Origin of the sequence: Providencia xihuensis (genome assembly GCF_041953405.1) — a bacterium.
In the GTDB taxonomy this organism is placed as follows: domain Bacteria; phylum Pseudomonadota; class Gammaproteobacteria; order Enterobacterales; family Enterobacteriaceae; genus Providencia; species Providencia vermicola.
In genome coordinates this window covers 1,960,830-2,018,500 of sequence record NZ_CP169565.1, presented here as the reverse complement: position 1 = coordinate 2,018,500, position 57,671 = coordinate 1,960,830, and the positions used below count along the sequence as shown (strand labels likewise).

The 57,671-nt window shown below is 39.6% G+C and carries 51 protein-coding genes and 1 tRNA gene (2 of these 52 cut by a window edge); 26 read left to right on the top strand and 26 right to left on the bottom strand.

Going from position 1 to position 57,671, the window contains the following annotated elements; all coding sequences use genetic code 11:
- Positions 1-719: the 5' portion of a 23S rRNA pseudouridine(955/2504/2580) synthase RluC gene (gene rluC / locus ACE2AL_RS08910; protein ID WP_225818847.1), read on the bottom strand. It extends 241 nt beyond the left edge of the window; 719 of the gene's 960 nt are visible here — the first part of the coding sequence; its start codon is at positions 717-719; the stop codon falls past the left edge of the window.
- Positions 720-1,260: 541 nt separating this feature from the next.
- Between rluC and rne the strand changes: the two genes are divergently transcribed.
- Positions 1,261-4,494: a ribonuclease E gene (gene rne / locus ACE2AL_RS08905; protein ID WP_375084255.1), complete on the top strand. Its 3,234-nt coding sequence runs from the start codon at positions 1,261-1,263 to the stop codon at positions 4,492-4,494.
- 198 nt (positions 4,495-4,692) lie between these two features.
- Positions 4,693-4,992 carry a putative quinol monooxygenase gene (locus ACE2AL_RS08900; protein WP_206086371.1) on the top strand — a complete coding sequence of 100 codons (300 nt, stop codon included), beginning with the start codon at positions 4,693-4,695 and terminating at the stop codon, positions 4,990-4,992.
- A 912-nt stretch (positions 4,993-5,904) separates the two neighbouring features.
- Here the strand turns inward: ACE2AL_RS08900 and ACE2AL_RS08895 are convergent.
- The 3 genes from ACE2AL_RS08895 to ACE2AL_RS08885 are packed head-to-tail and all read right to left on the bottom strand — an operon-like array spanning position 5,905 to position 9,607.
- Positions 5,905-6,723: a DmsC/YnfH family molybdoenzyme membrane anchor subunit gene (locus ACE2AL_RS08895; RefSeq protein WP_206082264.1), complete on the bottom strand. Its 819-nt coding sequence runs from the start codon at positions 6,721-6,723 to the stop codon at positions 5,905-5,907.
- 2 nt (positions 6,724-6,725) lie between these two features.
- On the bottom strand, positions 6,726-7,274 hold the full coding sequence (locus ACE2AL_RS08890; RefSeq protein WP_206082265.1) for a 4Fe-4S dicluster domain-containing protein: 549 nt from the start codon (positions 7,272-7,274) through the stop codon (positions 6,726-6,728).
- Positions 7,275-7,276: 2 nt separating this feature from the next.
- On the bottom strand, positions 7,277-9,607 hold the full coding sequence (locus ACE2AL_RS08885; RefSeq protein ID WP_272574067.1) for a molybdopterin-dependent oxidoreductase: 2,331 nt from the start codon (positions 9,605-9,607) through the stop codon (positions 7,277-7,279).
- Positions 9,608-9,814: 207 nt separating this feature from the next.
- Here ACE2AL_RS08885 and ACE2AL_RS08880 point away from each other — a divergent pair, with 207 nt between their 5' ends.
- Complete coding sequence (locus ACE2AL_RS08880) at positions 9,815-10,504, top strand: helix-turn-helix domain-containing protein (RefSeq protein ID WP_206082267.1); 690 nt, start codon at positions 9,815-9,817, stop codon at positions 10,502-10,504.
- A gap of 57 nt (positions 10,505-10,561) precedes the next feature.
- Here the strand turns inward: ACE2AL_RS08880 and tmaR are convergent, their stop codons facing one another.
- Together tmaR and ACE2AL_RS08870 are read right to left on the bottom strand one after the other, a co-directional pair.
- Complete coding sequence (gene tmaR, locus ACE2AL_RS08875; RefSeq protein WP_004253179.1) at positions 10,562-10,894, bottom strand: PTS system regulator TmaR; 333 nt, start codon at positions 10,892-10,894, stop codon at positions 10,562-10,564.
- Between the two features lie 124 nt (positions 10,895-11,018).
- Positions 11,019-12,302 carry an MFS transporter gene (locus ACE2AL_RS08870; protein ID WP_272574068.1) on the bottom strand — a complete coding sequence of 428 codons (1,284 nt, stop codon included), beginning with the start codon at positions 12,300-12,302 and terminating at the stop codon, positions 11,019-11,021.
- 336 nt (positions 12,303-12,638) lie between these two features.
- On the opposite strand from ACE2AL_RS08870, the gene sbcB reads away from it, so the two are divergent.
- Positions 12,639-14,066 (top strand): exodeoxyribonuclease I, encoded by a 1,428-nt coding sequence (gene sbcB, locus ACE2AL_RS08865; protein ID WP_206082269.1) that lies wholly within the window; start codon positions 12,639-12,641, stop codon positions 14,064-14,066.
- 58 nt (positions 14,067-14,124) lie between these two features.
- Here the strand turns inward: sbcB and dld are convergent, their stop codons facing one another.
- From dld to yieE, 8 genes are all read right to left on the bottom strand, one after another.
- On the bottom strand, positions 14,125-15,864 hold the full coding sequence (dld, locus tag ACE2AL_RS08860; protein WP_272574069.1) for a D-lactate dehydrogenase: 1,740 nt from the start codon (positions 15,862-15,864) through the stop codon (positions 14,125-14,127).
- Positions 15,865-16,514: 650 nt separating this feature from the next.
- Positions 16,515-17,897 (bottom strand): APC family permease, encoded by a 1,383-nt coding sequence (locus ACE2AL_RS08855; RefSeq protein ID WP_206082271.1) that lies wholly within the window; start codon positions 17,895-17,897, stop codon positions 16,515-16,517.
- A gap of 599 nt (positions 17,898-18,496) precedes the next feature.
- Positions 18,497-20,494: a ligand-gated channel protein gene (locus tag ACE2AL_RS08850; protein WP_272539615.1), complete on the bottom strand. Its 1,998-nt coding sequence runs from the start codon at positions 20,492-20,494 to the stop codon at positions 18,497-18,499.
- 284 nt (positions 20,495-20,778) lie between these two features.
- Positions 20,779-21,567: an ABC transporter ATP-binding protein gene (locus ACE2AL_RS08845; RefSeq protein WP_206083004.1), complete on the bottom strand. Its 789-nt coding sequence runs from the start codon at positions 21,565-21,567 to the stop codon at positions 20,779-20,781.
- The gene (locus tag ACE2AL_RS08840; RefSeq protein WP_206082273.1) at positions 21,561-22,655 is read right to left on the bottom strand and encodes an iron ABC transporter permease; all 1,095 of its coding nucleotides are present in this window, start codon (positions 22,653-22,655) and stop codon (positions 21,561-21,563) included. Before ACE2AL_RS08840 ends, ACE2AL_RS08845 begins: the two co-directional genes overlap by 7 nt.
- 19 nt (positions 22,656-22,674) lie before the next feature.
- A complete protein-coding gene (locus ACE2AL_RS08835; protein WP_206082274.1) occupies positions 22,675-23,811 on the bottom strand; it encodes an ABC transporter substrate-binding protein in 1,137 nt (378 codons plus the stop codon).
- 246 nt (positions 23,812-24,057) lie between these two features.
- Positions 24,058-25,548, bottom strand: a complete 1,491-nt coding sequence (locus ACE2AL_RS08830; protein WP_375084254.1) for an amino acid permease — start codon at positions 25,546-25,548, stop codon at positions 24,058-24,060.
- A 305-nt stretch (positions 25,549-25,853) separates the two neighbouring features.
- Positions 25,854-26,717, bottom strand: a complete 864-nt coding sequence (yieE, locus tag ACE2AL_RS08825) for a DNA-binding transcriptional regulator YeiE (protein ID WP_272539616.1) — start codon at positions 26,715-26,717, stop codon at positions 25,854-25,856.
- A gap of 191 nt (positions 26,718-26,908) precedes the next feature.
- Between yieE and ACE2AL_RS08820 the strand changes: the two genes are divergently transcribed.
- The 4 genes from ACE2AL_RS08820 (at position 26,909) to ACE2AL_RS08805 (ending at position 29,639) form a co-directional block, all read left to right on the top strand.
- On the top strand, positions 26,909-27,988 hold the full coding sequence (locus tag ACE2AL_RS08820; RefSeq protein ID WP_206082277.1) for a YeiH family protein: 1,080 nt from the start codon (positions 26,909-26,911) through the stop codon (positions 27,986-27,988).
- A gap of 97 nt (positions 27,989-28,085) precedes the next feature.
- Positions 28,086-28,931 carry a deoxyribonuclease IV gene (gene nfo / locus ACE2AL_RS08815; RefSeq protein ID WP_375084253.1) on the top strand — a complete coding sequence of 282 codons (846 nt, stop codon included), beginning with the start codon at positions 28,086-28,088 and terminating at the stop codon, positions 28,929-28,931.
- Between the two features lie 115 nt (positions 28,932-29,046).
- Entirely contained in the window at positions 29,047-29,325 is a 279-nt protein-coding gene (locus ACE2AL_RS08810) for a type II toxin-antitoxin system RelE/ParE family toxin (protein WP_375084252.1), read from the top strand.
- On the top strand, positions 29,325-29,639 hold the full coding sequence (locus tag ACE2AL_RS08805; RefSeq protein ID WP_375084251.1) for a HigA family addiction module antitoxin: 315 nt from the start codon (positions 29,325-29,327) through the stop codon (positions 29,637-29,639). Before ACE2AL_RS08810 ends, ACE2AL_RS08805 begins: the two co-directional genes overlap by 1 nt.
- 50 nt (positions 29,640-29,689) lie before the next feature.
- Here ACE2AL_RS08805 and fruK read toward each other — a convergent pair whose 3' ends face one another.
- Positions 29,690-30,625, bottom strand: a complete 936-nt coding sequence (fruK, locus tag ACE2AL_RS08800; protein ID WP_206083006.1) for a 1-phosphofructokinase — start codon at positions 30,623-30,625, stop codon at positions 29,690-29,692.
- A gap of 165 nt (positions 30,626-30,790) precedes the next feature.
- Here fruK and ACE2AL_RS08795 point away from each other — a divergent pair, with 165 nt between their 5' ends.
- From ACE2AL_RS08795 to yeiP, 3 genes are all read left to right on the top strand, one after another.
- Entirely contained in the window at positions 30,791-31,228 is a 438-nt protein-coding gene (locus ACE2AL_RS08795; RefSeq protein WP_206082280.1) for an NUDIX hydrolase, read from the top strand.
- 151 nt (positions 31,229-31,379) lie between these two features.
- Entirely contained in the window at positions 31,380-32,624 is a 1,245-nt protein-coding gene (mtr, locus tag ACE2AL_RS08790) for a tryptophan permease (RefSeq protein WP_206082281.1), read from the top strand.
- A gap of 157 nt (positions 32,625-32,781) precedes the next feature.
- On the top strand, positions 32,782-33,354 hold the full coding sequence (gene yeiP / locus ACE2AL_RS08785; RefSeq protein WP_206082282.1) for an elongation factor P-like protein YeiP: 573 nt from the start codon (positions 32,782-32,784) through the stop codon (positions 33,352-33,354).
- Between the two features lie 121 nt (positions 33,355-33,475).
- On the opposite strand, the gene ACE2AL_RS08780 is transcribed toward yeiP, so the two are convergent.
- Positions 33,476-33,820 (bottom strand): hypothetical protein, encoded by a 345-nt coding sequence (locus ACE2AL_RS08780; protein WP_272539620.1) that lies wholly within the window; start codon positions 33,818-33,820, stop codon positions 33,476-33,478.
- 329 nt (positions 33,821-34,149) lie between these two features.
- Between ACE2AL_RS08780 and ACE2AL_RS08775 the strand changes: the two genes are divergently transcribed.
- Both ACE2AL_RS08775 and mepS read left to right on the top strand, forming a co-directional pair.
- Complete coding sequence (locus tag ACE2AL_RS08775; RefSeq protein WP_206082284.1) at positions 34,150-34,749, top strand: YrbL family protein; 600 nt, start codon at positions 34,150-34,152, stop codon at positions 34,747-34,749.
- A 738-nt stretch (positions 34,750-35,487) separates the two neighbouring features.
- Positions 35,488-36,072: a bifunctional murein DD-endopeptidase/murein LD-carboxypeptidase gene (gene mepS, locus ACE2AL_RS08770; RefSeq protein ID WP_206082285.1), complete on the top strand. Its 585-nt coding sequence runs from the start codon at positions 35,488-35,490 to the stop codon at positions 36,070-36,072.
- A 208-nt stretch (positions 36,073-36,280) separates the two neighbouring features.
- On the opposite strand, the gene ACE2AL_RS08765 is transcribed toward mepS, so the two are convergent.
- The 3 genes from ACE2AL_RS08765 to rsuA form a co-directional block, all read right to left on the bottom strand.
- Positions 36,281-36,622, bottom strand: a complete 342-nt coding sequence (locus ACE2AL_RS08765; protein ID WP_206082286.1) for a hypothetical protein — start codon at positions 36,620-36,622, stop codon at positions 36,281-36,283.
- A 660-nt stretch (positions 36,623-37,282) separates the two neighbouring features.
- Positions 37,283-38,467, bottom strand: a complete 1,185-nt coding sequence (locus tag ACE2AL_RS08760) for a Bcr/CflA family multidrug efflux MFS transporter (protein ID WP_206082287.1) — start codon at positions 38,465-38,467, stop codon at positions 37,283-37,285.
- A 17-nt stretch (positions 38,468-38,484) separates the two neighbouring features.
- A complete protein-coding gene (gene rsuA, locus ACE2AL_RS08755) occupies positions 38,485-39,192 on the bottom strand; it encodes a 16S rRNA pseudouridine(516) synthase RsuA (protein ID WP_375084250.1) in 708 nt (235 codons plus the stop codon).
- A gap of 222 nt (positions 39,193-39,414) precedes the next feature.
- On the opposite strand from rsuA, the gene ACE2AL_RS08750 reads away from it, so the two are divergent.
- Both ACE2AL_RS08750 and rplY read left to right on the top strand, forming a co-directional pair.
- Positions 39,415-41,172: a DEAD/DEAH box helicase gene (locus ACE2AL_RS08750; protein WP_206082289.1), complete on the top strand. Its 1,758-nt coding sequence runs from the start codon at positions 39,415-39,417 to the stop codon at positions 41,170-41,172.
- Positions 41,173-41,339: 167 nt separating this feature from the next.
- Positions 41,340-41,621, top strand: coding sequence for a 50S ribosomal protein L25 (gene rplY / locus ACE2AL_RS08745; protein ID WP_206082290.1), 282 nt, complete (start codon positions 41,340-41,342; stop codon positions 41,619-41,621).
- Positions 41,622-41,750: 129 nt separating this feature from the next.
- Here the strand turns inward: rplY and yejK are convergent, their stop codons facing one another.
- The gene (gene yejK, locus ACE2AL_RS08740; protein WP_206082291.1) at positions 41,751-42,752 is read right to left on the bottom strand and encodes a nucleoid-associated protein YejK; all 1,002 of its coding nucleotides are present in this window, start codon (positions 42,750-42,752) and stop codon (positions 41,751-41,753) included.
- A gap of 241 nt (positions 42,753-42,993) precedes the next feature.
- On the opposite strand from yejK, the gene ACE2AL_RS08735 reads away from it, so the two are divergent.
- The 4 genes from ACE2AL_RS08735 to ACE2AL_RS08720 all read left to right on the top strand — a co-directional run bounded on the left by ACE2AL_RS08735 (position 42,994) and on the right by ACE2AL_RS08720 (position 45,696).
- Complete coding sequence (locus tag ACE2AL_RS08735) at positions 42,994-43,221, top strand: YejL family protein (RefSeq protein WP_047755730.1); 228 nt, start codon at positions 42,994-42,996, stop codon at positions 43,219-43,221.
- 21 nt (positions 43,222-43,242) lie between these two features.
- Positions 43,243-44,958, top strand: a complete 1,716-nt coding sequence (gene yejM, locus ACE2AL_RS08730) for an LPS biosynthesis-modulating metalloenzyme YejM (protein ID WP_375084249.1) — start codon at positions 43,243-43,245, stop codon at positions 44,956-44,958.
- A gap of 73 nt (positions 44,959-45,031) precedes the next feature.
- Positions 45,032-45,108 (top strand) — tRNA-Pro (locus tag ACE2AL_RS08725).
- Positions 45,109-45,567: 459 nt separating this feature from the next.
- Positions 45,568-45,696 (top strand): hypothetical protein, encoded by a 129-nt coding sequence (locus ACE2AL_RS08720; RefSeq protein ID WP_263974613.1) that lies wholly within the window; start codon positions 45,568-45,570, stop codon positions 45,694-45,696.
- Between the two features lie 60 nt (positions 45,697-45,756).
- Here ACE2AL_RS08720 and ACE2AL_RS08715 read toward each other — a convergent pair whose 3' ends face one another.
- Positions 45,757-46,353, bottom strand: coding sequence for a pentapeptide repeat-containing protein (locus ACE2AL_RS08715; protein WP_241016767.1), 597 nt, complete (start codon positions 46,351-46,353; stop codon positions 45,757-45,759).
- A gap of 206 nt (positions 46,354-46,559) precedes the next feature.
- On the opposite strand from ACE2AL_RS08715, the gene ACE2AL_RS08710 reads away from it, so the two are divergent.
- Positions 46,560-46,973, top strand: coding sequence for a GNAT family N-acetyltransferase (locus tag ACE2AL_RS08710; protein WP_272539622.1), 414 nt, complete (start codon positions 46,560-46,562; stop codon positions 46,971-46,973).
- A 19-nt stretch (positions 46,974-46,992) separates the two neighbouring features.
- On the opposite strand, the gene ACE2AL_RS08705 is transcribed toward ACE2AL_RS08710, so the two are convergent.
- On the bottom strand, positions 46,993-47,526 hold the full coding sequence (locus tag ACE2AL_RS08705) for a GNAT family N-acetyltransferase (RefSeq protein ID WP_206082298.1): 534 nt from the start codon (positions 47,524-47,526) through the stop codon (positions 46,993-46,995).
- 261 nt (positions 47,527-47,787) lie between these two features.
- Here ACE2AL_RS08705 and ACE2AL_RS08700 point away from each other — a divergent pair, with 261 nt between their 5' ends.
- Positions 47,788-48,048 (top strand): DinI-like family protein, encoded by a 261-nt coding sequence (locus ACE2AL_RS08700; RefSeq protein ID WP_206082299.1) that lies wholly within the window; start codon positions 47,788-47,790, stop codon positions 48,046-48,048.
- A 54-nt stretch (positions 48,049-48,102) separates the two neighbouring features.
- Here the strand turns inward: ACE2AL_RS08700 and ACE2AL_RS08695 are convergent, their stop codons facing one another.
- A complete protein-coding gene (locus ACE2AL_RS08695) occupies positions 48,103-48,894 on the bottom strand; it encodes a MipA/OmpV family protein (RefSeq protein WP_349422384.1) in 792 nt (263 codons plus the stop codon).
- Positions 48,895-48,916: 22 nt separating this feature from the next.
- Complete coding sequence (locus tag ACE2AL_RS08690) at positions 48,917-49,162, bottom strand: hypothetical protein (protein WP_206082301.1); 246 nt, start codon at positions 49,160-49,162, stop codon at positions 48,917-48,919.
- A 171-nt stretch (positions 49,163-49,333) separates the two neighbouring features.
- On the opposite strand from ACE2AL_RS08690, the gene ACE2AL_RS08685 reads away from it, so the two are divergent.
- From ACE2AL_RS08685 to ACE2AL_RS08675, 3 genes are all read left to right on the top strand, one after another.
- Entirely contained in the window at positions 49,334-50,008 is a 675-nt protein-coding gene (locus tag ACE2AL_RS08685) for a response regulator (protein ID WP_206082302.1), read from the top strand.
- Complete coding sequence (locus tag ACE2AL_RS08680) at positions 49,998-51,359, top strand: HAMP domain-containing sensor histidine kinase (RefSeq protein ID WP_272574078.1); 1,362 nt, start codon at positions 49,998-50,000, stop codon at positions 51,357-51,359. The genes ACE2AL_RS08685 and ACE2AL_RS08680 overlap by 11 nt, the downstream gene beginning before the upstream one ends.
- Before the next feature lie 95 nt (positions 51,360-51,454).
- Positions 51,455-52,030 carry a cysteine hydrolase family protein gene (locus tag ACE2AL_RS08675; protein ID WP_206082304.1) on the top strand — a complete coding sequence of 192 codons (576 nt, stop codon included), beginning with the start codon at positions 51,455-51,457 and terminating at the stop codon, positions 52,028-52,030.
- Positions 52,031-52,044: 14 nt separating this feature from the next.
- Here the strand turns inward: ACE2AL_RS08675 and ACE2AL_RS08670 are convergent, their stop codons facing one another.
- Both ACE2AL_RS08670 and ACE2AL_RS08665 read right to left on the bottom strand, forming a co-directional pair.
- A complete protein-coding gene (locus tag ACE2AL_RS08670) occupies positions 52,045-52,893 on the bottom strand; it encodes a D-amino-acid transaminase (RefSeq protein WP_272574093.1) in 849 nt (282 codons plus the stop codon).
- Positions 52,894-53,316: 423 nt separating this feature from the next.
- Positions 53,317-53,823, bottom strand: a complete 507-nt coding sequence (locus ACE2AL_RS08665) for an anti-virulence regulator CigR family protein (protein ID WP_375084248.1) — start codon at positions 53,821-53,823, stop codon at positions 53,317-53,319.
- Between the two features lie 333 nt (positions 53,824-54,156).
- On the opposite strand from ACE2AL_RS08665, the gene ACE2AL_RS08660 reads away from it, so the two are divergent.
- Together ACE2AL_RS08660 and ACE2AL_RS08655 are read left to right on the top strand one after the other, a co-directional pair.
- Positions 54,157-55,425 (top strand): mechanosensitive ion channel family protein, encoded by a 1,269-nt coding sequence (locus ACE2AL_RS08660; RefSeq protein ID WP_206082305.1) that lies wholly within the window; start codon positions 54,157-54,159, stop codon positions 55,423-55,425.
- Positions 55,426-55,708: 283 nt separating this feature from the next.
- A protein-coding gene (locus ACE2AL_RS08655; RefSeq protein WP_206082306.1) for a DMSO/selenate family reductase complex A subunit crosses the window boundary here: on the top strand, positions 55,709-57,671 show its 5' portion. It continues 467 nt past the right edge of the window; the window shows 1,963 of its 2,430 coding nt (coding positions 1-1,963); the start codon lies at positions 55,709-55,711; its stop codon lies beyond the right edge, outside the window.

The following is a 57,671-nucleotide window of genomic DNA, read 5'->3' as shown; positions in this document are numbered from 1 at the left end:
GTTCGTCCCGTCACAGGACTCGCTTTCACTAACGTTGCATTATCAAAACGTTCTTCGACTTTAAAGCGCGTTTCCGATGGTTTTCCTTCGCTACTCACTTTGACGACTCGCTCACCACTTTGCAAAATATTTTTCAACAACGGTGCTTGAACCACTTTAACATGAGATTGCCAATGACCACGCACTAAGGCCAGGTAATCTTTTTGCATAGTTTTCAAGCGCAACTGTTCATGCAATGCTCTTAAGGCAGAACGTTTTTTCGCAACTAATAAAATTCCTGACGTGTCCCTATCGAGGCGATGAACCAGTTCAAGAAAACGAGCTTCAGGCCGCAAGGCCCGCAGCCCCTCAATAACACCAAAGCTCAAACCACTTCCGCCATGTACTGCTGTACCAGAAGGTTTGTTCAGTACAAGTATGGAATCATCTTCAAATAAAATGCAGTTAGCTAATGCCGCCACTTTATCTAATTTAGCGGAAACTGCGGGCACCTCACGCTCAGCGACTCTGACTGGCGGAACACGAACTTGATCCCCTTCGACAAGTTTATACTCAGGCTTAATCCGCCCTTTATTTACACGCACTTCCCCTTTACGGATAATGCGATAAATCATGCTTTTTGGTACGCCTTTAAGTTTAGCGAGCAAAAAGTTATCGATGCGTTGCCCAGCCTCGTCATCGCTGATGTCTATAAATTGAACTTGATTTTGTGTATTCATTCGAAAATGCGTTAACTCTAATTGATTAAAATATGCGCTTATTAACTCTCTCTATCATACCGACTCCACGAATTTTTTTATGTTTTTTTTTATTTTGGTTATTTTCTGCATGATTTTTCCTATTTCTAAATAAAATTTCCATATAACTTCCTTATCGACTTGCTATAATGCACATGGCAATGGAATAATATGCAGTTGCCAAGATGTTTAAAAAACGAAAATTGGCGTTTATAGGATTTCTTATTTGATAGCGTAACAATGCAGCAATGGCGTAAGACATTTAGCAATATCAAATAAATTAGCGAGCAACGAATTTTGGCTTATTGGGTTAGGTACTTCCGTTTTAATGATAATCAACGGCACCCTAATTAAGAACGCTGAATTTTTAATCTAAAAATCAGGTTCACCGAATACTGCGCGTCTCTATACGAACGACTGCCGCGAGGCAGACGGTTTTGTAAAAATCACGAGGCCATCGGTTTACAGTAGCTCTTTCTTTCGCTGCTCTTTATTTAAAAGAAAATAATGAGTAAGTAATAACATGAAAAGAATGCTAATAAACGCAACTCAACAGGAAGAGTTGCGTGTTGCCCTTGTTGACGGGCAACGTCTCTATGATTTGGATATTGAAAGCCCAGGTCATGAGCAAAAAAAGGCGAACATTTACAAAGGTAAAATCACCCGTATCGAACCTAGTCTTGAAGCTGCTTTTGTTGATTATGGTGCAGAAAGACACGGTTTCCTTCCTATCAAAGAAATCGCTCGTGAATACTTCCCAAGCAACTACCACTCTCAAGGCCGTCCTAACATTAAAGATGTGTTAAAAGAAGGCCAAGAAGTTATTGTTCAAGTTGATAAAGAAGAACGTGGTAATAAAGGTGCAGCGTTAACTACTTTTATTAGTCTGGCAGGTAGCTATTTAGTGTTAATGCCAAATAACCCACGCGCAGGCGGTATTTCTCGTCGTATTGAAGGTGAAGACCGTACGGAACTCAAAGAAGCACTGTCTTCTTTAGAAATTCCAGATGGTATGGGTCTGATTGTCCGCACGGCTGGTGTTGGTAAGTCTGCAGAATCCCTACAACAAGATTTACTGTACCGCTTACGCCACTGGGAAGCCATCCAAAAAGCCGCTGAGAACCGCCCTGCACCTTTCCTAATCCATCAGGAAAGTAATGTTATTGTGCGTGCGTTCCGCGATTATCTACGTCCAGACATTGGCGAGATTCTAATTGATAATCCGAAAGTCGTCGAAATGGCTCGTAACCATATCGAAGCGATTGGTCGTGGCGATTTTGCTAGTAAAATCAAACACTACAGTGGTGATGTTCCATTATTCAGCCATTACCAAATCGAATCTCAAATTGAATCTGCGTTCCAACGTGAAGTACGTTTACCTTCAGGTGGTGCGTTAGTCATTGATACAACAGAAGCATTGACTGCGATTGATATCAACTCATCACGTTCTACTCGTGGTGGTGACATCGAAGAAACTGCGTTCAATACTAACCTTGAAGCGGCGGATGAAATTGCCCGTCAATTACGTCTACGTGACCTTGGTGGCCTAATTGTCATTGACTTTATTGATATGACGCCAGTTAGACACCAACGTGAAGTGGAAAACCGCTTACGTGAAGCCGTTCGCCAAGACCGTGCACGTATTCAAATTGCCCGTATCTCTCGTTTCGGTTTACTCGAAATGTCCCGCCAACGTTTAAGCCCATCATTAGGCGAGTCAAGCCACCATGTGTGCCCTCGTTGTATGGGAACTGGGACAATTCGTGATAACGAATCACTGTCATTATCGGTTCTTCGTTTAATCGAAGAAGAAGCACTGAAGGAAAATACGCATGAAGTTCACGCGATTGTTCCTGTGCAAATCGCGTCTTACTTGCTAAACGAAAAACGTAAAGCCGTCAGCGAAATTGAACAACGCCAAACTCACGTTCGCGTTGTTATCGTACCAAATGACCAGATGCAGACACCTCATTTCCATGTAATCCGTATCCGTAAAGGTGAAGAAGTGAATACTCTGAGCTATAACCTAGCTCAATATCACGAAACTGAAACCTTAACTCATACCGATGAAACAACGTCTGAGCGTAAAGTACCTGAGCAACCTGCGATTTCCGCTTTTGCATTACAAGAGCCAGTTGAGCTTTCTTCCGCTAAACCTAAAGAAGTCGCGCCCGTTAAAGCGCCAGTAAAAACAACGTCAAATGAACCTGCTCAGCCAGGCTTATTCAGTAAAATTGCTGCATTCTTTAAAGGCCTCTTTGGTGGTGAAGAAGAGAAAGTGGTCGAAGCACCTGCCCCTAAAGCTCGCAATAATAATGACCGTCGCCGTAATAACGATCGTCGTCGTAATAATGATCGCCGTAACAATAATCGTCGTGATCGTGATGATAACGAAAGTCGTGATAGTCGCGACAATCGTAATAACCGCAATGATCGCAATGCTTCATCGGAAGAAACGAATAATCGTAACAAGGGCCGTAATAATAAAAATACGGCACCGCAAGATGAGCAAACGGCTGAAAATGCAAACCGTGACAACCAGCAGCAACGTCGTGAACAGCGTGCTGATCGCCGTCGTCGTCAAGATGAAAAACGTCAGCAACAAACTGCAAAAACTCAGCAAGATGCACAACAAGATAACGTTGAAACAACAAATGCAAGAGAAGAAGAACAGCGTCCTGCTGCTCCTCGCCGCCAGCGTCGCCAGTTAACACAAAAAATTCGTGTGACTGATAACGAACAAATGGTCAAAACTGATGTTGCAGAGCCCGTTGTCGCTGTATCCGCACCAGTTGCTGCATTACCAGCACCAGTTGCGGTAGTTAACCAAGCTGAAGGCCAAGTACAAGCTGACGATCTACAAGATTTAACTCATCAAACTGATGGCGAAGAGAAACAAGACACCATCATTCCTCGCCGTTCGCGCCGCTCTCCTCGTCACTTACGTGTAAGTGGGCAACGTCGCCGTCGTTACCGTGATGAGCGTCATCTCAATAGTTCACCAATGCCATTAGCCGCAGCAGTAGCATCACCTGAGCTAGCTTCTGGTAAAGTTTTCATTCATTACCCAATTGTTCAGCCTCAACAAGAGAGCATGGCAATTATGACTAATGAGGAAATGCTTGAACAACAAAATAGCACTGAGTCTGTCAATACAAACACGGTAGAAATAGCTAAGACGGAAAGCCAATCTGAAGCCCTAGCCGTTGTAGCAACACCTGTTGTTGATGTAGTGGCTGCTGATGAAGAAGCTGAACCTGTTGAGGTCGTGTATGTCAGCGAAACTGTTGAACCACAACCTGTTGAAACACATAATGTTATTACTGCAACAGAAACGCCTATCGACAAGGTAAAAACTGACGTAGAAGACGTGATTGTTGCCGCTGATACCGCAATTGAAACGGCTGCTGAGGTTATGGTTGAAGAAAATACTCAACCAACAATCGCTGCAGCCGAAGAGATTGCTGAAACTGAAACCGTTACTGAGCCAGTCGTTGAGCAGCCAATTGCCTCTGTAGAGGTTGAACCAACTAAGGTCGAGGCACCAGTAACTGCTAATACTGATGCAACTAGCTTGCATAAACGTCATTCGTACTCACCAATGACCAAAGCCCCTGCCCCTGTAGATGCAGCGGCGCCATTTGAGATTACTGAGTACCAGCGCGAAACCTCTACTTTTGAAGGTAAAGGTGGTGCTGGTGGTCATGTGGCATCAAATGTAGCAACTTCAGAAATGGCGAAACCAGCGAGTTTCTAATCTAAAGTAATGCTGATTAAAAAGCCTTGCTGGGAAACCAACAAGGCTTTTTTGTTGCTTATCTACATTCAAATTATTACTTTACCAATTAAAAAGTTTCATTGATTATCGGTATTCTGCTATTGCGTCAGTGCACTCCCTATGGTTATATAACTGTAATTTCATACAGTATTTAATTCAAAAAGGAAGGAGTCCATTATGTTAAAAGTGATTGCAGAAGATTTTATTAAAGCTGAAGCGATTGAAACAGTTATGCCGTTATATCAGGAGCTTGTAGAAGCGACAAAACAAGAACCCCTTTGTATCAGCTATGATTTATATGTTGACCAAAAAAATCCTGGGCATTTTGTTTTTATTGAAGAATGGCCCGATCAACACGCGCTTGATATTCACTGTGCCAGCGAACACTTCAAACGCCTCGTTCCTCTTATCAATAGTTATAAAAAATCCGACCCAATCATTAAACTGATGAACAGTGCATTTGTCCCTGATAAATAGCTACTGATGCCTCTTGAGCTTTGAGCTTTGAGCTTTGAGCTTTGAGCTTTGAGCTTTGAGCTTTGGGCTTTGGGCTTTGGGCTTTGGGCTTTGGGCTTTGGGCTTTGGGCTTTGGGCTTTGGGCTTTGGGCTTTGGGCTTTGGGCTTTGGGCTTTGGGCTTTGGGCTTTGGGCTTTGGGCTTTGGGCTTTGGGCTTTGGGCTTAAAAGTATGTTGCTAAAAACATCTTCGACAACAAATAATAAGGCTGAATCTCATTGGCTATTTAATACCAATCCTCTAAATAGTTCGCGTTGTGGCTAGGCGGCAAAGTGAAGGCAGCACAGAGAGCATACTCAAGTATGTGACCTGTGTGACTGAACCAAGCTAACACCAACTACAGAGTGAAATATGACATGCATAATCCTCTAAATAGTTCGCGTTGTGGCTAGGCGGCAAAGTAAAGGCAGCACAGGGAGCATATTCAAGTATGTGACCTGTGTGACTGAACCAAGCTAACACCAACCACAGAGTGAAATATAACATGCATAATCCTCTAAATAGTTCGCGTTGTGGCTAGGCGGCAAAGTGAAGGCAGCACAGAGAGCATATTCAAGTATGTGACCGGTGTGACTGAACCAAGCTAACACCAACTACAGAGTGTAATATGACATGCATAATCCTCTAAGTAGTTCGCGTTGTGGCTAGGCGGCAAAGTGAAGGCAGCACAGAGAGCATACTCAAGTATGTGACCGGTGTGACTGAATGACGCCAACAACGCCACAGCACGAAATATGACATGCATAATCCTCTAAATAGTTCGCGTTGTGGCTAGGCGGCAAAGTGAAGGCAGCACAGGGAGCATACTCAAGTATGTGACCTGTGTGACTGAATGACGCCAACAACGCCACAGCACGAAATATGACGAGGATTTTTAGAACCAAGGTGCTTGGATCATCACCGAACCATAAAACAATGCGCGACCGGCTAGCTCGCCGCTAAACATAACCACCATCAATGCTATAAGTAGTGGTACTGATGGCACTTTACCTTTGCCCCCTCTAACAGCTATCGCACAAGGTAAAACCATGCTCATTACCACTTGCCACCATAAGAGATAGCTTTCTCCTTGGCTTGCTGGTATTTGCGATCGGATAACTTGAGATATTAAGACAAGTATGACCCCTAATAACACACCGACTTTAATAGCTTTTGGCACAGGCTTTGCTAAAGCTTGAACAAACAGTGTGATAGAAACGAAGCCTAATACGATTGCAGTACCAATAAAAGCAATTTGTGTTGCTGAGCTATGCCAAAGCGGATGAGCAACCATCTGGTAATAGACTTGAGCAGTGACAAGAATTGCGGCTAGTCCGCCGATACCACTTAACCAGCCCAGCACGATATTACGTATATTTACCGTTGGTTGTAACCAACAAGAAAGTGCCCAAAGCGTGACTAGACCATTAAGCAAGACAAATGTAACTGCTTCTCGACTTAGCCATGAATGGCTTAGTCCAAGTACTGAACGATAAGCTTCTAACGGCACCCCTAAATGTCCCATAGACATAGATGAACCCACCACTTCAATTAACCAAATAATTATCACCGCGGTACGCAGGGATTTACCGACGAGTTTATGTTCCGTACTAACTTTCATTTGGTACAACGTCAATGCAAGTACTGCGCCGATCCCCCACTGACTCATCACAGTAAAAAATACCAATGGGAGCTCCATATGATGAATATTCATGATTAGTCCTCCATTCCAATAATCACAATATTTGGCTGGCTGATTGTGTGATCTGGTATATTGTAGCGTTTCTCCAATACTGCCCAGTTTGTCGTATGTTTTTTACGAAGTTCAGAAATTTCGCCAAACTCAATTGCACCTGTAGGACAAGACTCAACACATCGAGGTAATAACCCCTCATCTAAACGCTCAGCACACATATTACACTTACTGGTTTTCCCTTCCGCAGGGTCAAAAACAGGGGCATGGTATGGACACGCCATGATACACATTTGGCAACCGATACATTTTTCATGGTCTTGTACCACAATTCCATCAGGACGCTTAGTGTAGGTATCCGCTGGGCAAACTTTTAAACATTGTGGGTCATCACAGTGGTTACACGACATCGTAATAAATGCCTGTGTATTCGGTGAGTCATCATTGAACTCACGAACACGGCGCCATAAAACGCCAGGAGGAGTGACATTCTCTGATTTACATGCCATAGAACAAGTGCGGCAGCCATAACAATCTTTTGTGTTGATTAAAAAACCATATTGCTTAACCATGATTATGCCTCCCTTCTAACATCAACGAGCGTACTATTACAGCAATGGCCTGTTCCTAAATGTTCCACTTGGTCATTTGTCACATGGCTACTACTCCCTCCTTGCTGTTCCCACCAGCCATTATCGAGAGAAATAACACCCTTTTTAATGTGCGTCGTGACCACCGCTATCGCTCGATGCTCCCCTCTATCATTAAACGTTACCGCCCATTCGCCATTTTTAATACCACGAATTTGCGCGTCTTCAGGGTGAATTAACACATTGGGTTGATTACGTTGTACTTCGAGGATCCATTCATTCATCCCATGACTAGAGTGAACACTGCGTGCTAACTTACGTTGCACTGCCATTAATGGATATTTTTTAGCCAGTTCGGGGGATCCCTTCACTGACTCTTTCACTTGATAATAAGCCACCACGGGTGAAAAATTTTTCTTTTGCCAATCCTCAATAAAGAAATGGGCTTTTTTAGTCGACGTTCTAAATACACCATCCTTGAATGGGATCCAATCACCTTCAACAGGTCTTACAGGGCCTTTTTCTAACATTTCACGCGTAATGCCAGAGCCTACAAGGCAAGCATCGATATAATGTTCAATCGGCTTATTAAACACCTCACCAAACCCGAAGCGCTCCGCTAAACGAGCAAAAATCCAGTAATCAGGCTTTGCTTCCCCAACTGGCTCAACCGCTTTTTCCATCAATTGGACATATTGGCTGCGTACCCCTGCCATCAGGCTGGTATCTTCAAAAATCGTCGTCACTGGCAAGACTAAATCTGCATATAACGCCGTTGAACTCATTAAATTATCAGCAACAACAACAAAAGGAACTTTCTTCAGCGCTTCCCGCACTTTGTTGGTATTGGGTAATTGTGTCATTACCCCCATCGTCATAATCCACCAAAAATTAATGGGATGCGGTTTTTCATTCACGATATAGTCACCGACTTTTGCCACTGGAATGGGTGGGATATTTTTTGCATTCGGTGCAGGAGGAACAATGGGACTAAATTTAGCCATCTGTCTTGCGCCGCCTGCATCACAGACACCCGCACCGCGTTTGCCGATATTCCCTGTTAGCAAAGCAAGGTAAAACTGGCTTGCAGCCACATATGCACCATGCTCTGTACGCTGTGCTCCAGACATGTTTTGCACAATCATTGATGGCGTAATCGAGGAATAATCTCGCGCAAGACGCACGATAGTTTCGGCAGGCACATCTGTTTCTGCACTGACTCGTGCGATATCCCACTCTTTCGCTTGTCGATAAATTTGCTCAAAAACGGTGGTATAACTAAACTGACTAGGTAATTCATGCTGAAATAATGCAGGTTTAATCCCTGCTGAATCATGGCGAACAAGTTGCTGACTGAGAATATCAAACACCAAATAGCTATCAGGATCTTGGACGTCTTGCCTAAGTTGCTGTTGATTCTCATCCACTAAATACACAGCGCCAGTGTGTGCACGAAGAAAACCCTCATCAATACGATTTTCCTCAATGATAATTTTAATCATTCCAAGTGCTAACGCAGTATCGGTTCCAGGAATGATAGGGATCCACTCATCTGCTTTTGCTGCAGTCTCATTAAATCTCGGATCAATGACCACAAGTCGCGCACCATTTTTCCGTGCTTGATTATAGTTTTTAAAGTACGCCTGCATGGTTACCGCGGGATTATTTCCCCAACACAAAATATAACGACTATCCGCCACCGTATCTCGCGTGTCAGCGTATCGTAATCCCACCATTGGGATCATTGCCGCTGTTACCGCCGAACAACACAAAGAACCCGCTTGTTTTGTTGAGCCGCCTAGGTAATCAAAAAATGCCTTGCCCATATCATTTTTAATGGAGTCCATGTTTCCCGCATGGGTAGAGATAAATAACCCTTCATTACCATACTTAGCGATAGTGTCACGAATATTTTTTTCTATTAGATCAAGAGCTTCATCCCAGCTAATCGGTTTAAATTCAGCTTTACCTTTCTCTCCTACACGTAATAACGGCGTCGTGATACGCTGGTCGTGATATACCCATTTTGTTCGACTCATTCCCCGTAAACAACATTTGACATTAAAGCCCTCTGTTGCCTGTATTTTCATCAACTTACCCTGGTAAGTATACGCTGTTAAGTTGCAGTGTAAGCACTCCATTGCACACGTTGAACGGAAAGTTTTGTAGTCAGATAACCTTAATCGTACTTTTGGCAGAGGCTGGTTATTGTTTCCCTGCGCAAAAGAACACGGTGTGATAGACGCCAATCCAATAACACCAAGTCCTTTTAGGAGTGTTCGGCGTTTTAGGCGTAATTCATTTATTGTTTTCATTATAGTAAACCTCGACATTGCTTTTAGAAGTACACTATATATATACCTTATTCATTAATAGTGAACTTGAGGCTAATCAAAATTTGCTATTATTTATAGGTACGAAATATCTACCTCTTAATGATTAGACTATCCACATTTTCAGTTATTAGCAGGGATCCGTGACTCATGATAAAATAGATGAACTTGTTAAAATGAGGTTTATGTATGTCTACCCTGCAAGGTGTTAATTCTGTTGATATCGCTGTAAGCATTCTGAATTTTATTGCCCAAAATGGCGGGATAGCGCGAGCTGCAGATATTTCCAAAGGTTGTGAAATATCCAAAAGCCGTTTACATAAATATTTGGTATCCCTTTGTCGTACTCAAATGCTTTATCAAGATACACAAACGAGCCGTTATGGATTAGGGCGCAACCTCACTTTTTTAGCGAATTTTGTGGAGCCTGAAGGGTCTTTTATTGAGGTTATCAATAACAGTTTGGTTCAATTTCGTGATGAACAAAACGTTTCAACGGGTGTTGCATTGCGCTCTGGAAAAGTGTTATCACTGGTTAAATACAACCGTAGTTTTAAAAATATCGAAATTGATTTCTTACCAAATACTCCATTGCCCACAGTCAAAAGTGCAGCGGGTCTAATCTATGCGGCTTTTGATAAGCAATTTGTGTGTGATGATTATTCGCAAGATGAACTCAATAAAGTCATTAACCAAGGTTATGCGATTCGTTATGAACCCATAAAAGGGATCCCAGGTGCACAGTCTATCGCCTGCCCTGTATTTAGTCAGAGTGGGGAATTAATCGCGGCGGCCGTTACGATGGGGTTTATTGATAAAACAGAAATGGAGCGGTTAGCGAACGCGCTCATTAAGCAGGTAAAAACACTCACATTATAATTTTTCTTGTCTATTAAAAACTGACAAAAAAGCCGAGATAAACTCGGCTCATTTCTTCTATTTTACGTCAATACGTGGCAGTTCGCCCATCTCTTTCAATTTTTTAGAAATTTCGCGGCGTTCTTTCGACAATTCTGCATTCTTGATAATATAATCATCAACACGGTCATCATAGTCGCTGCGCATATTGGCAATAATCGCCTGAATGTCTTCAATTGACATACCAGGCTTAATATATTCGCTTAAATTATCCAGTAATAAAACACGCTTCTGGTTATCACGAATTTTTTTCTCATTATCGGTAATTTCACGACGAATTTTATTTTTGCGACGAAACATACGCACAAATTCCAGAACATTTTGGAAAGACGGCTTGTTAGCGTTGTCCATGTTTAAAACCCTCTAGTCAATATTCAAAACGCATAATCTTATTACACAATACAATCTAATCGCCTTACGTTACAAGTCAGTTTCACATATTTATTGATTTAATCTCTCGAAAAAGATCATTGGGTTATGCTTTTTCCACCTGTATTTCTTGATTATGTTGGTTTAACTTTGCTGGTTTCTCATTAAGACTAAGCTTTATATCATCAGTTTTATCATTTCTAAGACAAAAAGCAGACAATATCGTTGTGATGACCACAAACATCCCCATAATCAAATAGGTCTGCGCAAAACCAATTTTGTCATACCCCCATCCTGCCAATGGTGATAACACACTAGCAACCACCGAACTCACACAACTAAACCCAACCAAATAAAGTGTTGAGGACAAGCGTTTATCAAAATGGTGGCTGTTATACTTGAAAATTGCCACCAGCAAGATAGGTAACTCAACGGCATGTAGCAATTTCATAACGGATATGAGAACAGGTCCCTCGACTAAACCTGAGCCGATAATCCGTAATGCCATAACTGTGCTAGCAAATAGTAATCCATTTTTAGCACCTATTCGGTTAACAATGAATGGCGCTAAGAACATCCCACCAGCTTCAAGGAATACTTGCAATGAATTCAGATAACCGTACATCTCATTCCCTAATTTTTCATCTGGGAATTGATGCGAAAAATACACCATAAATTGCTGGTCATACACACTATAAATACATGTGCCTAATACAAATAGTATTAACGCCCAAAAACGTGGTAAAGCAAAAAGTTGCAGTGCATCACGCAATGTAATAGCAGACGAATTACCATGTTCTAAATTATTATAGGCATCTGCATTCGCACTTTTAAGGTTTAATAGAATGATTAAGAAAAGTACACCTGATACTGTAGCCATAATAAAATTATAGTCAGGGTCGATATTAATGTTGCGCCCTGCAAAGAACGTCGCGGCCGCCCAACCAAGAGACCCCCACATTCTCGCCTTACCATATTCAAAATTACGTTGTCGACTTACACGCTCGGTGTAAGATTCAAGAACACCAATTCCTGCATGAAACGTCATACCAATAAATAACCCACCAACAATACTGCCAATCACTATGTTCCAGTGTAATAATGTCCCGAACACCATAAAAAATGGCCCAGATGCAATCAGTAAAACTGCAATAAATAATAATAAGTTTTTGCGTAACCCTAATTTGTCTTGCAAGAAGCCGTACAATGGCTGAGCACATAACGCCACAATTGAAATACAGGCAAAGATAAACCCTGTGTCCGCCCCTTCTAAGCCAACATATTTACGCAGCCAAATGGCGACAACTGAAAATGTAGATGACCATGTAAAAAAGAAAAAAAACAACAATGCGCTCAATGACGCATAGTATTTCCTTGCACTGCTATTCATGTTAATCACCTATTATTAATTTACTTTTGGTAAATGTTAAGGTTAACATTTTTCAATTCCCACTCAAAAACAATTACTTTGTGATGTTAATCACTAATGTTAACGTTAACAATTTATTTATGTGATGAACATAACATTTCACGCGCTATAACCTAATAGTACCCCTTTCTGACACAGAAAATACCTTATTGATATTCAATTTAATTTACCTGCTATTTCAGATGGCCTTGGTTTAGCTTTGATAATAGATAGGGTATCATTGATTTATATAAAATAGTGAGTCTGAAGGTACTCCACTATCAGATTTAAATGCGCACAATTCAAACGGTGATAACGTTGCAAGATAATAAAAAACAACCCTCATTCTTTATTCATGATTACGAAACTTTTGGTAAACGCCCTGCACTTGATAGGCCAGCCCAATTTGCAGGTGTGCGCACTGATTTAGACTTTAATATTATTGAAGAACCTGAAGTGTTTTACTGCGCGCCCGCGGATGATTACTTACCGCAGCCAGAGGCTGTGATGATCACAGGCATCACCCCACAAATAGCATTAGCCCAAGGCGTTAACGAGGCGGAGTTTACTAAACGCATCCATCACGCTTTTAGTGTGCCTAACACCTGTATTATGGGCTATAACAATATTCGTTTTGATGATGAAGTCACTCGCAATATTCTCTACCGTAATTTTTACGACCCCTACGCATACAGCTGGCAACAAAATAATTCACGTTGGGATTTACTTGACCCGCTGCGTGCTTGTTTTGCGCTACGTCCTGAAGGCATTGAATGGCCTGAAAATGATGACGGCTTGCCAAGCATGCGCTTAGAGCACTTAACAAAAGCCAATGGCGTTTCCCACGAGAATGCCCATGATGCAATGTCAGACGTCATTGCAACAATTAGCATGGCAAAATTACTTAAAGCGGCTCAACCACGTATGTTTGATTATTTTTATCAACTACGCAATAAAAACAAGGTAAGCCAACTTATTGATATTGTGGAAATAAAACCTTTAGTACATGTCTCTGGTATGTTTGGTGCATTGCGTTCCTATGTGAGCTTAGTCGCCCCGCTTGCTTGGCATCCTGAAAACCGCAATGCGGTCATTATGTGTGATTTATCCGCGGATATTTCGCCATTATTAACCTTAAATACCCAAGAACTACGCGAGCGTTTATACACACCTAAATCTGAGCTAAACGGTGAGCTTCCCGTTCCTGTAAAATTAGTGCACATCAATAAATGCCCAATTTTAGCCCCTGAAAAAACATTACGTGATGAAGATGCACTACGTACAGGGTTAGATAGGGATCTTTGTCATCGCAATTTAGAAATTTTGCGTAAGACCCCCGATATCCGTAATAAACTCATTGAGTTATTTAGTGAACCACAACAATTTGAAGTTTCAGATGATGTGGATGCACAAATATATAATGGCTTTTTTAGTCCATCAGACCGCTCCACCATGGACATCATTCGTGAAACCCCACCACAAAACTTACCTGCATTAGATTTAAGTTTTGAAGATAAGCGGATGAAAGAACTCTTTTTCCGTTATAAAGCGCGTAATTACCCAGCAACGTTATCTTTCGAAGAACAGCAACGCTGGCTGCAACATCGCCGTGATTATTTCAGCGAAGCTCGATTAACGGAATATATGCAACAAATACAATTCTTATTAGAAGAACATCAACATGATGAAAAACGCTGTCAGCAATTAAAAGCGTTGGTCAATTATGCGATGGAATTAGCGAGTTAAATAAGAAATGGGCAGAATAGAAACTCTCTGCCCATTTTTAGGTTTACATTAATTTAGACTAGTGTTCACCTGATTGACCACAACCACAATCTCCTTCCCAATGTTTACGCTTAGTGGTTTTTCCTAAACCTGGGTTCATTGTGTTAGTCGGGTCTGCATTTTTATAGAAAGACTTTAACTGCGGTGGCGCTTTATATAAATGCCCAACGTTATGCTCCGCAGGATATTGCGCACCACGTTCATCCAATAAAGCTAACATTTTTTCTTTTAGGTCTTTCGGGTTAACCCCTTTTTTCAAAACATAGTCTTGGTGCATAACGTGGCACATAAAGTGACCGCAATACAATTTATGCACTAATAAATCTTCAATTTCAGGGGGGAGTTTTTCAAACCAATTCCTATCATTACGGCGTAATGCGATATCCAGCGGCAATACATCCTCGACATCTTTATTATGAACCGCATGGTAACGAACCGCAGAACCTGCCGCCGCAAAGCGATGTAAAAAGGCTTTTGCTCCCTCTTCTGGAGTGCATTCAAAATAGCCACCATCTGCCTGTGCAAAATAAGATTTTAGCCAAACTTTTGCTTCATCAATTCCATCCCCTGCCATTTTTAGCATTAAATGATGCTCATAACGGTCACGAAATTCTTTCATTCGAGGTGGTAAATGAGATGGCCATAATTTGCTAAGCACCTGCATTGTGCGGTCAATTAAATTAGACGGTAAAAAAGGAACTTTATTTAATACAGCATCAATACGCCCTTTAATAGTAAAGAACATTGGCATTTTATCGGTGCCAAATTTATCAATCATTAAGAAAGTATCTTTACCGTATATTTCCGCGATATCAAAGCAGCCACGGTGCATATATTCACCTGCAACTGGCAGATTTTTAAATTCACTCAGAATATAGCGACGAATATCTTCCAGTACATCTGGGTTATTTGAGCCGATATAAAAAACCTGCGTTTTTTTATCCGCTGGGAAAGTATCCAAGCGAACCGCAAATACGGCCAATTTACCCGCACACCCTGACGCTTCAAATAAGCGACGTTCATCAGCATTAAAACGCGATGGCGAATCAGCATCAACATCCCGCACACGTTCAGCATATTCATGGTCGGACGCTAATTTATCACTAACTTGCACATCTTCACTACTATAACCACGGTTTTGTAAGTTGGTTAAAATCTCTTCTGGTGTATTACCTAGATCAATCCCTAAATGGTTAACTAGCTCAACCTTTCCATCATCATTAACACGACCATACAACGCTAGCTCGGTATACGCAGGGCCACGGCGCACTAATGAGCCACCTGAACTGTTGCAAATTCCCCCAACAACAGATGCGCCAATACAGGAGGAACCAATAAGAGAGTGCGGCTCACGCCCAAGGGGTTTAAGGATTTTTTCTAGGTCATATAAGGTGCTGCCTGGCATGGCAACCACTTGGTTAAATTCGGGAAGCACTTGAATTTGGTTTAATCGTAATGTGCTGATAATCACGATATCGCGGTCATAATCATAACCACTTGGTGTCGAGCCTTCAGTCAGTCCTGTATTTGCAGCTTGCATCAAAACAATTTTATCGGCTTCTACACAGGCTTTGAATACATGCCATTGCTCTAGCAAGGTGGTTGGAAACACAACCGCAATCGCATCTCCAGTGCCGGAGCGGAACCCTTTGCGGTAACGTTCTGTTTTGTGTGGCTCAGTGAGAATATTTTTCTTACCAACAATGTTCCTGAGTGTGAGTAATAATCGTTGATTCTCAGGTTTTTGTGCATCTTTCATGTGCGCGCCTTCTTACTCGAATTCATGTTGATTATGAGTTATGCAATATTAGTGCTAACAACAATATCACATAACATTATGATGTTAATAGGCTACACGTTTTATCTTAAAAATTTCTTAACAGGCAAAAAAATAGCGCCTAAGGCGCTATTTTTAATTTCGGACTGATTTGAACGACTTCTCAACGCAAAATATAAAGAATATATTTTATCTTTCTTACACCCTGTATATTCAAAATAGTTCGCGTTGTAGCAAGGCGTGGAGCCAAACGATCATGGGGAGCATACACAAGTATGTGACCCTTGTCGTTTTGAGAACGCAACACCGTTACAGCGTGAAATATGAAGAGTCTATTCTGTTTTTCTTACAGGCTGTATATTCAAAATAGTTCGCGTTGTAGCAAGGCGCGGAGCCAAACGATCATGGGGAGCATACACAAGTATGTGACCCTTGTCGTTTTGAGAACGCAACACCGTTACAGCGTGAAATATGAAGAGTCTATTCTGTTTTTCTTACACCCTGTATATTCAAAATAGTTCGCGTTGTAGCAAGGCGCGGAGCCAAACGATCATGGGGAGCATACACAAGTATGTGACCCATGTCGTTTTGAGAACGCAACACCGCTACAGCATGAAATATGAAGAATATATTTAGATGTCGCTCATTTGCGGCATAGGCCGCTTAAACATACGCGTCAATACTGCCATATAGATTAAGCCAACAGCAGTCCAAATCAAGCCGTAAACCATTGAATCTTCTTCAATATTTAACCATAAAACGCACACTGTTAGTGTACCGATAATAGGTAAAATCAAATAGTTAACAATGTTTTTGATACCTGTCATACGGCGTTCGCGAATAAAGAACTGGCTGATCACCGAAATATTTACAAAGGTAAACGCGATTAATGCACCGAAGTTAATTAACGCGGTCGCAAAATCCATTTCAAACCAGATTGCACCTAATGCTAAAACACCGACCATTAATACGTTGTACGCTGGAGTACGCCATTTCGGGCTGACATAACCAAATACTTTCTCTGGGAATACACCATCACGACCCATTACGTACATTAAACGCGCACTTCCTGCGTGAGCAGCCATACCAGAAGCCAATACTGTTACGCATGAGAAAACCAAAATAATTGACTGGAAGAATGCCCCAGCAACAAAGCGCATAATGTCAGGCTGCGTCTCATTGATATTCTTAAAGCGTGATACGTCTGGGAAGTATTGCTGTAAGAAGAATGAAACCGTGATAAAGATAATTCCACCAATTAATGCCGTTAAGAAAATAGCGCGAGGGATCACTTTACCTGCGTTTGGCGTTTCTTCCGATAGTGAACTTAAACCATCGAAGCCTAAGAATGAGAAGCAGAGTATGGTTGCCCCAGCAATCAATGGGATCATTTCCGTCTTTTCATTGGCAAATGGGTTGAATGTCCAAATTTCGCCCGAACCTTCACCGTTAGAAACACCGTGGATCACCAGCCCTGTAAATACTGCCATCACACCGATTTGAATAATCGCAATAACCGTACTTAAATTAGCAATCACGTTGATACCACGTAAGTTTGCTGCGGTCATAACAATGACAAGGCCGACAACAAATATCGCGGGTTCCACGTTAGGGAAAATGTCTTGTAAATAAATTTTAGCCAATAAAATGTTGATCATTGGCATAAAAATATAGGACAGCAATGATGTCCAACCCACAAGGAAACCAATGTGTGGGCTCATTGATTTTTGAGCATAGGTATACGCCGAGCCAGCAGATGGGAAGCGTTTCACCAGCTTGCCGTAGCTCAGAGCAGTAAACAGTATCGCAACCAGTGCAATAATGTATGAAGTCGGGACGTGTCCACCTGTTTTGTCCGATACCATGCCGAATGTATCAAAGATAGTCATTGGCTGGATGTATGCCAGACCGATCATCACGACTTGCACCAAGGTTAAGGTTTTCGCAAGTTGCACGCGGTTATTGGCGCCAGTTTGGTTTGGACCGATGGATAAAGGTATTGAATTATTTGGCATGTCTAAGCCCTCCCATAACTTTCGATTGCAAGCTACTTCGGCTTAATCGACAGTTACTGGGAAGACTTTGCATCTGCCTATAGGCAGAAAAAAACGTAGAAGAGGTTAGAAGAGTGTGTGCGAAGCTGCGCGGAGCTCCGTAGTCATCGATGCGGCAACGACGGCCGCTTGGCCCTGCTGCGATAGCGAAAAAGTAAGCCATAAAAGCATTCCTCAAATCGGTAGCGTAAAATGTTTGCTACACGTAAATATTAAAATTATCTCTCCGGCTCTATGTCCGGCCCCGCTAGAATGAACGTTCCTAAAAACAAAAAAACCGATGCTTAAGTTTATTGAGCATCAGTTATTTTTTAGTTCGCGCATTTTGCACGCCATAACCCCAAATAGCAAGTTAAATTGTTAACAAATAGCCCTATTTCCGATGAGAAATTTTGATGGTTTATCCTATTTTGGCGAGGTAACTAATAACTGCGTTTTTCCCGTTATTTTCTCACTCTAAAAAACACTTTTTATTTATTTTCACAGCTGGATTTGGTGAGATACAAAAAACCCTTTGGCGCAAACCAAAGGGTTTTAGTTAACAACGATAAATTGTTGTCTTAGAAATTATAGTTGATGCCGACATTATAACGTCGACCTTCGAGTTCTGCGCCATAATTCGCATTATCAACGCGGCGATCTAATACATTATAAATACCACCAACTAAATTTGCGTTTTTGTTTAATTGATAACTCGCACCTAAATCAAACAAAGCATATGATGGTGTACCATTACTCATTTTTTCACCACGGCCTTGATAGTCTGAGGTTTTGCCACGGAAGTTCATGCGCGTCCAAGTTTGCAAATCTTCGGTTGTTTCCCATGTTAAGGTCGTGTTTGCCATATGTTTAGGCTGTTTATTCAAAGGCTTGCCTTTATTTACACCACTTTTTTGTTCCGTGTCTGTGTAAGTATAGTTCGCTGCAAAATCTAAGTTATCTAAAATACCCCAATTAAATGTTAACTCAACACCACGCATTCTGGCTTTATCCACATTTTTTCTATCGCTAATAAATCTGTATGGATCTTTACCGTTATCACCAGGGCCATCGAGATCAACACTACATTCTCTTAGATTTGGGTTGTTTTTTTCACAACGTCTAACTTCAGTAATTTTATCTTTAAAGTCCGTATTATAGATAGTAATGCCCGCAGTAATGTTATCTTGGTTATTCCAAATTACCCCAATCTCTTCTGTGATACTTTTTTCTGGTTTCAAATCAGGGTTACCATAGATAACTGCATTCCCTGCATTTCCGCCTGTTGCCTGCCCCCAACTTGCTGAAGATTGGCGTAAATCAGGCGCTTTATACCCCGTAGAAACACCACCTTTAATTGTCCATTGTTCATCTGCATGCCATACACCATAAACACGTGGTGTCCAATGCGTACCATAGTTTTCGTCTTTATCCATACGAAGACCACCCGTTAGCGCAAAGTCATTGGTCATTAACCACTCATCTTCAGCAAATAAAGCCCAACTATATCTATCACGTTCATTTGATGCACCATGAGTTGCAGCCAGTTTATTATCACTGCCTTCTAATTTTTCTTTACGATACTGGCCACCTAAACTTAAACTATGGTCACCCAATAAAAAGACACTTTGATTACGGATAATCGTATCTTGTGCTTTCATCTTACGACCAATATTTTTAGATTCGTCATGCTGAATATAAGTATCAGTAGAGATGCCATCATAGACACCGTAATGGGTTAAGGCTGCATGGGTGTTTTCAAATTTTTCAAGATTCGCTTCCTTGGATGTACTTGGTCTTGAATAACCAAATCGAGAGTCACGGTGCTGATTATCTTTTTTAAAGTCTAAATCAAATGTATTTTGCTCATCTGGCGTCAAAGACAATGTACCGCCGCCACTCGTCATAATTTGGCGATTAAAACCACCTTCATTTTTATCTTCGCCACGGTGAGAATATTGACCATTCAGTTTTACACCTAATAGACCATCAATTAGTGGCCCTGATGTATAGAAACTCCCTTGCCCAGTATTACCTGAATTTTTACGTTCTGTAATTGTGGTATCTGCACGTAAACTGGTTGTCCACTCTTGTTGTACACGACGCGTGATAATATTGATAACACCGCCAATCGCATCCGAACCATAAAGGGAGGACATTGGTCCCCGTACTACTTCAATACGTTCAATTGCTGGCAATGGCGGTAACCAGCCTTGCTCTACGCCAGAATTATCGCTATTTGGACGTGTGCTGCGTGTATCGACACGTTTGCCATCGATCAGGATCATGGTGTATTTTGCATCCATACCCCGAATACTAATATCTGAGCTGCTGCCACCACCTGTCACTAACACGCCAGGTACATCCTTTAGCGCATCCGTCACATCACGGTAAGCTTTCGTTTCAAGTTGTTCGCGCGTCACAACAGAAATTGATGCTGGTGCATCTTCAATTTGCTGTTGGTAACCTGATGCTGTTGTCACATAGATTTTATCTTTACTATCATCAGCAAATGCAGGTGATGCAGCGATAGCAGCAATAATGCAAATCGCCACTTTTCTTTTATTAAAAACAACCATTCCCAACTCTCCAAGAAATATTCTGTTTTATATATGAATTGATATGCTCAACATTGGTTTCTTTGAACCTAATAATTATGATTATTTTTATTATTTGGATAATAAATACCCATAGGAAATTTATGGTAAAAACCATTTCCTAATACAATTAAATTTCCTGTGGGTAATTAATCTTTATTAATTAATTTCTGCGAGTAAATATTTAATAATCTTTTTTATTTCTGCTCCTGTGGATTATTAAATATGCTTGCAGAATAACAAGCATATTTATTATTAATCACAAATTAACTGGCGAGTTTATCCACTAGCCCATCAATCAACACTTGCGGTACACCTTGAGAGCAGCGTTCTATGCGCCCTCTTACACCATAGACCTCAGCAAGACTTTCTGGCGTAATCACCTCGGCAGGTTCACCTTGTGCAATTAATTTGCCTTGTTTTAACATCAATACATGTTCTGCGTGTTTCAATGCAATATTAATATCGTGAACGACCACGACAGTAATAATATTTCGGCGTTTAGTTTCTTTCGCCACTAAATCCATAACATGATATTGATAATTTAAATCCAGTGCACTCAGTGGCTCATCCAATAATAATAAGTTAGGTTGGCGAATTAATGATTGAGCCAAACCCACTAATTGTTTTTGCCCACCTGAAAGTTGGTCTAAATAACTTAATGCCAGATGTTCAATACCTAATTGGCGCAATAAGTGCATCACTTCGTCTTTATGGTTTTCATTGCTTAAACCGCCTGAAGCGCGCTGGGCAACAATCACCGACTCTAAAACATACAGGTGCACACCTGCGGGTAATGTTTGGGGTAAATACACCACATTTTGTGCACGCTGGGCAAAATTTTGCTGCGTAAGATCTAAGCCATCCAACAGTAATTGCCCCGTGGCTTTGTTTAACCCTGCCAATGAACGTAATAAGGTGGATTTACCGCTACCATTTGGGCCAAGCAATACGGTGATTTTGCCCCTTGGCAACACATCCGTCGTCAGGTTCTCAATCACTGCGCGTTTTGGGTAGCCCGCATTAAATTGGTTAATAATCAGGCCACTCATGATACGTTACCTCGATGACGTAAAATAATACTTAAGAAGAACGGTACCCCTACTAATGAGGTGACAATACCCACAGGAATAATTACACCAGGGATAATGTTCTTCGAGGCAATTGAAGCCATCGATAATATCAACGCACCAATTAATGCACTTGCAGGTAAATAAAAGCGGTGATCTTCACCAAAAATCAAACGTGCAATGTGCGGCGCAACTAAACCAATAAACGCTATCGGCCCAACAAATGCCACAGCTAACGCAGATAAGATACTGATCCGTAATAAGGTAGTCAGTCTTAAGCGACGGACATCAATACCAAAACTAATCGCTCTGTCTTCACCCAGCCTTAATGCTGTTAATTTCCAAGAGCTCATCATAGCAATCGGGAAAATCAGTGCAAAAACCAGCGCCATTACACCTAACTTCACCCATGTTGCTTTTGATAAACTTCCCATCGTCCAGAACACAAGGCCTTGTAATGTATCTTCTGTGGCGATGAATTGCATCATCGAAACCAATGCATTAAAGGTAAATACTAACGCGATACCAAATAAAACAACGCCTGATGTTGCAACGCGCGTCCAGCGAGTAACGGCATCCAACATTAATGCCGCTAATAAAGCAAAAATAAATGCGTTCGCTGAAATCACCCATTGGTCAGGAACGCCTGGGATCGCAATCCCCGACACAATGGCGAGTGCAGCACCAAACGCCGCCGCATTAGAAACCCCAAGTGTAAATGGGCTCGCTAATGGGTTATTCAATATGGTCTGCATTTCTGCACCCGCTAACCCCAGAGACATACCGATGACCACCGCCATCAAGGCGTAAGGTAAACGGATATCCCATACAATCACACGGGTCCCTGCATCTACGGCTTCTGGCGTCATCAAGGTTTGCCATAATCGCTCTAAGGATAGGCCTGATGGTCCTAACGTAAAATCAATAACCAGCGACAATAAAATTGCCGCAATAATTACCACTATCCATGTAAAACGACGGCGCAACATATTTTGATAATGTTGTTTCACACCATCATCAGCCTGTTTAGCGGCTTGTTCCACCGCCGCTATTGGCTCGCTTGTAATACTCATTAATTCTTACCTACTCTCATTACTTTTCGCTAACCCAATATACACCAGTTGGCTCTACAGCAAGAAACTCTCTGTGCAATTCTTCCAGTGTTTTTTGTGGATCAAGGCCTGAAAACTGCTCAGGATAGAACCACTTGGCGAAAACTTGTGTCGCAATGACGTTATAGGGTGAATTATAATAATTGTGCCAGATAGCATAATCTTGCTTATCTTTAATGGCGGATAATGAACGAATGCCTTTACGATCTGTGATCTTTTTCAGACTTTCTTTAGCATCTTGCAATGTACTTTGTGCGCCTAATTGTACGCCCGCATCTTTACTGCCTGGTGCTTTTGCGCCACTTGCAATATAAATATTCGGGTCTGCAGCAATGATTTTCTCTAAATTCATAGTGCCTAATGCGCCAGGTAAAACACCTTTCGCGATATTTTTACCGCCTGCTAAGTCAATAAAGTTACCCATATTACCGTCACCTGCGGTGCCACAACAATCTTCAAAGGCGCCTGCACGTAACTCAATAAAGACACTTGGCTTTTTGTCTTCTGGAATTTTTGATGTGATATCCGTGACAATTTTTTGGTTTCTTTCATAAAAATCTACATATTTATTTGCCACTTGCTCACGGTTTAGTGCTTTACCTAATAAACGCATACTTGGTAGGGTATTTTCTAATGGGTTGTCTCTGAAATCGACAAAAACAACAGGCACCCCTGCCTTTTCCAATTGATTGACTAATTCGCTGTTTTTACCTGGTCCGTGGCCTGATAAACCAAAAATAGCGATATCTGGGTTTAAGGTTAATACTTTTTCAGAGCTGACGCTGTCTGCGCTGGTATTACCTATCAATGGGATATTGTCAATCGCAGGGAACTTGGCTTTATAAGCCGCATAAGTTTGTGGGTCTAATTTACGCAAATCCCCTTGCCACCCTACGATACGTTCAATCGGCTTGTCGCCTTCAAGTAGAGCAACCGCACTAAATAGGCGGCCTTCACCAAGTAAAATACGGTTAACATTATCGGGTACTTCAACGGTTCTTCCCGCCATGTCAGTCACTGTTGCTGACCACGCGCTCAAACTGGCACTGGCTAATAACGCTAAACCTATTCCCTTTACTACCGACCTAGCTACTGACTTCTTGGCTACCGACGACATAGTATTAAGCTCCACAATTAAACTCATTGACTTACATTTTAATGCGGTAACAATAAAGCAAATAAGAATACTTATCAATACGATTATTGATTTAATAATGGGTATAGTTAATGGAATTGTGTGAGCTGCCTCGAAAAGCAAAACATTTAGAAGAACTAACCCGCAAATCGTGGGTTTATTGCGCTATATACAAAAAAACAGCACCCTATAAAGGATGCTGTTATTCAACTCATAAATAATGATCGATTATTTATTTAAATTCTCGCGGTAGCTTGGAAAACTCATATCTTTATAGCGAATAAAGGTTGTTTTCTTGGCAATTTTATAACCAAACCAAATGGCTAAAAAGAGTGGGAGACCAATATACGTCGCTGTAACACCAATCCAATCAATATTATCTTCTAAGAAGGCTTGGTAGTTCTGGCCCAGTGTTATTGTTAAACACAAAATAAAGGCAAAAATTGGCCCAATTGGGAAGAAACCAGAACGATATGGCAAGTCATTTAAGTCTCTACCTTGTGCAATATACCCTCTACGGAAGCGGTAATGGCTGATAGCAATCCCTAACCATGCAATAAAGCCTGTCATCCCTGAGGTATTCAATAACCAGAGATAGACCGTTTGGTTACCAAACATGGAACTTAAGAAGCACAGCCCCGCAACAACCGTCGTGGCTAACAATGCATAACGTGGTACGCCACCTTTTGATAACCGAGCAAAAATGCGCGGCGCTTTGCCTTCACGCGCTAAGGTATACAGCATACGGGTTGATGCATACATACCTGAGTTACCCGCAGACAATACCGCGGTTAAGATAACCGCATTCATGACTGCCGCTGCTGATAATAACCCTGCATTTTCAAATACTAAAGTAAATGGACTCACGCTAATGTCTTTAACATCATTGCGTAGCAAGTTAGGATCAGTATAAGGAATGATCAAGCTAATAATTAAGATGGCAAAAATATAGAACAACAGGATACGCCAGAATACTTTACGTACCGCTTTAGGAATATTTTTAGCAGGGTCTTTTGACTCACCCGCTGCAATACCAATTAACTCAGTACCTTGGAAGGAAAACCCGACAATCATTGCCACGCCGATCATGGCAGAAAAACCACCAGCAAATGGCGCATCACCAATTTCCCAGTTATGCCAACCTGCGTTTTCGGCCCCATTCATGATGCCAAAAATCATTAATACGCCCACAACGATAAAAATAATTACGGTGGTGACTTTGATCAGCGAGAACCAATATTCTGCTTCACCAAAACCTTTAACAGAAATAAAGTTCAATAAGAAAATGATAGCAAGGAATATAGCACTCCAAATCCAACCAGGCGTATCAGGGAACCAATAGGTCATCACCAATTGTGCGGCAACGAGGTCAACTGCGATGGTTACCGCCCAGTTGTACCAGTAGTTCCAACCTAATGCGAAACCAAAACCTTCATCAACATATTTTGCGCCATAAGTAGCAAATGAGCCTGAAACTGGCATATAGGCAGCCAATTCGCCCAAGCTCGTCATTAAGAAATAGACCATTAAGCCGATGATGGCATAAGAGAGTAGTGCCCCTCCGGGGCCTGCTTGTGCAACGGTTGCACCCGATGCCACAAATAAACCGGTACCGATAGAGCCACCGATAGCAATCATCGCAAGGTGACGCGCTTTTAATTCACGGCGCAACTTTTGTGGTCGGTCTTGCGTGATAGTATTGGTATGTTGTTCTGACATTTGTTCCCTGTATTTTATTATTCAGCCAATATCGAGTGAATTCTAGCAAAATAGGCTGTGAGAACTAAGTAACTCTTCACTGTTATAAGATACCTTCATAATTCACGCAGAATTATAAGTAAAACGCGTTATTGCCAAAAAATTAAACCGTGGCTTTTAATAAAGAAATACCGTCTCTAATCCTCTAAATATTTTGGCTTGCTGCTAGGCGGCATATGAAACTACCCAAGGAGCATACATCAGTATGTGACTTGGATAGTCGATTGCAGCCAACAACGCGGCAAGTTAAAAGATAACGAGGATTTTTAATTACAGTAGGCTAGAAGATTAGTAATCGCACTCGAAAGATGCTTTTGACGGTGATAAATCAAATACAACGTTCTTTCTAATTGAAGTTCGTCTACCTCAAGCTCAACTAGAGTACCATTTTCTAGTTGCTCGGCTATCACCCTTCTTGATAAACAGCTAATGCCCATCCCAAAACGCACTGCATGTTTAATTGCTTCTGAATTGCCCAGTTCCATTAAGATATGGAAACCTGGTAGATGTGCAAATAGCAGTTGGTCAAGCACGTCTCGCGTTCCTGAACCGCGCTCACGTAAAATCCATGGTGCGTCTTTAAGTTCTTTTAATGACACCTTTTTGTTTGCTAATGGGTTTTGTGGTGAAGCAAAAACAACCAGCTCATCTTTCAACCAAGGTTTCGAAATCAATTCAGGGCTATGACAAACCCCTTCGATAAGTCCCACATCCACCCGAAATTCCATCACCGCTTTAATAACTTCTTCAGTATTACTAATAAAAAGCTCTAGAGGGATATCAGGATGGTCATGGCGGTAACCCGCTAAGATCTCTGGCAACATGTAATTACCAATTGTGGTACTCGCCGCCAGACGCACTGCGCCCATCTCTTTTTTGAATAATTGCTCAACTTCTGCCCCTTGCTCTAATAAAGCTAATGCTTTGGGATAAAGAAGTCTTCCATGCTCGTTTGTAACAAGTCGTTTACCCACACGGTCAAAAAGCTGAACGCCAAGTTGACCTTCTAAATCCGTTAGCGACGCGCTGACCGCTGATTGGGACAGCGCTAATAATTGAGATGCCTGCGTCGTGGAGCCACTTTTCAATACTTCTGTAAAAACCTCAAGTTGCCTAAGTGTTATTCGCATAAAGGTCGCCCCAACGTGTTTTTAGTCGTTGTAATAATATTGTTAATATTAATGATTTATTAGCAATATTCCAGAAGAAACTTATAATCACTTTTTTTGATAGATTATATATAAACAATCAATTTAAATTATTATATTTTTTATTATATGCTTATTACCAAATCATATAAGCAGCAATAAAGAGCATTGTCATGGATAAAAGCGACATTCACACCCTAAATCAAAATAGCTTTCACCCTGTTTTGAAATTATTACCAGGCCTCTTGTTAGCAGGTATTTTAACGGCTATCGCCATCTACCTTGGTGAACAATCATGGTTTATGGATATAGGTCTAGGTGCGTTAACACTCGCCATTTTATTGGGGATTGTTGTAGGTAACACCTTTTACCCAACAGCAAGTAAATCTTGTGATACTGGTGTCAAATTCGCCAAACACTATTTTTTACGTGCAGGGATCATCCTTTATGGCTTCCGTTTAACATTCCAACAAATTACTGATGTCGGTGCCACTGGCGTTATTATTGATGCATTGACCCTAACATCAACCTTCTTATTAGCCTACTGGCTAGGAAAGAAAGTTTTTGGTTTAGATGATGAAACAACCATTTTGATCGGCGCAGGCAGTAGTATTTGCGGTGCAGCTGCGGTTATGGCAACAGAGCCTGTTGTGAAAGCGTCAGCTAGCAAAGTCGCTGTTGCGGTTTCTACTGTCGTCATTTTCGGCACAATTTGTATCTTTGTTTACCCTTGGATTTACCAATTAAATGCGCACTTTGGCTGGTTCCCAGCGACCCAAGAAACATTCGGCATTTATATTGGCTCAACAGTGCATGAAGTCGCGCAAGTGGTTGCCGCTGGTCATACTATTGGGACTGATGCAGAAAATGCGTCAGTTATCGCAAAAATGATTAGAGTTATGATGCTTGCACCATTCTTAATTATTTTATCTGCATTTTTAAGCCGTAAAGCAGCGGCCAAAAGTGGCAATTCAACAGAAAAAAGCAAAATTACTATCCCTTGGTTCGCCGTGTTCTTTATCTTAGTGGCAGGGTTTAACTCATTACATTTACTACCACAAGCATTAGTCCAACAAATCATTGCGTTAGATACGATTTTACTTGCTATGGCCATGGTGGCATTAGGTTTAACCACCCATGTAAGCGCAATTCGACAAGCAGGTATTAAACCATTATTAATGGCACTGATTTTATTTGCTTGGTTAATCATTGGTGGTTTATTAATTAATCTGCTGATACAAAATATCTTTTAATATGTACCTCCGACTTTAGCCGCTTTATTAAGCGGCTTTTTTGTTGATTTCATTTGTGCGCATATTAATGGCATACTTCCATAAAAAGGAGTCAAAAATGAAATATGTTGGAGCACACGTCAGCGCCTCTGGCGGCGTTGATCAAGCCGTTATTCGCGCCCATGAGATTAATGCAACGGCATTCGCATTATTCACTAAAAACCAACGTCAATGGAAAGCGGCACCATTGAGTGAAGAGGTTATCCAAAAGTTTACAGCAAACTGTGCAAAATACGGCTATGGTAAACACCAAATTCTGCCCCACGACAGTTATTTAATTAATCTCGGCCATCCTGAATTTGAAGCTTTAGAAAAATCACGAGTTGCCTTTATTGATGAAATGCAGCGTTGTGAACAACTTGGCATTGATTTATTGAATTTCCATCCGGGCAGCCATTTAAAACAAATTGAGGTGGATGATTGCTTAGCACGTATTGCTGAGTCAATTAATATTGCGTTAGCCGAAACCGAAGGTGTCACCGCTGTCATTGAAAATACCGCAGGACAAGGGACTAACTTAGGCTTTGATTTTACACACCTCGCAAAAATTATCGAAGGCGTAAAGGATAAAAGCCGTGTGGGTGTGTGTATTGATACCTGCCATGCCTTTGCCGCAGGTTATGATTTACGCACGATTGAAGATTGCGATAAAACATTTACGCAGTTTTCAGAGATTGTGGGGTTTGAATTTTTAAAAGGCATGCATCTGAACGATGCTAAAAGCGAATTTGCCAGCCGTGTTGACCGCCACCACAGCTTAGGTGAAGGTAATATTGGTTTTGTGCCATTCACGTATATTATGCAAGACAGCCGTTTTGATGGGATCCCGCTGATTTTAGAAACGATCAACCCAGACATCTGGCCACAAGAAATTGCATGGTTGAAATCGCAGCAAAATAGCTAACATTGATAGAGTCCTATTAAAATTTAGGGCTCATTCTATTTGCTTAGCTCACCTTTATGTTGCACAGCTTGTAACACCCTAATAAGGTGTTACAAGTCACGTAACGGAAGGTGATATGATTAAATCATTTAAACACAAAGGACTAAAGCAACCATTTGAAAAGTGGACACTTTCAGGTATTTCCCCTAAAGATTCTTTACGTATAAATGATAGGCTTCGGGCTATTGATTCCGCAAACTTTATTGATGATTTAAATATTTTCACATTTAACCTTCATCAATTAAAAGACGACCGAGTCAATATTTGGTCAATTACTGTTCGTGCAAATTGGCGTATTACATTTGAGTTCATTAATGGCGATGCTTACATTTTAAGTCTAGAGGACTGCCACTAATGAAACAGGTTATTGTTACCCATCCCGGTATTATGGTTGCAAACATCTTAGATGACTTAGGCGCTGGAGTTCAGCAATTTGCCAGAAATATTGGTGTCACATTCGCGGCTGTTTCCCGCTTTCTTTCAGGAAAAACTGCATTAACCCCTGCTCTCGCGATCCATATTTCAGCGGCTTTAGGCAGTAACCCCGAGTTTTGGCTACGGCTACAAACTCATTGCGATTTACGCTTACTCGAAGATAAAATCGATATCTCAGGGGTTGTTTTATTCGAAAATCTGCCGCAACCACAACAATCAACATCTGAACACTAACAAAAAACCCCACGTGAATAACGCAGGGTTTCTTTTCAAATGTTCAAAAATTACAACGACTTCATTTCAATCTTAGCCATCATGTCAGCTAACTTACTGCGGTTCTTTAAACCGACATCCGCTTGTGAAACTGATAACGCTGAAATTGCAGTTGCCATCCGCAATGTGTGCTCGCTTGATTCACCATTGAGCAGCCCATAAGCAAGGCCAGCAACCATCGAATCGCCTGCCCCTACTGTGCTGATGACCTCACAATGAGGCGGCTTAGCTAACCAAGAGCCCGAAGCATTAACCCATAATGCTCCTTCTTCTCCCAATGATATTACAACGTGAGAAATGCCTTTATCTCTTAGTTCATGAGCCGCAGCAATCACATCTTTTAAATCAGGCAGTTTGCGGCCCACCCAACTTTCTAATTCATGGCGATTAGGTTTTACCAACCAAGGAGAAGACTTTAAGCCCGCTTTTAATGCCTCACGGCTACTGTCGAAAATGATGCATGGACACAATTGGCGCAAGCGAGTCATCCAACGGGTAAATTCCTCAGGGTCAATCCCATTGGGTAGGCTTCCACTCACCACGACCATATCAAAATGACCTAACCAATTTAGTGATTCAGTTGAAAAACGGTTCCAGTCTTCTTTACTCACATCAAAGCCAGAAAAATTAAAATCAGTTGATTTCCCATCATTTTCAGTGAGCTTTACATTGATACGCGTGCGTCCAGGCACCATACTAAAACGGTTTGCCATACCATTTTCACTGAAAAAATGTTGAAATTCTTCTTGATTATCTTTTCCCATAAAACCACTAACAGTAATATCAATGCCCAGATCACGCAGCACTTTCGCCACGTTGACGCCTTTCCCTCCGGCATTCAGGCTAGCGGTTTTGACTAAGTTAACTTCACCCACTTCAATAGACGAGCACAACCCTACAAGGTCGTAAGCAGGATTTAATGTAATTGTAGCAACCCGGCGAGTCATAACCACTAATCTCCCTTATCATGATTATCATGTCATTAGATGTATGCCATAGTTATAACATTAAAACGTGTTGTTTTCAGTGCTATTTATACTTTTTCCTGCTTGTTTTTCTCAGACCCCATGGCAAAATTCTCACGCTAAAAATGAAAATAAATGGGAGAAAATATGTCTCAGTCAATTAACGTCGTCGTTGGCGTCGGTGTCATTATCACCAATAAACAAGGGCAGATTTTACTAGGTAAACGTAGCAGCAAACATGCACCCTATTGGTCTATTTTTGGTGGTCATGTCGATCCAGGTGAAACATTCGAAGCCTGTGCTATTCGGGAAATAAAAGAAGAGATTGGCATTGATATCACCACACCTTCTGTATTTGGTATCAGCAATAACTTACAAACCTATCAGCAGGAAGGTAAACATACCGTTTCCATTTGCATGCATGTTGAATATAACGGAGATAAACAACCGCAAATCATGGAAATCGATAAATGTGAAAGTCTTATGTGGGTTTCTCCTAATTCCCTGCCTGAACCGCATTTTGAGGCAAGTCGTAACGCAATCAATCTTTGGCTAAATCAGCGCTTTTACAACCAATCTATTTAACACCCCATAAAACATACAAATTAGATTAATTTGTATGTTTATTCACCATCCCTTTCAAATTGTTCAGTTTATTTTATTTTCGTTGTTTACAAGACTTCGCCACTACCGTATCATTTAGCTAGTACAGTGAAACAATTTATTAGGAGCCACCATGGCCGTTAATGGGACAACACAACCAAAAAGCCCTTCTATATTAGGAGGCGCAATGATCATTGCAGGTACCGCTGTTGGTGCAGGCATGTTTTCAATTCCAATGGTGACTTCTGGCGTATGGTTTTCAGGCTCAGTTATCCTGCTAATTTATACTTTTATTTGTATGTTACTTTCTGGGCTAATGATTTTAGAAGCGAATATGAATTATCCAGCGGGTGCTAGTTTTCACACCATAGTAAAAGATTTACTCGGCACTGGTTGGAACACCATTAATAGCTTATCAGTGACTTTCGTCCTGTATATTCTAACTTACGCTTATATTTCTGCAGGCAGTTCAATTATTACCGCAAACTTAGCAGAACATATTCAGATTCCACAAGCTGGAGCGGGGTTAGTTTTTGCATTCATTGTTGCATTCTTTGTTTGGTTATCTACCCGTGCAGTGGATAGGTTAAGTACCATTTTAATTGGTGGGATGGTTATTACCTTTATCATGTCAATTGGTGGGATGATCTCAACGGCTTCGCCCGCAATTTTATTTAACCAAGTAGAGCAAAACGAAACACAATATCTACCTTATGCCTTAGCTGCGCTGCCTTATTTGTTAACATCATTTGGTTACCATGGTAACGTGCCTGGGCTGGTGAAATATTATAATAAAGACAGTCGTAGTGTAGTGAAAAGCTTAACTTACGGTGCCATCATTACTGTTGTTATTTACATCTTATGGCAGTATGCGATTCAAGGAAATATTCCACGCTCTTCATTCATTGAAATCAGAGAAAATGGTAACAATATCGATGCACTACTGGCTCAGATGAATATTTCTACACAAAGCAGCTTTATTTCCCAATTTTTGAATCTGTTTTCCTATATGGCTTTAGCAAGTTCTTTCTTAGGTGTGTCATTAGGTTTATTTGATTTTATTGCTGACTTTTTTAAATTCTCTGATGATAAGCAAGGCCGACTGAAATCTATTTTAGTCACCTTTATGCCACCAACCGTTTTAGCACTGATTTTTCCTAATGGCTTTATTTATGCTATTGGCTTTGCTGGATTAGCTGCAACAATTTGGGCTGTGATTGTCCCTGCATTGATGGCAAAAGCAAGTCGTAGACGTTACCCAAATAATAGCTATAAAGCACCTGGAGGCATGTTTATTATCGGTTTTGTTATTTTATTTGGTTTAATCAACGCCGTTGCGCACATTATGTCCTTAGCTGGTCTACTCCCTATTTACTAATTTGCCATTCTTAATATAGCCCTGCGGGGCTATATTATTTCCCATCAGTTATTTTTCAAAAAATTTTCACTGAAAATTGACCTCAACATCTTGCCTAATCCCGTTTGTGCGAGTAATTTTGTCGCACTCTTTTTGACAATACCAAAGAAGGTTATTTATGGCCAAGGCCAACGAAATCAAACGTGGTTTAGCAATCAACTACAATGGCAAGTTACTACTCGTTAAAGATATTGATATTCAAGCACCTAGCGCTCGTGGTGCCAGTACTTTATACAAAATGCGCTTTACGGATATCAAAACGGGCCAGAAAGTTGAAGAACGCTTTAAAGGCGATGATATTTTAGAAACGATTTCGTTAACTCGCCGTGGTGTCAGCTTTTCTTATATTGATGGTGATGAATATGTTTTCATGGATAACGAAGACTACACGCCATATATTTTCAAAAAAGCAGATATTGAAGATGAACTGCTGTTTATCCCTGAAGAAGGGTTACCAGGCATGCAAGTTCTAACAATGGATGGGCAAGTTTTAGCCTTAGAATTACCGCAAACTGTTGATATGGTTATTGCTGAAACAACACCAGGTATCAAGGGTGCTTCCGCTAGTGCACGTACAAAACCCGCTTTGATGCCGACGGGGTTAACCGTTCAGGTTCCTGAATATCTCACCAGTGGTGAAAAAATTCGTATTCATATCCCTGAACGCCGCTATATGGGACGTTGTGATTAATCTTATATCGATAAAATAATACTAATATGTGTATGCCTATGGACAACATGCTCATAGGCATACATTTTTATTTAACATCATACTCTCCTAGCCTACTACTTCCTCATTTCATTTATTGTCATTAATCATACTTAACAGTGTAAATACCCATCGTTTTTTCTTTATTAATCCAGTTAAACTGCTGTGAGCCCTTCAAATTTGGTAATAGTTGTTCTGTCATTTTTAACTTGGAAACATCAACAGACTGTGTTTTTTCTTTTCCTGAGTCACTCCAACACTTTGTTTCGACAAAATTTTGATTTGTACTAATGATACATGGAGCAGCAACAATCGAGCCTGTAAAACGAATAACCGCAGTATTAGAACGTTGTTGACCACTGTTGTGTGAAGCGAATGTTGAGATACTGGTCATTAATGTAGTCGCTGCTAAAAATGTTAATATTGTTTTTTTTACTAAGCCATTCATAAGAATTTTCCTCTTAAAATTAAGTTATCGTCATTTTTAGTAATTTATTTACTCTTAAATGAATAATTCAGTTCAACTGAATGAGGACGACATCTTATTCCTAATGAACAGCTAGAGATTTCACTTATGGTCGTAGTTTTTTATTTTTAATATTGGATGATATTCAATATATAATTATTAGACTAGATCACACTTTTAATGATCACACGTATTGCAACACATATAAAATTAAGTCTATTAAAATAAGACGAAAATATAGCAATCTTCGTCGAAATTAGTGTTTTTTCTATTTATTTGTATTCGATGTATCAAAAATAGTGTTATTAGATATGAATGAAAAACTCAACTACAAAATTAATTTATCACCGACTAACTTAATTGCTTCTGGACGTCAACGAGCCTGTTACCAGCACCCAGATTATGATGAGCTTTGTATTAAGATTCACCTAAAAGGTCGCGATGATAAAGAAACACTCAGAGAAGTGCGGTACTATAAGCGCCTTTATAGAAAGGAATACCAAGCGACAACAGTGTCCCACTATTTTGGCACACAAGAAACCAATCTTGGGCTAGGTTACGTGTTTCAATTAATTAAGGATAAAACAGGGAATGTATCGCATACTTTAGATTATTATCTAAAAAATAAAAATGCCTACTTGAAGCATCAAAAAAATATGAAAATTGCTTATGCTCAATTTAAAAAATCTATTTATAAAGAAGCAATCGCCACCATGGCGCTAAAAACCTATAATATCGTTTATCAATTAGGCTATAAACCACATGGACAATTTTTAATTATCGATAACCTTGGGTCGTCTAATTTAATTCCGCTCGATTATTTTTCATCCACAATTGCACGTTCAACGTTAGACCGCCGCTTTGCGGACTTTGAAAAACGGCTATACAAAGAGTTCCATGTCAAATTATAAATATCCATTTTTAATTATCTTTTTTATTTAATTTTTATTCGATAATTTTATCCCTCTACGCAATAAAGGAGTGATTATATATTATTCCTTTATTGTTTAAGGCCCCCCTCAATAAATACTGATAAATACACAGTAGTTATTGCATATCTTAATTAAACTCGCCTATTTAACCACCAAGAGAAGAATTGACCGTCAAAATTTAGCTTTCTACACGTGCTAAAATTTGAGCTCACCTTGCATAAATTTAAACTTCTTTACATTTGAAGTGCAAAAAAAGCTTATTACGTAAATAAACTGAAACAGAGTAATAATAAATGTGAGAAAGATCATATTTCATTATCAATAATCGGCGCAATTATACGCAAAAATACGCTACATATGACAGCAATCACATAACTCAATGGCACATATGCACTTTTATCTAATGTTTTGTAAATTATCCCCCTATTAACTCGCCATTTCGGTTTTGTTTATGTATGCTCTTAAAGGTTTGGTATTCGGGCTGTTACGGTACTAACTTCAAGCAATAACTGAATTAGTAAATATTGAGCTTTCATCTATACTCAATAAGGTCACAAGAAACCTCTGATCCAGTAAAGATTTAGATGGCGTGATAAACACTTTCTGCGAAAAGCACACTCTTATTTATCAATGCGTTTTTCACAGGGAAAAGTTTAGTTTTGTTGTGTCTCTTTACACAATAATGCGATAAAGAAATGGTAAGGGATATATATAAGAATGTTAACCTCTGAAAAACTTAAGCGCTATGCTTGGCGCATTGTTCCGGCAGTTGCTATTGCCGTAACACTCACAGCATGTACCAACCCGAAGTCGACAAAAAATACACAATATACTGCTAAATCAGATGTTCGCATGTTAAACGGTGCTGCAGGCGACTCTTTAACAATGGCATCCCAAGACGAATTTGAAGAATTAGTGCAAAGTGTTGACACTAAATCTAAAATCATGAATCAATATGCAAGTTGGAAAGGTGTTGCTTATCGCCTAGGCGGAACCACTAAAAGCGGCATTGATTGTTCAAGCTTTGTTCAACGCACCTTCTTTGAACAATTCGGCGTAGAATTACCTCGTACAACGTCAGAACAAGAGTCTTCAGGCAAAAGCGTAAAGCGTAATAATTTAAAAGTGGGTGACATTGTTCTGTTTAAAACAGGTCGTACAATGAAACACGTTGGCATTTACATTGGTGATGAAAAATTTGTTCATGCATCAACCAGCAGTGGTGTCATTGTTTCTGAAATGTCCAATAGTTATTGGAGTAAAAGGTATTATGCAAGTCGTCGTATTATCAACGGCTCCTAATTTTCAGTAAAACACTCCCCCTTACCTATAAAAAAAGCTTCCAAAATTGGAAGCTTTTTTTATATTTGCCATCAAGTAAAAATGAAAACTGCCATTATTGCGTAGAATAATCTTTTTAACGCCAGTATAAATACTAGCCCTTATTAGCCACCACAAAATGAGTCAGATACAATATCTTCCCCATTAAAAACATTACAGCTCAAGCTAACTAAGCACAATAAAACCCTGAAGATAGCTCCGCAATTGCAACACCCGTTGCTTTTAAACGGCACATTGCAGCTAATTCATCATTCGCATGAATGAACAGACAAACCTCTTTCTGCCATTCTAGGATAGCACTTGAAATCTGCATATCGGATAACGATTCAGACAGTTTCTGCATCGCAATACAATCTGTTGCACAGTCATGACTAAGTAATTTTAGCCCCACAAGATTATCGCTATCAACATCATTCATAGGCACAACTTCTACGTCTGTTCCTATTTTGCCTGATAACCAGCGGTAGCTTTGCGGTAGCCTGTGCACCACCGAAAGACCTAATTTTTCCACAAAAATATCCTATTAAAACAATTGGTATTTTGCCTAATTACAGGAAATAGCCCTGCAAACAAACTTAACATTGAGTAATGACCCTATATCCTGTGTGTTCTTTGAAGTCAATTTTTGACTTCAAAATATTACTCGTTCAAACCGAAGCTTTAACACAACAAAAAGTAACAACAATGTTAAATATTAGAACCTAAATATAACATTAAAATTATGATGTGTCGTTAAATTTTTGTGACGCAAATCATTGCACGTCTATTTTTCTGCTAAAAATATTAAAAATTAAATTAATTTTGACATCAACCTTCAACATGATAGGTAAATCATTTAACTATTTTTTACATTTACCAAATAAAAATAGCAACAACCATTCAAATTTTTGATGAATAGTTATTTTTCAATTAGCTCAGTCAATCCCATTTTGGGTGTCATTAAAAACATAAATTTAACAAAAAGCACACTAATGATAATTGATTTAGATCATTTTTCATCACATAATTTAATACCTATGATAAACTAATCGAAATTACCGAACAGTAACACTGAAAAAACTCAATATAATGTGAATGATAAGAGATTACTTAAGGGAAAATAAGAATATTCGGGGAAATAAAAGGTGAGAACAAATTATCAGTTTCATCCATGAAGCTGATAACTCAGAGATTATTTCGCTTTTTTAGCTAACAAAACAAAAAGCATCGATAAAGCGACACAAGCCACCATCGAACCTACCATTGGCCACGCATTTTTAGCGGGGATCAGTGATAATAACGTTCCTACTAGTGCACCAATTGAAAAACGAATCGTTCCTGCTAAGGAAGAGACCGTTCCTGCAATATGTGGGTAATTATCAAGGATCACAGCCATCGCATTAGATGTAATCATTGCAATTCCACTGACATAAATGGCGACGCCAATAACTAACGTCCAAAAATCAAGACTAAATGCGGTTGTGCCTAATAACCAAATCCCCATAATAAACTGGATAATAATACCAAAATACAGCATCTTCTCTGCGCCAAAGCGCCTAACATAGCGACTGTTAATAGTCGTCATAATAAAGAGAAAAATGATGTTAATACCAAAATAGTAACCGAAATGTTGAGGAGAAACGCCATTTAGGTCGATATAAACAAATGCACCTGCATTTAAGAATGAAAACATCCCTGCAAACGAAAATGAACTCGCGAGTATATAGAACAAAACTTGCTTTGCCCTAAATAAGGTCGCAAACTGGCGTAATGTTGTGCCAATGTGGAATTTTTGCCTTTTCGTAACGGGTAATGTTTCACGCACAAAAAAGCTCACTAAAATCACTGCAATAACTGCCGCAATGGCAATGCTCCAGAAAATCGCATGCCATGAGAACCAACGCATCAATTCGCCACCTAAAATAGGAGCCAATAAAGGTGCGATCGTCATCACCAATACCACAAATGACATACTTCTAGAAAATTCGTCGCGCGTAAACATATCACGCATCAATGCGTTAATTACCACACTGGCGGCTGCGGCGGCAAAACCATGCAAAAAACGTAACCAAATAAGTGAATCAATTGATTCGGTGATTGCACAAGCAGCCGATGCTATAGCAAAAACAATTACTCCACCCAAAATCACGGGTTTACGACCGATGCTGTCCGCCATTGGTCCATAAAAAAGTTGCCCAATCGCAAAACCAAAAATGTAGCTGTTGAGCGTCATTTGAATCCGCCCCTCATCAACATTAAAATATTGCATCATCGTCGGAAAGCTAGGTAGGTACATGTCAATAGCCAACGGCATTAGCATAGACAATAAACCTAATATTAAAATCAGCCCCAAATAGGATGAACGCTGCTGTTGCACGCTATAGACTCCTGCTTTTATTTACGTGGTACATTAATGCTATTAATTTCTTCATCTGTCAGTGGGCGATACTCGCCTTGCTCAAGGGCCTCATCCAAGTAAATGTCCCCTACTCGCTCACGGTGCAGTCCACAAACATGATTTCCTACCGCGGCAAACATTCGTTTAACTTGGTGATAACGGCCTTCACTGATAGTTAAGCGAACATCACGAGGAGTGATAATTTCGAGTTGTGCGGGTTTTGTTGGGTACTTTTCACCATTTAACATGATGCCTTGCTCGAATTGTTTGGCAACATCGGAGGCAATATCTTCACTTAATTGAACACGGTACGTTTTCTCACAATGGTGTTTAGGCGATGTAATGCGATGTGACCACTGTCCATCATCGGTGAGCAACACTAACCCTGTCGTATCAATATCTAAGCGCCCCGCAGAATGAAGCTTTTGTGCAAGCGGCTCATCAATAAAATAAAGAATGGTAGGATGTGTTGGGTCATCGGTAGAACAGATGTACCCCTGGGGCTTATGCAACATAAAATAACGCGGCCCCGTGACTTGTACTAACACATTTCCATCATAAGCGACTTCATGGTCAAGCGTGACTTGGAATGCTCCTGATTTGACCACTTCATCGTCAATCGTAACAAGACCTGCACGCAATTCACGTGCTACCAAACTCCGGCTTATCCCTAATTGCTGGGACAAAAATTTATCCAGTCGCATAGATTCTCTTAACTTGATGGATTGCCAGCGAAGCGTACAATAACGCTTAACTGTCAGAATAAAGAATGAAAGGTTGCTGTGATTACTATCACATAATTCATTATAACAATAACCCTAGTTAAGGGATAGTTTCCATGAAACAACATACATCTTTAGACAGAGTCATTGTTTTAAATTAAATTTAACCTCATTCACCTGTTTTTTTAACCAATACTGAGCAATATGTCTTTTTCCTTACGCCCATACCAACAAGAAGCCGTCGACGCGACGATCCACTACTTTCGCAAACACACTCAGCCCGCCGTTATTGTGCTGCCTACCGGTGCAGGGAAAAGTTTGGTGATTGCTGAGTTGGCACGTCTTGCCCGTGGACGAGTACTGGTCTTGGCCCATGTTAAAGAATTGGTCGAGCAAAATCACAGTAAATACCTCGCCTATGGCCTCGAGGCGGATATTTTTGCTGCAGGGCTGAACCGAAAAGAATCACAAAATAAAGTGGTTTTTGGCAGCGTACAGTCTGTCGCTCGTAATCTTGCTGCTTTCAATGGACAGTTTTCATTAGTGATTATTGATGAATGCCATCGCATCAGTTTGAATGATAAAAGCCAATACCAGCAAATCATTCAGCATCTACAAAAAAGCAATTCAGCCTTACGGATTCTAGGCTTAACCGCTACCCCTTACCGTTTAGGTAGCGGGTGGATTTACCAATATCATTATCATGGCATAGTTCGGGGTGATGAAAACTGTTTTTTCCGAGATTGTATTTATGAGCTGCCACTGCATTACATGATTAAAAATAAGTTTTTAGTTCCCCCTGAACGCTTAGATATGCCTGTTTTGCAGTATGATTTTAGCCAAGTTTCGTTGACATCTGCAGGTATTTTTAATGAGCAAGAATTAAACCTTTCACTGCAAAAACAACAACGTATTACACCTAAAATTGTTGCACAAATCATTGAATATGCAACACCACTGCAAGGCTGTATGATTTTTGCGGCTACCGTCGAGCACGCAAAAGAAATTTTGGGTTATTTACCAGTAAAGTCTGCCGCATTAGTCACCGCCGAAACACCTGCGTCTGATAGACAAGCTATTATTAATCAATTTAAAAACAGAGAATTACATTATCTTGTCAACGTTTCTGTTCTAACCACTGGCTTTGATGCCCCCCATGTTGATGTGATTGCAATTTTGCGCCCAACTGAATCAGTTAGTTTATATCAGCAAATTGTTGGTCGTGGGTTACGTCTTTGCCAGGGGAAAACCCAATGCTTGATTTTAGATTATGCGGGTAATCCTCATGATTTATATCGCCCTGAAGTCGGTTGCAGTAAACCAAACTCTGCCAGTGTCCCTGTTCAAGTTTTTTGCCCTCTTTGCCAATTTGCCAATGTGTTTTGGGGAAAATGTACTACTGATGGGCAAATTATTGAGCACTATGGCCGTCGTTGCCAAGGCTGGGAAGAAGATGATAATGGTCAAAAACAACAATGTGAGTTCCGATTTCGTTTTAAGCAATGCCCCCACTGTGGTGCTGAAAATGATATCGCAGCTCGCCGTTGCCAAAAGTGCCAAGAAGTCCTTACTGATCCTGATGACATGCTCAAAGCAGCATTAAAATTAAAAGATGCACTGATTATTCGTTGTGGTGGTATGCAATTTATCTCTGGTAATGATGCAAAAGGTGAATGGATAAAAATAAACTATTATGATGAAGATGGCACTAGCGTCTCAGAACGTTATCGCTTAACAACTCCCTCTCAGCGTCGTGTATTTGAATACCGTTTTTTGCGTGAGCACCAACGAGCGCCAGGCATTCCATTTAAATGGAATAATGCAAATGACATTATTTTGCAGCAATCATTATTACGTTACCCACAATTTATCGTGGCACGGAAAAAAGACCGCTATTGGGAAATTAGAGAGAAAATTTTTGATTATCAAGGGCGGTTTCGCATCGCAAACTCCCTTTCCTGACGCAATAAACGATCTTAAAGATTGCTGGATGGCGGTTTTTTCGATAAAATGCCGCCGCCTTCCAATTTCTCATTTTCCAAAATGCGTTATTCCTAGGCCAAATCTCGAACCTGCTGCTGGGTCGCCTGTAGCAGGAATTTATATTTTCTTTTTATAGAGAAATAGTAATGTTAACTATCAATGCAATTGAACGTAAAGAGCAGGGTAAGGGTGCGAGCCGCCGCCTGCGCAGAGATAATCAGCTTCCAGCTATCGTTTACGGTGGTAACCAAGAGCCTATCTCTATCACTCTGAGCCACGATGAAGTTATTAACCAAGAAAGCAAAGCAGAATTTTACGAAGTTCTGACTCTGGTTATCGATGGTAAAGAAACAAAAGTAAAAGTTCAGGCTGTTCAACGTCACCCATTTAAGCCAAAAGTGACGCACATTGACTTCCTGCGCGCTTAATTAAAGCCCACAGCCGAGCTTTAGAAATTTCGGGACGCCGAGTAAATAACGCCGCAATTGCGGCGTTATTTATTTCTAAAACTTTATTTTTTGCATCAATCAATATTACCAATACGCTAACAAAATATTTTATTTGCTGCCACGACGCTGTAATTGGTCGCGTAAGTTTGGCGGCGTACCACGAATGGTTAGTGTATCTGTCACTGGGTCCCAAAAAATACGTTCGCCCATCAACATAGCATCAAAGCTAATCGTTATACCTCCACCACTACCTGAAAATTTAGTCAATTGTTTAAGTGTTCCCCTATCTGCTGGGAAGCTTTCCTCCAATTGGTAATCATTTTGACGAGCAAAATCATCAAAGCTTTGTTCTTCTACCAGTGGCAACTCTTTCGCCAATTCCTGTAATTCAATTTCTTCGCCAGATTGCAGCTGTTCAGTGCAGTAACTATGCACTTGTTGACGATATGCTTGGCGAGTGTTTTTATCCATCTGAGCATTATCACAAAAATCATCCAACGCTTGGACTAAACCTTTGTTCTGCACTTTCGCATTCAAACCTTCAGATGCCGCTAAAAAATCCATAAAAAAATCAGATACTTTACGCCCTACTCGACCTTTTAAGAATGTTAAGTAGCGTTTCGAGTCTGGATTAGTTTCCCACTCGGTTAAATCAATGCGTGCAACGATATCTGCGTGTGGAATATCTAAATAATGTGTCGTCCCTAAATCTAATGTATCTGTGACAAACATGCTATCGCAGCTATTAAGAACAGAAATCAATAAATATTCAACGGCAAGGTAACGGTATTGGCAGAAAAGAACAATTCCCCCCTCAGCAAATGGGTATTTCGCGAGTTCATCCTTTAAACGAACCGTCATAGCACGGCTAAAACCTAAAAATTCTTCTTCACCCTTGCGTAAGAGCTTTAATGCATCAGCTAATTCACTTTCTTCATTGAATTCACCAAAGGCTTTACTTTTTGCGCTGTAAACACGGTGCAATTCTGCCATCATGTCTTGCACGACATCATCAGCCGTCAATAAAGAATCCCGTAACATCACCTCTAAGGTTTGTTCATCTCGCTTAATCAACTGATGTAAGGCTATCTGGGTAATTTCCAGACTCATTGTTAGCTCCTTCTTCTAGCAGAAATATTATCGCGCGTATTCAAACATTGATATCTATACGCTGCAATAGAAACTATCATTTGCCTCATTTTTCATCAGCAAATGCTGAACTAATACACACTTTTTGAATCTGAATAAGCATTATTATCACTTAAACAAAAATTTGTTGCGAAGAAAGAAGAAAAACATGCGGCTATACGCTATGATATGGAGCTTTCATTAATTTAGGATGTCTCAATTTATGCCACAATCATCTCGCTATAGTGATGAAAAAGTTGAAGGTTTACTCTCTGACCTCGTGAGTGTGTTAGAAAAAAACCATACCCCTGTTGACCTTTCCCTAATGGTGTTAGGTAACATGGTAACGAACCTGCTCAATACGTCAGTTGCCCCCGCACAACGTAAAATGATTGCAGAATCCTTTGCCAATGCGTTACTTTCTTCTGTAAAAGAAGATAAATCACACTAACAGATTAATGAAATAAACAGTATGGTCACCCATCAGCGCTACCGTGACAAAGTCTCTAACATGATTGGTTGGGGACACTGGTTTGCACTATTTAATATACTGCTTAGCCTCGTGTTAAGTAGTAGCTATCTGTTTATTTTTGATTGGCCAGACACCTTAGCTGGCCGTATATACGCCTTCGTCAGTTGGTTAGGTCATTTTAGTTTTGTGGTCTTTGCCGCTTACCTACTCATTATTTTTCCACTGACCTTTATTGTGATGTCTCAGCGGCTGCTGAGGCTGATTTTTGTTGCACTTGCCACTGCAGGTATTACACTCCTAATCTTTGATATCCGTGTTTTTAGCCAATTTGGCCTTCATCTAACACCACAAGTTTGGGATTTAGTCATCAATCCAATCAAAGGAGAAATGGCTCGTGAGTGGCAACTGATGTTTATCAGTATCCCCATTATTTTCTTGGTAGAAATGCTGTTTGCAACTTGGAGTTGGCAAAAACTACGAAGTTTAAACCGCCAAACATTTGGTAAGCCCCTAGCAGGCATTTTCATTGTGACATTCATTATGTCGCATTTGATGTATGCGTGGGCCGATGCGAATTTTTATCGCCCAATCACGATGCAGCGTTATAACTACCCATTATCACAACCGATGACGGCCCGTAAATTATTAGACCGATATGGTTTATTGGATCTTACCGAGCACCAAAATCGGGTATTCCAACATGGTAGTCCTACCGCTCTGAAGCTTAATTACCCTCTTAAACCTTTGAGTTACTACGACCAAGGTACAGGGTATAATTTACTCTTACTGGTCGTGGACGATCTCGGTAATGAAGCTCAACAAACAACAATGAGCTCCCTTAACAGCTTTAGAGAGATGAGTACGCAGTTTACGAATCACTATACTGCAGGTTTACGCGATGACACTGCCTTGTTTGGTCTCTTCTATGGCATCTCATCTACTTATCTTGATAACATTCTTAATGGTCGTCACCCTTCTGTCTTGGTTGAAGCGCTACAACACCAAGGTTATCAGTTTGGTCTGTTTTCAACAGATGGATTTAACTCACCACTGTTCCGTCAAGCCATTTTATCCGATTACTCATTACCTGCTAAAACAGCAGATAATGATAGCCTAACTATTAATCAATGGATTAGCTGGTTAGATAACCTTAAACATGATGCACCTTGGTTCTCTTTCTTGAATATCAAAGGCGTACCAGGCAGCCCACAAACTAACAAGCAAATTGACCAAGTTATCGCAACATTGAAACGTTATAACCGCCTTGAAAATACCATCGTCATTATTACTGCTAACTATAATAAGCAAGGTAAACAAGAAGAGGATTGGCTAAGCGATAAGAACTTTAATCGCGATCAAATGCGCGTCCCTTTATTTATTTATTGGCCAAATACACCTGCTCAACAAATAGGCAAGTTAACTAGCCATCAAGACATTATGACGACATTGATGCAACGGTTATTGCATGTGAATAATCAAACAGATGATTACAGCCAAGGTGAAGATTTATTCAGTAACCAACGCACATACCCGTGGGTGATTACTGGTGATGACAATGATGTGGTCATTACCACTGACAATGCCACTTTATATATGGATCATAATGGGCAATTTAATATTTATGATAAACAAGGCGTTATTGAAAAAGAAGCAAAACCTAACTTGGCTGAGCTTCTGAAAATTTTCACAGAATTAAAACGATTTAATGAAAATTAGTGCTTAATTATCAATCAGTCTCAACATGAGCCTCTTGATTTTAAGACCAAATTGGGTAGTATAAATCACAGTTCGGCATGTAGCGCAGCTTGGTAGCGCACCGTCATGGGGTGTCGGGGGTCGTAGGTTCAAATCCTATCATGCCGACCAAAATTCCCTAAGAAAACCAACCTATTACGGTTGGTTTTTTTATAGAGTCTTTGATTTTAATGTAGAAAGGTTATTAGAAACCGAAAAATTATGGTCTATGCTCTATTTTTCAGCTCATGGTCTTTCTTTTATTGATAATCAAAAAGATTTGACTCATGGCGATAAACGTAAACAAAATTTTGAACCACCGCTTTTTATTACCTCTTCAGACTCGCAAATGCGAGAATTCATATCAGCTCGAAGGAATGGCCTTAATTTCTTTAACTTAATCGCTGATTGGATGGGCATTAAAGAAGTTTACTCAGATAAAATACCTGATAAATATAAGTAGTTTTAACAATAAACTTTTTAAAAAATGTCCCTTCTCTATTCCCAAATTTAAAAAACTCATTTATTCTTAAATTGAGCGAACATGCTTACGTGCAGTACTGTCACCGCCAAGCATTACGGGAGGTTTTTATGTTTCTCGTATATACCATCATTGTCATTGCTTTTTTCATCTCTTTGGCGACTATTGAAATGCCTGATAGCGACAAAATTAGTATTGAGGTTGAAGATAAGCAAATAGGACTTATGTATGCAATGTAATATTAAATAATCGCCCTTTCAGGCCCCCCTGCAAAGGGCATTTTTATGACTTGTTATATCTCAATCAATAAGTTGAATATCTAGCCCATATAACAACTCTAATGCTTCAAAACGCGAAAATTTAGCCTGTTTTAAGGTATTTTGTCGAATATCAATCGTAAAAGAATGAGTACCTGTAAGATCAGCCGAAGTTAAATTAGTTTGCATAAACAGACTGTTTGATAAGTCACAATCTGTTATCACAGACTTATTGAGTTCCACATTTCTAAAATCAATATCGTGTAAACGACAATCATCAAAATGAGTTTCATGAAGTTTAAGCGCAAAAAAATTGCTACCGCTTAAAATACAACTTTTAAAACTCAGCTGTGAATAAAAATCAAAACGAGGCCAATGCGCTTTTGTCCAATCTACCCCCACTAATTTACACCCATTAAATTCACAAATAGAAAAACGGGAATTAGGGATGGAGATTAGGCTCAAATTGCATTTTAGAAATGTACATTCGACAAATCGGCAATCTGTAAAACAGCTTCCAGTAAAGTTACAATTGATGAATTCACACTGCTCAAAAAGTACATGCTCTAGTCTTTCGTTTTCAAGCTCTAAGTTACAAAATTTTTGTTCTAAATATTCACCATGGTTCTCTATTTCCACTTTCCACCTCATAATGCATGTCATCACACACCTAAAAGCTGACATTTACTGTATATAATACCATGTATTTTTTATAGTAACCTGGCCCTTTGCACATAAATACCTATTTTATGTTCTGCTTACCAACAAACATATCTAATCTATTGAAAATAAAGATTATTTAGCTCTATACTACTACCCCCTAATAAATTAGAAGATACCTTCACATGAATTGCCGTTTAGCAACAATTGATGACATAGACAATATCTACAAAATAGACACTGTAGCGACAGATGTTCGATTAAACGAAATCACACATTGGGTAAAACAGAATGACTGTTTTATATTGGAAAAAAATCAAGAAATATTAGCGTACGGTGTTATAAACACACATTTTTTTGGCTATGGGTTTATTGAACTATTAATGGTCAATAACCAATATCGTCGGCAAGGTCTTGGGCTTATACTAATCAATCAATTGATAAAGAAAAGCCCGACAGCCAAAGTTTTCACGTCAACTAATAAATCAAATACAGCCACTCAACAGCTATTGATAAAAACTGGCTTTATTCCTAGTGGCTGTATTGAAAACATAGATGATAATGATCCAGAGCTTATTTACTGCTACATCGCTAGGTAAAATGACCTAATAATCAGGTCTATAGTAGTGATTTTTCCATCACAACAGTTTGTAGCATCTGGTTAAATTGCTGATACGTTTCTTTATCTATTGTCTGTGGAAAACTTAATACTTCTAACTTATGGGGCTTATTTTCAGGATAATAACTTGGGTGAGCATGGTTGTATTCGTTTTGTTGAAAACCACAGTGCTGATAAAACGAAAGCCGCTTTTGACTGATTTCATCAATTACTGGATCAATTTCAAGGATAACTAGCCCTACATCGTGGCAGAATTGCTTTAGTACTTTCTGACCATACCCTTGCCCCCGGAGAGAATCTGAAATGGCGAGATGTTCAATGTAAAAGTATTCATTAATTTTCCAGCAACCAATAAAACCAACAAATACGTTATTATCTGTAAAATAATAGAGATAATAGTCGTCATGACTCAAAATTGACTTACGACCTTGATAACTTCTCTGCTCATAAAGCGGAAATGCCTGATCATATAGCTGATTAACAACATTATTCTCGTTTATGTTTTCCCTAGAAATTCTGATTGAATGTAGCATTTGATTTTAGACTCATCGTTATATGAACATAATTACACTTTTAGAATACGTTTTTTTTAAAATCTGACAATCATTTTATCCACTGCAAACCTATTTTTATAAAAAAATAACTATTTGTTTTAATTGTTTATTATTTTCTAATATAAAAATATTGGTTTTTAACTCAGATTAATTTAAAAAATATTTTTGTGATCATATTGACTTTTTTCTATATACGCCCAAAAATACTGTATATTAACACAGTAATTGGCCGAGGCTATTATGTTAAGAATTGAAGTTTTATTTGATAAAAATGCACCACAAAAACCAAGCACAAACGTTTTACACGCGCTTGAATCTGAGATTTTACGTAAATTGCAAAATCAATACCCTGATATGGTAACCCGTGTTGGTTTTAGCTCGCAGCAGCGCGTAAACATTTCAGGAACCAAAATGTCTGAAGATAAAATCCGCATTGAAGAAATATTGGAAGAAATTTGGTTAGATGACGGATGGATCCCCGAAGAAAATACTGCTGAATAGACTTCATTAACGAAAGGAATGTTAGTAATCAATAAGCATTCCTTTTTTGGATACTTAAAATTTGTAGCGGAAGCCAGTTAACCCCACAAAACCTAATTTTTGTTCTGTTAATGAACTCTTTCCTGCGTCACCAATTAAATAATACGCAGCGATACCAGTATATAGCGTGAAATTATCATCCATATTGTAATTTAATATGGCTGAGCCATGTATATCTTTAAAACCACTACTTGCATCATATTCTGCGAATTTAGTTTTGCTGGCTTGTTGTTTGGAAACACCAAAATAAGCTTGGTTATAGGCTTTATTTCCCCAAACCGCCGCTAAATTATATTCCATTTCCCATGAGCTATTAATGTCATAGTCTGTATTCATACCTAATTCTATAGTAACAGTTCGACCTATATGGCGACCGCCATAGCGTCTATCTTTTGTTGCTATATCACCCATGATGTAAAACTCATAATTATTTAGTGTATAAGACAGATCAGCGCCAACTAACAAGGAGCCATCTAAGTCCCCCATTCCTTTTAGGTCTTTATTTTTATTACCCAAAAATCCAACTTTTTCATCACGCCCATAGTCATAGCCCAATGAACTGACAAAAGTGAGGTTGTCCGTTAAGCCTATTCCCCATGCTACACCTTCAATACCTAAGCTAAATACGCCATAATCATCAGAAAGATATGCATACGTTGCTTCTAAGCTTGGTCCAAGCTGGTACTTTTTTGAACCTTCATAAACGGGTGCTATATTGATCCCCGCCCCTGCAATAAATGTACTTTCCCCTGCAAACACATAGCTACAAGGTAAAATGCCAACCATTAATGCTACAATTTTTTTCATGTTCAAATTACGCTCATCGTAGTTAATAAATCTTTTGTCTTAAAAACGTTTTAATTTCTTTTAATAGGTTTGATTTGTTTTTTCTTTCATCAGAAAGATGCGACTGCGAAATACATTTATTAACATCAATACATGTTGATATTTCATTGATTGTTATGCTAGAAGGATAAATGCCTGATGTCTTATTGAAATCTTTTCCCATGATGATCAAAGCGATGAGAATAACTGCAATAAACATTGGTACTTCATAGAAAGCTTGTTTCATCATCAATGCTCTTATTCTTAGGAGGGTGTAAGAATAATAATCTGTCTATATTTTTGTACCTTAAAACTGGGTTAAACCAACCTTAAGATAAACTTAAATCTAAGCTGAACTTGAGACGGCGAGATATTGTCTGGTTTCCATTGACTACTTATACTGACGGTCAGAGGTGATAATATGAATATCCTATTAGTAGAAGATGATCTCCAGTTGGGAAAAGCACTTTGTCGTGGACTTGAATTAGCTGGTTTTAACCCCTGTTGGGTACGGTTGCTTACAGATGCAAAGTCACAGCTCGCTTCTCGTAATTTTGATTTAATGCTATTAGATTTAGGACTACCTGATGGTGATGGTCAGGAAGAATTAATTGCATGGCGTCAATCTGGGGAGTCAATTCCAATCATTATATTAACAGCTCGAAATCAGATGGATAATTTGGTTTCTAGCTTAGACTCAGGCGCAGATGATTTTTTGACTAAGCCCTTTGCTATGCCAGAACTTATATCTCGCGTCAAAGCTGTAAGCCGTAGAATAGCGGGGTTTTCTTCTGAGATTTGGCAATTAGATAATCTGCAATTAAACCCGTTAAATCATCAAGTCACACTTAATGAGCAACTGCTTCTACTTTCTGGAAAAGAATATTTATTACTGTATGAATTAATTAAGAATGCCGATAATGTTGTTCGAAAAACAGACTTAGAACAACGTCTCTTTGGTATTGATGATGTAGAAAGTAACTCTTTAGAGGTTCATATCCATAATTTGCGCCGCAAGATAGGTAAAGAACGCATTATTACTATCCGTGGTATCGGTTATTTATTAAAAAAAGAAGCTCAAACAAGTGAAAGTTAAGTCCTTTTTTATTTATATCTTCGGATTACAAATTAGCTCTGTAATTTTTCTCTGGCTAATATTAGTTGGCTGGCTACAGTTTTTCTATTGGCCTTCAATTCATGAAGAGCTTGATAAACAGCAAGAGATTATTACTCAAGGATTTGCTAAAACATTAAGTGTGGTTTCAAATAACCCTGAATATTTCAAAGAAATTGCAGATAACCTACAAAATCTATATGCAGACGCAATGGAGAGTGGTGATGAAATAACCTATCGTCCTTTTATGGTTGTCAGGGACCAACAAGGCAATGTTTTTTACCGCAATAATGAAAAATTAAAGGTTCCTTCACTAAAATCTGTTTCTGAATTAGCTAACCTACATAAAGATTGGCATTTCACCTCTGCTTGGGATAAAACAAACACATTCGAAATTGTTATTGCAGAGTCCTATAGTGATAGAAAATCATTATTAGGAAACCCTGCTGAAGGCACTGCAATTCCTCTCGCCTTTATTTTAGGAATAATGTTACTTGCTATTTTAATTACCGCCTATTTTAGTCTAAGACCATTAAGACAAGCGGCAAAAATTATCTCCAGCCGCCAACCTGGAAACTTAACGCCTATCGAAGTTAAGGAACAATATAAAGAGATTCGGCCGATTATTGCCGCAATCAATAATTTAATGGCTCGTGTTGATGCGGCTAATCAGCGTGAAAAGCGTTTTATGGCAGATGCCGCACATGAGCTTCGCACCCCGATTGCTGCCGTTATCGCCCAATTACACTTATTAATGCAAATCGATAATCCAAAAGAAAAAGAAGAAATTATTAATGACATGCAGGAGACACTAAACCGTGCAGCTTCTTTATCTCATCAGCTTATTGATTTAGCCCGTTTAGAAGCCGAGGATTTCGTCTTAAATAAAGAGCAAGTCGATATACCCACTTTAATCAGCACCATTATTTCATCCCATGTTCCTTATGCAATTAATAAGAATATTGATGTTGAACTGCAAAGCCCAGAATCATTCTATGTGCTCACAGATAAACTAGCTCTGACAAATATCTTTACCAACTTAATTGAAAATGCGATCAAATATTGCCCTGAAAAAGGAAATATCAAAGTTTCAATTAAAGATTTAACCCCCTTTGGTGCCACTATTTCATTACAAGATAATGGGCGAGGCATTCCTGAACAAAGTCGCCAACTCATTTTCTCTCGCTTTTACCGTGTTCCTGGCACAATGGAAACAGGGAGTGGATTAGGTTTATCCATCGCCCATAATTTAGCAATGAAAATTAATGCGTCAATTAGAGTTACTGATGGGTTAGATAATAGAGGGATTGGTTTCATTATTGATTTGCCATAAATCTAATTCTGTAATTGAGTTAACAACACACTCCCTATTTTAGGGTTAAAATAGTCGCCTTTAAGTTAATTTACTTACAGCAAAAAGAGGCAATAATGTCCAAGGCATTAGTAATTATTGATCTCATTGAAGAGATAATTGGTAAAAATGGCTTATCAAATTCCAGCTACCAACAAACTTATGAGCGCAAAATTATTGAAAAAACGAATCAAGCAGCCAATCACGCGAGGAACCTTCATATTCCTGTTATTTGGGTAAAAGTCGGTTTTTCTGATAATTACCACGATGTTCCCGCTGGCTCCCCCATGTTTCAACATGCCAAAGAAATCGGCGCATTAAAGTTAAGTGATAATGGCTGCAATTGGGTAAATGACCTTGATGTGGGTTTTCGTGACCCAATCATGATTAAAAAAGGTGTCTCTGCATTTGCAGGAAACCATTTTAATAAATGGCTGACTAATAATGGAATTACGCAATTATTTATCGGTGGTGTAAGCACCGTAAAAGCCATTCAGAGCACAGCACGGGAAGCGCATGATTTAGGCTATTTTGTCACCATTTTAGATGACTTATGCGCCGCGCCAACACTTGAACTTCATGAACAAAGTCTCCAAGCATTAGAGGGTATGGTCACCGTTTCTTCCGTTAAGGAATTTCTGCAATTAAAATAGCAAAGCCTAATTTATTATTTTGTATTTTCTAGGTAAATCTCACGTAGCCGGATGGCAATATTCCCCGGCTTACCTTCTCCAATCTTCTGATGGTTAATCTTGATCACAGGGCAAACTAATGTTGTAGCTGATGTCATAAAGACCTCTTTCGCCGTTAGCATTTCTTCAAGACTAAACGCTTTTTCGATAATTGCGATACCCTGCTCTTTAGCCAGTGAAAGAACGGCTTTTCGTGTAATGCCTGGTAATATTTCATGACTCAACCCTCGGGTTTGTAATTGACCATGTTGATTCACAATGAAACAATTACTGGAGCTCCCTTCTGTTACAATTCCATCTTTGACGAAAATTGCATCATCAGCACCTTGTTGTTTAGCATACTCTTTCGCTAAAGAAGCCGCTAATAAAGCCACTGTCTTAATATCACACCGCGCCCATCGAATATCGTCTACAGTGACAGCCCTAATGCCATTTTTTACTTTTAGGTTATCAACAATATTCGTCTTTTGTGCAAACAAGACTAATGTTGGCTGAATATCTTTATCAGGGAATAAAAAGTTACGCTGCTTTGCATTTCCTCGAGTGAATTGAAGATAAATAAGTCCTTCATTGATATTGTTACGCTCAATTAATTGCGTATGAATTTGTTTAATTTCTTCTGAGCTATAAGGTAAAGCAAGTTGCAATTCATGACATGAGCGTTGTAAGCGTGCAATATGATGTTCAAAATCGACCAATTTACCGTTAATAATGGCTGTCACTTCATACACCGCATCGGCAAACAAAAAACCTCGGTCAAAAACGGAGACTGTTGCCTGTTCTTCAGGTAGGTATTGACCATTCACGTAACTTATCATTGAGATACATCCCTTTAATCTGCCATTTTATTCTCTTTTATATCATTAACCATACACCATATTTATCTATCTGCGTTTAAATTCATCTCTTTTTTCTTATAAAGCGTCTAGAGGATGCACCAATAACCGTGATGAATATCCACATTAAAATTATGTTTAATTTTTAAAATATATTTTAAGATTAACTTGACATTAACAATCCAAAGATTAAAATGCTCTCACGTGATCAAGATCACACTTTAATAATCGGAGTTAACCATGAGCAGCATTAAAGAATTTATCAGTAGTGTTCAAGAAGTCGTTGAATTACTGTCAAAACGTTTTATGTAAGTTAGTTGTTTTCTAGTCAATCAAACCTTTCATTTACCTTATCATTAGCGTTAATTTGCAAACATTTTGCACAGCGGCTTTGAATTCAAAGCCGCTTTTTTATTCAAAAACATTTTCAATAATCTCTGCAATAATCGCAGTTCCAACTGCAACAAGCAGTAAATCCCGCCCACTTACCTGCCATTCATAACCAACATACACTGGAAGTTGCGATACAAATTCCCTAGGGAGTACCTTTTTGGCAATACCAGGTGGTAATGGTTTACCTCGACCAATTTGTTTCGCTATACCTGGTGGTAAGCCTTTATACCCAGTTAAGCCATATTCGATAGCGAGTGGACGAACATAACCAAAACTGACATTAAAATTTGCCAGCGTATGTTTCTGCTTATTCGTATCTTGATGCCATTTAGCATTACTTCTTTCGTTTCGCTGAGTTTGCTTATCCTTTCCATTATGAACTTGGTGATGCCCTTTACCCTTTCCTTGCTCATTATTTTCATATGGTGAAGACATTGATGATAGTGGCATTACCATCGCAAAGAAAAATAGTAGATGACGAGAACGTACTCCCCTCCTAACATTACTTAACTTAAATATATTCATGATTACCTCCTGAATACGCAGATCTGTGAGAAAACTCGCTTTTAATATTCAGCAAACATTATTCTGCGCCATATTCATTCGCAATCGGAAAATACTTATCATCTGTCATGTTATGTAAATGTTATTTCTCTACTGGGCTGTGTCTTTTGAAATCTGCTATTTTAATGATAGTCTTAGTCGTCATTAATGTGATGAAATTATTAACTAATTAAAACATTTAAGGCAGTGTTTAATATCACCCTTAATGAGTTTTTATCGCATATATGATATGCTATTCAGGCTTTGCTCACTTTTTTGAGATTTTCTACAAAACCTTTGATAGAAGGAGAACACATGCAGCAGCAACTGCTCGACTGGGTACACCAGTTTAATCAAGACTATGCCAACCTCGCCTCTTTGCTCATTGTGCTTGGGCTCATACTGATTGTCGCCCTTGTCTTACACCTTTTTTTACACAAAATATTGCTACCCTCATTAGAGAAACGGGGGCAAAAATCAGTAGGTAGCTGGCCGCATTTGCTTACCCAACATAATCTTTTCAACCGAATTGCATTTGTAATTCAAGGTATTGTTGTTAACATTCAAGCATCACTTTGGCTATCTACTGGGTCAACAGCCCAGATAGTGCTTAAAGTCGGTTCACAAGCATGGTGCCTATTATTTGGCTTATTAACGATTTACTCCATACTCGATATCGTGTTAGGCATCTTACAACGTGCTGCTAAAACCGCTCACCTTCCTTTGCGAGGAATTTTCCAAAGTATTAAGCTCATCGCATCCATACTGATTGCAATCATGATCATTGCGCTACTAATTGGTAAGTCTCCACTGATTATTTTAAGTGGACTCGGTGCCATGACAGCAGTGATGATGTTGGTATTCAAAGACCCAATAATGGGCTTAGTTGCTGGTATACAATTATCTGCCAATAATATGGTCAATATTGGCGATTGGTTAGAAATGCCTAAATACGGTGCGGACGGTGCTGTTATTGATATCGGTTTAACCACCGTTAAAGTCCGTAATTGGGATAATACTGTTACAACTATTCCAACTTATGCATTAATTTCAGATTCTTTTAAAAACTGGAAAGGCATGACCGAATCTGGCGGGCGCCGGATAAAACGTAGCTTTCGTATTGATGCCACCAGCGTACATTTTTTGACACCAGAAGAAATTTCGCATTGCGAAAAAGCAAATTTACTTGAGCCATATATCGGCCAAAAAGTGTCTGAAATCCAAGTTTTTAATTCCGCAATACCTGATGATAAAGCAATCCCATTAAATCAGCGACGTTTGACTAATATTGGGACATTTCGCGCATATATTGATGCCTATTTAAAAGCACACCCCAATATTCATAAAAAAATGACGATTATGGTGAGGCAATTGGAATCTGACTCAAATGGTATTCCAATTGAGATTTACGCCTTCACTAACACAACGGTTTGGGTTGAATATGAGAGGATTCAATCGGATATCTTTGACCATATTTTCTCCATTTTGCCACAGTTTAATTTAATGCCGCATCAATCACCTACCGGAAATGACGTTAGGTTAATTAACCAATCGGCAGTAAAACCGTTAACCCAAAGTAATTAGTTAAAGTTTCTTATTTTTCTACATCTAAAGTAGTATTTTAAAAGAGGGTTTACCCCCTCTTTTTCCTCGCTTCATACCCCACCATTATATAAAAAAAAACATAACGATTGTTAATAAAAATAGGATTAAAATCGGTTCTAGTTCAAAAAAAAACCTTATAAATTAAATGAATACATCTAATTTATCCGCAGTAACATTGATGTACGTCATGTCACTTAACAGAGACTTTTTTTAACATATAAAACAAGAAAGTCGTGTTGTTATTTACATATAGGCAATGTCAATGCATAAAATTAAAAATAATACTCAATTTGGAGAACTGAGCAGGAGGGAGTTTATACAAACCTCCGCAACTGTTGCGGGTGTCGCCGCAGTAGCAGGCTCAATCACTCTCCCCTTTTCTGCTCAAGCAAAAGCACCAGCAATCATGCCTGACGAAGTCAGCGAAAAAATCAGTTATAGCGCATGCTTAGTTAACTGTGGAAGTCGTTGCCCTCTGAAGGTTCACGTTAAAGACGGTGTTATCAGCCGTATTTCTAACGAAACAATGTACGATGACTCCACATTAGGCGAGCACCAAATCCGTCCATGTTTGCGTGGACGTTCTGTACGTTGGAAAACCTACAACCCAGACCGCTTAAAATACCCAATGGTGCGTGTGGGTAAACGAGGCGAAGGTAAATTCAAGAAAATCACTTGGGATGAAGCCACCACCATCATCGCTGAAAAACTGAAATATACCATTGATAAATATGGCAGTGATGCTATTTACTACCAATACGGTTCAGGTTCTACAGGCGCCAATTTGCATGGTCGCGCAGCGTGTAAACGCTTACTTAGCTTAACGGGTGGTTTTTTAGGTGACTACGGTACTTATTCGTACGCTCAATTAATGGAAATTACACCATACGTATATGGTAGCGTTGAAGAGTCTTATTTATCTGAAATCCAAAATTCTGATTTAGTCGTCATGTTTGGGCATAACCTCGCCGAAACACGGATGTCTGGTGGTGGCCAATTCTATGAAACACTCAATGCCTTAGACAAAAGTAAAGCGAAAGTCATTATTATTGACCCTCGCCGCACGGATAGCGTCACAACTTTGGGCGCTGAATGGATCCCTATTTACCCAGGCACGGATGCTGCATTAGTCGCTGCATTGGGTTATGTGATGATCCAAGAAGAGTTAACTGACGAAGAATTCCTGAAAAATTATTGCATCGGTTGGGATGAGTCTACACTTCCTGCTTCTGCACCGCGTAATGGATCATACAAAGATTATATCTTAGGTAATGGTCCTGATGGCATTGTTAAAACCCCTGAATGGGCAAGTAAACTGACAGGCATCTCTGTTGCTCGTATTACCCAATTAGCACGTGAAATTGGCAATGCAAACCGCGCTTGGATCTCACAGGGCTGGGGTTTACAACGCACTGAAAATGGCGAACAAGCATGTCGTTCTATCATGATGCTGCCATTGATGTCAGGTAACATTGGCCGAGCAGGAACTAACACTGGTTTATGGGGTAATAGCTACGCTTATCCTGTTGCAGGTTTTGCGCTACCTAACCCTGTGAAAGCGTTGATCCCAACCTACATGTGGTCTGAAGCCATTGTACGAGGTAAAGAACTGACTGCAGAAAATGCTGGTATTAAAGGCGTCGATAAACTGGAAAATGACATCAAATTTATGTGGTGCTATTCCAGTAACGTCATTGGCAACCAGCACGGTGATTTGAATAAAACGCATGAAATTCTCTCGGATGAGTCTAAGTGTGAGTTTATTTTGGTGTGGGATAACCATGATACCCCATCCGCTAAATATGCTGATCTGCTGTTACCTGATGTCACTACGGTTGAAACTAACGACCTGATTAATAACTCCTATGCAAGCGGTGCGTATCATTATCTTGTACGCTTACAAAACGCGATTGAGCCGTTATGGGAAAACCGTCCTAACTATGATGTGTTAGCCGAAATCGCTGAAAAAATGGGTGTTAAAGAACAGTTCACGGAAGGCCGTACTTACGCTGAGTGGATTGAGTTCTGTTACAACAAGACTCGTGAAAAAATGCCACATCTACCTGAATTTAGTGAAACAGACGGTGCGGGTATCATTGACCGTAAGTTCCTAAATAGTAGCGAAAATATTGCACTGAAAAAATTCCGTGATGACCCGATTAACAATCCGTTAAAAACACCATCTGGAAAAATTGAAATTTACTCGGAAAAATTAGCTGAAAGAG

What these genes read in the sequence shown, in the direction of transcription:
- ACE2AL_RS08830 (WP_375084254.1), bottom strand. Translation starts at nt 25,548, where the DNA reads ATGTCAGAACAACATACCAATACTATCACGCAAGACCGACCACAAAAG.
- rsuA (WP_375084250.1), bottom strand. Translation starts at nt 39,192, where the DNA reads ATGCGACTGGATAAATTTTTGTCCCAGCAATTAGGGATAAGCCGGAGT.
- ACE2AL_RS08885 (WP_272574067.1), bottom strand. Translation starts at nt 9,607, where the DNA reads ATGAAAACAATAAATGAATTACGCCTAAAACGCCGAACACTCCTAAAA.
- ACE2AL_RS08820 (WP_206082277.1), top strand. Translation starts at nt 26,909, where the DNA reads ATGGATAAAAGCGACATTCACACCCTAAATCAAAATAGCTTTCACCCT.
- ACE2AL_RS08660 (WP_206082305.1), top strand. Translation starts at nt 54,157, where the DNA reads ATGCAGCAGCAACTGCTCGACTGGGTACACCAGTTTAATCAAGACTAT.
- dld (WP_272574069.1), bottom strand. Translation starts at nt 15,864, where the DNA reads ATGAAAGATGCACAAAAACCTGAGAATCAACGATTATTACTCACACTC.
- ACE2AL_RS08720 (WP_263974613.1), top strand. Translation starts at nt 45,568, where the DNA reads ATGTTTCTCGTATATACCATCATTGTCATTGCTTTTTTCATCTCTTTG.
- yejK (WP_206082291.1), bottom strand. Translation starts at nt 42,752, where the DNA reads ATGAGTCTGGAAATTACCCAGATAGCCTTACATCAGTTGATTAAGCGA.
- nfo (WP_375084253.1), top strand. Translation starts at nt 28,086, where the DNA reads ATGAAATATGTTGGAGCACACGTCAGCGCCTCTGGCGGCGTTGATCAA.
- ACE2AL_RS08710 (WP_272539622.1), top strand. Translation starts at nt 46,560, where the DNA reads ATGAATTGCCGTTTAGCAACAATTGATGACATAGACAATATCTACAAA.
- fruK (WP_206083006.1), bottom strand. Translation starts at nt 30,625, where the DNA reads ATGACTCGCCGGGTTGCTACAATTACATTAAATCCTGCTTACGACCTT.
- ACE2AL_RS08675 (WP_206082304.1), top strand. Translation starts at nt 51,455, where the DNA reads ATGTCCAAGGCATTAGTAATTATTGATCTCATTGAAGAGATAATTGGT.
- ACE2AL_RS08895 (WP_206082264.1), bottom strand. Translation starts at nt 6,723, where the DNA reads ATGAATATTCATCATATGGAGCTCCCATTGGTATTTTTTACTGTGATG.
- ACE2AL_RS08890 (WP_206082265.1), bottom strand. Translation starts at nt 7,274, where the DNA reads ATGGTTAAGCAATATGGTTTTTTAATCAACACAAAAGATTGTTATGGC.
- rplY (WP_206082290.1), top strand. Translation starts at nt 41,340, where the DNA reads ATGTTAACTATCAATGCAATTGAACGTAAAGAGCAGGGTAAGGGTGCG.
- mtr (WP_206082281.1), top strand. Translation starts at nt 31,380, where the DNA reads ATGGCCGTTAATGGGACAACACAACCAAAAAGCCCTTCTATATTAGGA.
- rne (WP_375084255.1), top strand. Translation starts at nt 1,261, where the DNA reads ATGAAAAGAATGCTAATAAACGCAACTCAACAGGAAGAGTTGCGTGTT.
- ACE2AL_RS08855 (WP_206082271.1), bottom strand. Translation starts at nt 17,897, where the DNA reads ATGCCAAATAATTCAATACCTTTATCCATCGGTCCAAACCAAACTGGC.
- ACE2AL_RS08780 (WP_272539620.1), bottom strand. Translation starts at nt 33,820, where the DNA reads ATGAATGGCTTAGTAAAAAAAACAATATTAACATTTTTAGCAGCGACT.
- ACE2AL_RS08705 (WP_206082298.1), bottom strand. Translation starts at nt 47,526, where the DNA reads ATGCTACATTCAATCAGAATTTCTAGGGAAAACATAAACGAGAATAAT.
- ACE2AL_RS08665 (WP_375084248.1), bottom strand. Translation starts at nt 53,823, where the DNA reads ATGAATATATTTAAGTTAAGTAATGTTAGGAGGGGAGTACGTTCTCGT.
- ACE2AL_RS08775 (WP_206082284.1), top strand. Translation starts at nt 34,150, where the DNA reads ATGAATGAAAAACTCAACTACAAAATTAATTTATCACCGACTAACTTA.
- ACE2AL_RS08695 (WP_349422384.1), bottom strand. Translation starts at nt 48,894, where the DNA reads ATGAAAAAAATTGTAGCATTAATGGTTGGCATTTTACCTTGTAGCTAT.
- mepS (WP_206082285.1), top strand. Translation starts at nt 35,488, where the DNA reads ATGTTAACCTCTGAAAAACTTAAGCGCTATGCTTGGCGCATTGTTCCG.
- yieE (WP_272539616.1), bottom strand. Translation starts at nt 26,717, where the DNA reads ATGCGAATAACACTTAGGCAACTTGAGGTTTTTACAGAAGTATTGAAA.
- ACE2AL_RS08900 (WP_206086371.1), top strand. Translation starts at nt 4,693, where the DNA reads ATGTTAAAAGTGATTGCAGAAGATTTTATTAAAGCTGAAGCGATTGAA.
- ACE2AL_RS08750 (WP_206082289.1), top strand. Translation starts at nt 39,415, where the DNA reads ATGTCTTTTTCCTTACGCCCATACCAACAAGAAGCCGTCGACGCGACG.
- yeiP (WP_206082282.1), top strand. Translation starts at nt 32,782, where the DNA reads ATGGCCAAGGCCAACGAAATCAAACGTGGTTTAGCAATCAACTACAAT.
- ACE2AL_RS08840 (WP_206082273.1), bottom strand. Translation starts at nt 22,655, where the DNA reads ATGAGTATTACAAGCGAGCCAATAGCGGCGGTGGAACAAGCCGCTAAA.
- ACE2AL_RS08805 (WP_375084251.1), top strand. Translation starts at nt 29,325, where the DNA reads ATGAAACAGGTTATTGTTACCCATCCCGGTATTATGGTTGCAAACATC.
- ACE2AL_RS08795 (WP_206082280.1), top strand. Translation starts at nt 30,791, where the DNA reads ATGTCTCAGTCAATTAACGTCGTCGTTGGCGTCGGTGTCATTATCACC.
- ACE2AL_RS08735 (WP_047755730.1), top strand. Translation starts at nt 42,994, where the DNA reads ATGCCACAATCATCTCGCTATAGTGATGAAAAAGTTGAAGGTTTACTC.
- ACE2AL_RS08810 (WP_375084252.1), top strand. Translation starts at nt 29,047, where the DNA reads ATGATTAAATCATTTAAACACAAAGGACTAAAGCAACCATTTGAAAAG.
- ACE2AL_RS08685 (WP_206082302.1), top strand. Translation starts at nt 49,334, where the DNA reads ATGAATATCCTATTAGTAGAAGATGATCTCCAGTTGGGAAAAGCACTT.
- ACE2AL_RS08850 (WP_272539615.1), bottom strand. Translation starts at nt 20,494, where the DNA reads ATGGTTGTTTTTAATAAAAGAAAAGTGGCGATTTGCATTATTGCTGCT.
- ACE2AL_RS08870 (WP_272574068.1), bottom strand. Translation starts at nt 12,302, where the DNA reads ATGAATAGCAGTGCAAGGAAATACTATGCGTCATTGAGCGCATTGTTG.
- tmaR (WP_004253179.1), bottom strand. Translation starts at nt 10,894, where the DNA reads ATGGACAACGCTAACAAGCCGTCTTTCCAAAATGTTCTGGAATTTGTG.
- ACE2AL_RS08690 (WP_206082301.1), bottom strand. Translation starts at nt 49,162, where the DNA reads ATGATGAAACAAGCTTTCTATGAAGTACCAATGTTTATTGCAGTTATT.
- ACE2AL_RS08835 (WP_206082274.1), bottom strand. Translation starts at nt 23,811, where the DNA reads ATGTCGTCGGTAGCCAAGAAGTCAGTAGCTAGGTCGGTAGTAAAGGGA.
- ACE2AL_RS08880 (WP_206082267.1), top strand. Translation starts at nt 9,815, where the DNA reads ATGTCTACCCTGCAAGGTGTTAATTCTGTTGATATCGCTGTAAGCATT.
- yejM (WP_375084249.1), top strand. Translation starts at nt 43,243, where the DNA reads ATGGTCACCCATCAGCGCTACCGTGACAAAGTCTCTAACATGATTGGT.
- ACE2AL_RS08700 (WP_206082299.1), top strand. Translation starts at nt 47,788, where the DNA reads ATGTTAAGAATTGAAGTTTTATTTGATAAAAATGCACCACAAAAACCA.